This window comes from Blautia sp. NSJ-140 (genome assembly GCF_022868965.1).
GTDB lineage: Bacteria > Bacillota > Clostridia > Lachnospirales > Lachnospiraceae > Blautia_A.
The window spans coordinates 1-56680 of sequence record NZ_JALIFS010000002.1 but is presented as its reverse complement, the minus strand read 5'-3'; the positions used below and the strand labels follow the sequence as shown (position 1 = coordinate 56680).

Annotated in this window: 60 protein-coding genes, 6 tRNA genes and 1 rRNA gene (1 of these 67 cut by a window edge); 15 read left to right on the top strand and 52 right to left on the bottom strand. The window is 43.1% G+C overall.

What is annotated here, in order from left to right:
• Positions 1 to 501 carry the end of a branched-chain amino acid aminotransferase gene (locus tag MUB50_RS02760; protein WP_244790019.1) on the top strand. 525 nt of this gene lie to the left of the window's left edge, so the window shows 501 of its 1026 coding nt (coding positions 526-1026); the start codon falls outside the window, past its left edge; its stop codon occupies positions 499 to 501.
• 114 nt (positions 502 to 615) lie between these two features.
• Here the strand turns inward: MUB50_RS02760 and MUB50_RS02755 are convergent, their stop codons facing one another.
• Positions 616 to 1110 carry a dihydrofolate reductase gene (locus MUB50_RS02755; RefSeq protein WP_118624360.1) on the bottom strand — a complete coding sequence of 165 codons (495 nt, stop codon included), beginning with the start codon at positions 1108 to 1110 and terminating at the stop codon, positions 616 to 618.
• Between the two features lie 23 nt (positions 1111 to 1133).
• A complete protein-coding gene (gene thyA, locus MUB50_RS02750; protein WP_244790017.1) occupies positions 1134 to 1982 on the bottom strand; it encodes a thymidylate synthase in 849 nt (282 codons plus the stop codon).
• Positions 1983 to 2208: 226 nt separating this feature from the next.
• Here thyA and MUB50_RS02745 point away from each other — a divergent pair, with 226 nt between their 5' ends.
• The gene (locus MUB50_RS02745; protein WP_118514715.1) at positions 2209 to 2739 is read left to right on the top strand and encodes a VanZ family protein; all 531 of its coding nucleotides are present in this window, start codon (positions 2209 to 2211) and stop codon (positions 2737 to 2739) included.
• A 129-nt stretch (positions 2740 to 2868) separates the two neighbouring features.
• On the opposite strand, the gene MUB50_RS02740 is transcribed toward MUB50_RS02745, so the two are convergent.
• From MUB50_RS02740 to MUB50_RS02730, 3 genes are all read right to left on the bottom strand, one after another.
• Entirely contained in the window at positions 2869 to 3297 is a 429-nt protein-coding gene (locus MUB50_RS02740) for a hypothetical protein (protein ID WP_244790015.1), read from the bottom strand.
• Positions 3298 to 3334: 37 nt separating this feature from the next.
• Positions 3335 to 4879, bottom strand: coding sequence for a 4-alpha-glucanotransferase (gene malQ / locus MUB50_RS02735; RefSeq protein WP_244790013.1), 1545 nt, complete (start codon positions 4877 to 4879; stop codon positions 3335 to 3337).
• Between the two features lie 97 nt (positions 4880 to 4976).
• On the bottom strand, positions 4977 to 5915 hold the full coding sequence (locus tag MUB50_RS02730; protein WP_244790011.1) for an alpha/beta fold hydrolase: 939 nt from the start codon (positions 5913 to 5915) through the stop codon (positions 4977 to 4979).
• Between the two features lie 290 nt (positions 5916 to 6205).
• On the opposite strand from MUB50_RS02730, the gene MUB50_RS02725 reads away from it, so the two are divergent.
• Both MUB50_RS02725 and MUB50_RS02720 read left to right on the top strand, forming a co-directional pair.
• Positions 6206 to 7369, top strand: coding sequence for a DUF5067 domain-containing protein (locus MUB50_RS02725; protein WP_244790009.1), 1164 nt, complete (start codon positions 6206 to 6208; stop codon positions 7367 to 7369).
• A gap of 212 nt (positions 7370 to 7581) precedes the next feature.
• Positions 7582 to 7797: a DUF378 domain-containing protein gene (locus tag MUB50_RS02720; RefSeq protein ID WP_015524323.1), complete on the top strand. Its 216-nt coding sequence runs from the start codon at positions 7582 to 7584 to the stop codon at positions 7795 to 7797.
• A gap of 105 nt (positions 7798 to 7902) precedes the next feature.
• On the opposite strand, the gene MUB50_RS02715 is transcribed toward MUB50_RS02720, so the two are convergent.
• From MUB50_RS02715 to epsC, 5 genes are all read right to left on the bottom strand, one after another.
• Positions 7903 to 7975: transfer RNA gene (locus tag MUB50_RS02715), tRNA-Gly, on the bottom strand.
• Between the two features lie 3 nt (positions 7976 to 7978).
• Positions 7979 to 8049, bottom strand: a tRNA-Gly gene (locus MUB50_RS02710).
• A gap of 35 nt (positions 8050 to 8084) precedes the next feature.
• Positions 8085 to 8157, bottom strand: a tRNA-Gly gene (locus tag MUB50_RS02705).
• A gap of 3 nt (positions 8158 to 8160) precedes the next feature.
• A tRNA-Gly gene (locus MUB50_RS02700) sits at positions 8161 to 8231 on the bottom strand.
• A 125-nt stretch (positions 8232 to 8356) separates the two neighbouring features.
• Positions 8357 to 9277 carry a serine O-acetyltransferase EpsC gene (gene epsC, locus MUB50_RS02695; RefSeq protein WP_118624352.1) on the bottom strand — a complete coding sequence of 307 codons (921 nt, stop codon included), beginning with the start codon at positions 9275 to 9277 and terminating at the stop codon, positions 8357 to 8359.
• Positions 9278 to 9461: 184 nt separating this feature from the next.
• Here epsC and MUB50_RS02690 point away from each other — a divergent pair.
• Positions 9462 to 9549 (top strand) — tRNA-Ser (locus MUB50_RS02690).
• 129 nt (positions 9550 to 9678) lie between these two features.
• Positions 9679 to 9749: transfer RNA gene (locus tag MUB50_RS02685), tRNA-Trp, on the top strand.
• 168 nt (positions 9750 to 9917) lie between these two features.
• Here the strand turns inward: MUB50_RS02685 and MUB50_RS02680 are convergent.
• The 10 genes from MUB50_RS02680 to MUB50_RS02635 all read right to left on the bottom strand — a co-directional run bounded on the left by MUB50_RS02680 (position 9918) and on the right by MUB50_RS02635 (position 16748).
• Positions 9918 to 10340 carry a cytidine deaminase gene (locus MUB50_RS02680; protein ID WP_118514723.1) on the bottom strand — a complete coding sequence of 141 codons (423 nt, stop codon included), beginning with the start codon at positions 10338 to 10340 and terminating at the stop codon, positions 9918 to 9920.
• A 42-nt stretch (positions 10341 to 10382) separates the two neighbouring features.
• Positions 10383 to 11171: a uridine phosphorylase gene (udp, locus tag MUB50_RS02675; RefSeq protein WP_118514725.1), complete on the bottom strand. Its 789-nt coding sequence runs from the start codon at positions 11169 to 11171 to the stop codon at positions 10383 to 10385.
• A gap of 105 nt (positions 11172 to 11276) precedes the next feature.
• On the bottom strand, positions 11277 to 11744 hold the full coding sequence (locus MUB50_RS02670) for a YbaK/EbsC family protein (RefSeq protein WP_118514727.1): 468 nt from the start codon (positions 11742 to 11744) through the stop codon (positions 11277 to 11279).
• 25 nt (positions 11745 to 11769) lie between these two features.
• The gene (locus MUB50_RS02665; protein WP_118624350.1) at positions 11770 to 12132 is read right to left on the bottom strand and encodes a hypothetical protein; all 363 of its coding nucleotides are present in this window, start codon (positions 12130 to 12132) and stop codon (positions 11770 to 11772) included.
• Positions 12133 to 12162: 30 nt separating this feature from the next.
• Positions 12163 to 12669: a PF20097 family protein gene (locus MUB50_RS02660; RefSeq protein WP_118624348.1), complete on the bottom strand. Its 507-nt coding sequence runs from the start codon at positions 12667 to 12669 to the stop codon at positions 12163 to 12165.
• 197 nt (positions 12670 to 12866) lie between these two features.
• Positions 12867 to 13130, bottom strand: a complete 264-nt coding sequence (locus MUB50_RS02655; protein WP_243101169.1) for a hypothetical protein — start codon at positions 13128 to 13130, stop codon at positions 12867 to 12869.
• 457 nt (positions 13131 to 13587) lie between these two features.
• On the bottom strand, positions 13588 to 14244 hold the full coding sequence (locus tag MUB50_RS02650) for a hypothetical protein (protein WP_243119095.1): 657 nt from the start codon (positions 14242 to 14244) through the stop codon (positions 13588 to 13590).
• Between the two features lie 290 nt (positions 14245 to 14534).
• On the bottom strand, positions 14535 to 15269 hold the full coding sequence (locus MUB50_RS02645) for a sensor histidine kinase (RefSeq protein WP_182433956.1): 735 nt from the start codon (positions 15267 to 15269) through the stop codon (positions 14535 to 14537).
• A gap of 34 nt (positions 15270 to 15303) precedes the next feature.
• A complete protein-coding gene (locus MUB50_RS02640) occupies positions 15304 to 16125 on the bottom strand; it encodes a hypothetical protein (protein WP_118624573.1) in 822 nt (273 codons plus the stop codon).
• Positions 16126 to 16130: 5 nt separating this feature from the next.
• Positions 16131 to 16748 carry a helix-turn-helix domain-containing protein gene (locus MUB50_RS02635; RefSeq protein ID WP_118624344.1) on the bottom strand — a complete coding sequence of 206 codons (618 nt, stop codon included), beginning with the start codon at positions 16746 to 16748 and terminating at the stop codon, positions 16131 to 16133.
• 192 nt (positions 16749 to 16940) lie between these two features.
• On the opposite strand from MUB50_RS02635, the gene MUB50_RS02630 reads away from it, so the two are divergent.
• Positions 16941 to 17576, top strand: coding sequence for a class I SAM-dependent methyltransferase (locus MUB50_RS02630; protein ID WP_118514739.1), 636 nt, complete (start codon positions 16941 to 16943; stop codon positions 17574 to 17576).
• A 1-nt stretch (position 17577) separates the two neighbouring features.
• On the opposite strand, the gene MUB50_RS02625 is transcribed toward MUB50_RS02630, so the two are convergent.
• The 4 genes from MUB50_RS02625 to MUB50_RS02610 form a co-directional block, all read right to left on the bottom strand.
• A complete protein-coding gene (locus MUB50_RS02625) occupies positions 17578 to 18426 on the bottom strand; it encodes an alpha/beta fold hydrolase (RefSeq protein ID WP_118624342.1) in 849 nt (282 codons plus the stop codon).
• A gap of 142 nt (positions 18427 to 18568) precedes the next feature.
• Positions 18569 to 18757: a hypothetical protein gene (locus tag MUB50_RS02620; protein ID WP_244790007.1), complete on the bottom strand. Its 189-nt coding sequence runs from the start codon at positions 18755 to 18757 to the stop codon at positions 18569 to 18571.
• A 4-nt stretch (positions 18758 to 18761) separates the two neighbouring features.
• Complete coding sequence (locus MUB50_RS02615; RefSeq protein WP_118624340.1) at positions 18762 to 19121, bottom strand: DUF2500 domain-containing protein; 360 nt, start codon at positions 19119 to 19121, stop codon at positions 18762 to 18764.
• A gap of 31 nt (positions 19122 to 19152) precedes the next feature.
• A complete protein-coding gene (locus MUB50_RS02610) occupies positions 19153 to 19641 on the bottom strand; it encodes a hypothetical protein (RefSeq protein ID WP_118514745.1) in 489 nt (162 codons plus the stop codon).
• Positions 19642 to 19735: 94 nt separating this feature from the next.
• On the opposite strand from MUB50_RS02610, the gene MUB50_RS02605 reads away from it, so the two are divergent.
• On the top strand, positions 19736 to 20365 hold the full coding sequence (locus MUB50_RS02605) for an MATE family efflux transporter (RefSeq protein WP_118624338.1): 630 nt from the start codon (positions 19736 to 19738) through the stop codon (positions 20363 to 20365).
• A 49-nt stretch (positions 20366 to 20414) separates the two neighbouring features.
• On the opposite strand, the gene MUB50_RS17135 is transcribed toward MUB50_RS02605, so the two are convergent.
• The 10 genes from MUB50_RS17135 to MUB50_RS02555 all read right to left on the bottom strand — a co-directional run bounded on the left by MUB50_RS17135 (position 20415) and on the right by MUB50_RS02555 (position 26162).
• A complete protein-coding gene (locus MUB50_RS17135; protein ID WP_417029898.1) occupies positions 20415 to 20507 on the bottom strand; it encodes a hypothetical protein in 93 nt (30 codons plus the stop codon).
• A gap of 183 nt (positions 20508 to 20690) precedes the next feature.
• Complete coding sequence (locus MUB50_RS02595; RefSeq protein WP_118514749.1) at positions 20691 to 20939, bottom strand: nitrilase-related carbon-nitrogen hydrolase; 249 nt, start codon at positions 20937 to 20939, stop codon at positions 20691 to 20693.
• The gene (locus MUB50_RS02590; RefSeq protein WP_118514751.1) at positions 20936 to 21520 is read right to left on the bottom strand and encodes an NUDIX hydrolase; all 585 of its coding nucleotides are present in this window, start codon (positions 21518 to 21520) and stop codon (positions 20936 to 20938) included. Before MUB50_RS02590 ends, MUB50_RS02595 begins: the two co-directional genes overlap by 4 nt.
• A gap of 96 nt (positions 21521 to 21616) precedes the next feature.
• On the bottom strand, positions 21617 to 21847 hold the full coding sequence (locus tag MUB50_RS17130) for a GNAT family N-acetyltransferase (RefSeq protein ID WP_118514753.1): 231 nt from the start codon (positions 21845 to 21847) through the stop codon (positions 21617 to 21619).
• Entirely contained in the window at positions 21837 to 23021 is a 1185-nt protein-coding gene (locus MUB50_RS02580) for an MFS transporter (RefSeq protein WP_118624336.1), read from the bottom strand. Before MUB50_RS02580 ends, MUB50_RS17130 begins: the two co-directional genes overlap by 11 nt.
• Before the next feature lie 21 nt (positions 23022 to 23042).
• Complete coding sequence (locus tag MUB50_RS02575; RefSeq protein WP_173754409.1) at positions 23043 to 24026, bottom strand: D-2-hydroxyacid dehydrogenase; 984 nt, start codon at positions 24024 to 24026, stop codon at positions 23043 to 23045.
• 25 nt (positions 24027 to 24051) lie between these two features.
• Entirely contained in the window at positions 24052 to 24528 is a 477-nt protein-coding gene (locus MUB50_RS02570) for a pyridoxamine 5'-phosphate oxidase family protein (RefSeq protein WP_118624334.1), read from the bottom strand.
• A gap of 73 nt (positions 24529 to 24601) precedes the next feature.
• Positions 24602 to 24781, bottom strand: coding sequence for a hypothetical protein (locus tag MUB50_RS02565; RefSeq protein ID WP_118514761.1), 180 nt, complete (start codon positions 24779 to 24781; stop codon positions 24602 to 24604).
• On the bottom strand, positions 24759 to 24992 hold the full coding sequence (locus MUB50_RS02560) for a DUF3791 domain-containing protein (protein ID WP_118624332.1): 234 nt from the start codon (positions 24990 to 24992) through the stop codon (positions 24759 to 24761). The genes MUB50_RS02565 and MUB50_RS02560 overlap by 23 nt, the downstream gene beginning before the upstream one ends.
• 24 nt (positions 24993 to 25016) lie before the next feature.
• Complete coding sequence (locus tag MUB50_RS02555; protein ID WP_118624330.1) at positions 25017 to 26162, bottom strand: aldo/keto reductase; 1146 nt, start codon at positions 26160 to 26162, stop codon at positions 25017 to 25019.
• A gap of 304 nt (positions 26163 to 26466) precedes the next feature.
• On the opposite strand from MUB50_RS02555, the gene MUB50_RS02550 reads away from it, so the two are divergent.
• Positions 26467 to 27132: a Gfo/Idh/MocA family protein gene (locus MUB50_RS02550; protein ID WP_330637411.1), complete on the top strand. Its 666-nt coding sequence runs from the start codon at positions 26467 to 26469 to the stop codon at positions 27130 to 27132.
• A 20-nt stretch (positions 27133 to 27152) separates the two neighbouring features.
• Here MUB50_RS02550 and MUB50_RS02545 read toward each other — a convergent pair whose 3' ends face one another.
• From MUB50_RS02545 to MUB50_RS02535, 3 genes are read right to left on the bottom strand one after another with little or no spacing between them, the layout of a single operon-like run.
• Positions 27153 to 28298, bottom strand: coding sequence for an ABC transporter permease (locus MUB50_RS02545; RefSeq protein WP_244789999.1), 1146 nt, complete (start codon positions 28296 to 28298; stop codon positions 27153 to 27155).
• A complete protein-coding gene (locus MUB50_RS02540; RefSeq protein ID WP_244789998.1) occupies positions 28285 to 29409 on the bottom strand; it encodes an ABC transporter permease in 1125 nt (374 codons plus the stop codon). Before MUB50_RS02540 ends, MUB50_RS02545 begins: the two co-directional genes overlap by 14 nt.
• Positions 29410 to 29421: 12 nt before the next feature.
• Positions 29422 to 30351, bottom strand: coding sequence for an ABC transporter ATP-binding protein (locus MUB50_RS02535; protein WP_138277725.1), 930 nt, complete (start codon positions 30349 to 30351; stop codon positions 29422 to 29424).
• A gap of 516 nt (positions 30352 to 30867) precedes the next feature.
• On the opposite strand from MUB50_RS02535, the gene MUB50_RS02530 reads away from it, so the two are divergent.
• The 3 genes from MUB50_RS02530 (at position 30868) to MUB50_RS02520 (ending at position 33851) form a co-directional block, all read left to right on the top strand.
• A complete protein-coding gene (locus tag MUB50_RS02530) occupies positions 30868 to 31875 on the top strand; it encodes a sensor histidine kinase (RefSeq protein WP_244789995.1) in 1008 nt (335 codons plus the stop codon).
• Between the two features lie 133 nt (positions 31876 to 32008).
• Positions 32009 to 32629, top strand: coding sequence for a response regulator (locus MUB50_RS02525; RefSeq protein WP_244789993.1), 621 nt, complete (start codon positions 32009 to 32011; stop codon positions 32627 to 32629).
• A 103-nt stretch (positions 32630 to 32732) separates the two neighbouring features.
• The gene (locus MUB50_RS02520) at positions 32733 to 33851 is read left to right on the top strand and encodes an RluA family pseudouridine synthase (RefSeq protein ID WP_118514775.1); all 1119 of its coding nucleotides are present in this window, start codon (positions 32733 to 32735) and stop codon (positions 33849 to 33851) included.
• Here the strand turns inward: MUB50_RS02520 and MUB50_RS02515 are convergent.
• The 4 genes from MUB50_RS02515 to MUB50_RS02500 all read right to left on the bottom strand — a co-directional run bounded on the left by MUB50_RS02515 (position 33833) and on the right by MUB50_RS02500 (position 39626).
• Positions 33833 to 35239, bottom strand: a complete 1407-nt coding sequence (locus tag MUB50_RS02515) for an MATE family efflux transporter (RefSeq protein ID WP_118514777.1) — start codon at positions 35237 to 35239, stop codon at positions 33833 to 33835. The genes MUB50_RS02520 and MUB50_RS02515 overlap by 19 nt on opposite strands.
• Before the next feature lie 173 nt (positions 35240 to 35412).
• Positions 35413 to 37059 (bottom strand): glycoside hydrolase family 43 protein, encoded by a 1647-nt coding sequence (locus tag MUB50_RS02510; RefSeq protein WP_244789991.1) that lies wholly within the window; start codon positions 37057 to 37059, stop codon positions 35413 to 35415.
• Position 37060: 1 nt separating this feature from the next.
• Complete coding sequence (locus MUB50_RS02505; RefSeq protein ID WP_244789989.1) at positions 37061 to 38239, bottom strand: glycoside hydrolase family 5 protein; 1179 nt, start codon at positions 38237 to 38239, stop codon at positions 37061 to 37063.
• A gap of 16 nt (positions 38240 to 38255) precedes the next feature.
• Positions 38256 to 39626 carry an MFS transporter gene (locus tag MUB50_RS02500; RefSeq protein WP_138277233.1) on the bottom strand — a complete coding sequence of 457 codons (1371 nt, stop codon included), beginning with the start codon at positions 39624 to 39626 and terminating at the stop codon, positions 38256 to 38258.
• Between the two features lie 150 nt (positions 39627 to 39776).
• On the opposite strand from MUB50_RS02500, the gene MUB50_RS02495 reads away from it, so the two are divergent.
• The gene (locus MUB50_RS02495) at positions 39777 to 40634 is read left to right on the top strand and encodes an AraC family transcriptional regulator (RefSeq protein WP_173754399.1); all 858 of its coding nucleotides are present in this window, start codon (positions 39777 to 39779) and stop codon (positions 40632 to 40634) included.
• Between the two features lie 103 nt (positions 40635 to 40737).
• Here the strand turns inward: MUB50_RS02495 and MUB50_RS02490 are convergent, their stop codons facing one another.
• From MUB50_RS02490 to MUB50_RS02445, 10 genes are all read right to left on the bottom strand, one after another.
• Positions 40738 to 42138: a glycoside hydrolase family 1 protein gene (locus MUB50_RS02490; protein WP_244802490.1), complete on the bottom strand. Its 1401-nt coding sequence runs from the start codon at positions 42136 to 42138 to the stop codon at positions 40738 to 40740.
• A gap of 24 nt (positions 42139 to 42162) precedes the next feature.
• Complete coding sequence (locus MUB50_RS02485; RefSeq protein ID WP_118624308.1) at positions 42163 to 44109, bottom strand: oxidoreductase; 1947 nt, start codon at positions 44107 to 44109, stop codon at positions 42163 to 42165.
• Between the two features lie 12 nt (positions 44110 to 44121).
• Entirely contained in the window at positions 44122 to 45111 is a 990-nt protein-coding gene (locus MUB50_RS02480) for an ROK family protein (protein ID WP_118624306.1), read from the bottom strand.
• Positions 45108 to 45962 (bottom strand): MBL fold metallo-hydrolase, encoded by an 855-nt coding sequence (locus tag MUB50_RS02475; RefSeq protein WP_118624304.1) that lies wholly within the window; start codon positions 45960 to 45962, stop codon positions 45108 to 45110. The genes MUB50_RS02480 and MUB50_RS02475 overlap by 4 nt, the downstream gene beginning before the upstream one ends.
• A gap of 1 nt (position 45963) precedes the next feature.
• On the bottom strand, positions 45964 to 48729 hold the full coding sequence (locus MUB50_RS02470; RefSeq protein WP_118624302.1) for an alpha-L-rhamnosidase: 2766 nt from the start codon (positions 48727 to 48729) through the stop codon (positions 45964 to 45966).
• Between the two features lie 259 nt (positions 48730 to 48988).
• Complete coding sequence (locus MUB50_RS02465; RefSeq protein WP_244789985.1) at positions 48989 to 50410, bottom strand: MFS transporter; 1422 nt, start codon at positions 50408 to 50410, stop codon at positions 48989 to 48991.
• 140 nt (positions 50411 to 50550) lie between these two features.
• Entirely contained in the window at positions 50551 to 51738 is a 1188-nt protein-coding gene (locus MUB50_RS02460; protein ID WP_147419610.1) for a helix-turn-helix transcriptional regulator, read from the bottom strand.
• A 143-nt stretch (positions 51739 to 51881) separates the two neighbouring features.
• Complete coding sequence (locus MUB50_RS02455; RefSeq protein WP_118624296.1) at positions 51882 to 53180, bottom strand: cytidylate kinase family protein; 1299 nt, start codon at positions 53178 to 53180, stop codon at positions 51882 to 51884.
• 28 nt (positions 53181 to 53208) lie between these two features.
• The gene (locus tag MUB50_RS02450; protein WP_118514789.1) at positions 53209 to 53628 is read right to left on the bottom strand and encodes a MarR family winged helix-turn-helix transcriptional regulator; all 420 of its coding nucleotides are present in this window, start codon (positions 53626 to 53628) and stop codon (positions 53209 to 53211) included.
• Positions 53629 to 54007: 379 nt separating this feature from the next.
• Positions 54008 to 54619 (bottom strand): ECF transporter S component, encoded by a 612-nt coding sequence (locus tag MUB50_RS02445; protein WP_118514791.1) that lies wholly within the window; start codon positions 54617 to 54619, stop codon positions 54008 to 54010.
• Between the two features lie 336 nt (positions 54620 to 54955).
• Between MUB50_RS02445 and MUB50_RS02440 the strand changes: the two genes are divergently transcribed.
• Entirely contained in the window at positions 54956 to 55756 is an 801-nt protein-coding gene (locus tag MUB50_RS02440; RefSeq protein ID WP_244789970.1) for a DUF5060 domain-containing protein, read from the top strand.
• Entirely contained in the window at positions 55725 to 56237 is a 513-nt protein-coding gene (locus tag MUB50_RS02435; protein ID WP_118624290.1) for a DUF5605 domain-containing protein, read from the top strand. Before MUB50_RS02440 ends, MUB50_RS02435 begins: the two co-directional genes overlap by 32 nt.
• Before the next feature lie 223 nt (positions 56238 to 56460).
• Here MUB50_RS02435 and MUB50_RS02430 read toward each other — a convergent pair.
• A 23S ribosomal RNA gene (locus MUB50_RS02430) occupies positions 56461 to 56680 on the bottom strand; the annotation flags it as partial.

Here is a 56680-nt window from a genome sequence, read left to right as displayed (position 1 = left end):
GCACCTTGCGGAACCGGTAACATCAAGGCTGGCCTGAACTACGCGATGAGCCTTCATGCTATCGTAGATGCTCACAAACAGGGATTTGATGAGAACATGTACCTCGACCCCAAGACTCGTACAAAAGTTGAGGAGACAGGCGGAGCAAACTTCATCTTCGTTACTAAAGACGGCAAGGTTGTAACACCGAAGTCTGACAGCATCCTTCCTTCCATCACACGTCGTTCTCTGATCTACGTTGCAAAGGAGTATCTTGGACTGGAAGCTGAAGAGCGTGAGGTCTACTTCGATGAGGTTAAAGATTTTGCAGAGTGTGGTCTTTGCGGTACTGCTGCAGTTATCTCTCCTGTCGGAAAGATCAATGATCACGGCAAAGAAATCTGCTTCCCAAGCGGAATGGAAAAAATGGGTCCGGTCATCCAGAAGCTGTATGACACACTGACAGGTATCCAGATGGGACGCATCGAAGCACCGAAAGGATGGATCCACGTAATCGAGTAATTGCCGGATTTTCTTCATTATACATAACATTAAATACAAAAAACAGACCGCCGTATTTTTATCAGTGGTCTGTTTTTTATTATTTTTCATTCTGCTTTATGATCTGCGCTCACATTATCTATCTTTTCTCTCGTATTTCACAAACGCATATTCCAGATCAAAGTATGTCTGTTCTTCACTCTCTGCCGTAATCTCCCAATCCGGGTCCTCATCCAGGTTCGGGAAATACGCATCCGCCTCATATGCAAAATCGATTTTTGTCACATGAGCTACATCACAATACGGAAGCATCTGTTTGTAAATACTGTCTCCGCCGATACAGTACACATCCTCTGCCGGATATTTCTCCACTTCCCTCAGCGCCTCCTCGATACTGTGAACGACCACAGCACCTTTTACCTGATAATCCCTGTTGCCGGAGATCACAATGTTGGTTCTGTTTTTCAGAGGAAGTCCGTTTGGAAAAGACTCCAGTGTTTTTCTTCCCATAACAACCACTTTTCCTGTAGTTTCCTCACGGAACATCTTCATATCTGCCGGAATACTTACCAGAAGTTCATTATTTCTTCCGATTCCCCAGTTTTTATCTGCTGCAACAATAATATTCATTCTTTCTTCCTTTCTTTATGCAATTATACTGCAATGGGAATATTTTTGATCTGTGGCCATGTCTCATAATTCTCCACGATCAGATCATCGGTGGTGAATTTATAAAAATCCTTTATCTCCGGATTCAGTTTTACTGTCGGTGCAGGATACGGTTTTCTGGAGATCAGTTCTTTAATTACCGGAATATGACGATCATAAATATGGCAGTCTGCGATCACATGAACAAGCTCTCCGGCTTCCATATCGCAGGCCTGTGCGATCATCATGAGAAGAAGAGAATACTGACACACATTCCAGTTGTTTGCAGCCAGGATATCCTGAGATCTCTGGTTCAGCACCGCATTGAGGACCAGCTTGTCTTTTCCGGGTTCCTTGGTTACATTGAAAGTCATGGAATAGGCACATGGGTAAAGATTCATCTCATAGAGATCCTGATGTACATAAATATTGGTCATGATTCTTCTGCTGTACGGATTGTTCTTAAGATCAAAAAGAACTCTGTCTACCTGATCCATCATTCCCTCTTTATACTGATGCTTCACACCTAACTGATAGCCGTAGGCTTTTCCGATGGAGCCGTTCTCATCTGCCCAGCTGTCCCAGATGTGGCTGTGAAGATCATGGATATTATTGGATTTTTTCTGCCAGATCCATAAAATCTCATCCATGGCACTCTTTAACGCTGTTTTTCTTAAAGTCAGTGCCGGAAATTCCTTCCGGAGATCATAACGGTTCACAACACCAAATCTCTTGATGGTATAAGCCGGAGTTCCATCCTCCCACACAGGACGTACCTTCTCACCCTCTGTGCTGGTTCCGTTTTCTATGACATCTTTGCACATGTCAATGAATATATTATCTGCAAGACTCATTTGTTGATTTCCTCCTGTAATTTTCTTCTGTTCGATCCCGGGCCGCTTTTTTCTTAAAAATGCCCCTGAAATTTATTTCATATTCTAACACATTTCAACCCTTACTGTCCACTTCCCCTTTAACCTCCTGTCCCATTGTTACTGTTTTGTTACTGTTTTTCCTTTTCCCTGTCCTTTTTCTGTATTTTTCTGGACTTTTCCATGCGGGAGTGCTATATTAAGAGCCATGAAAATACTGATTACATTATTAAAACCTTTTTCTTTTGCACCTGCGATCCTGATGATGTACGTGATCTACTCTTTTTCCGCACAGACCGGAGATGTTTCCGGTGCCCTGAGCTACAAGGTCAGCTATCAGATCGTAGAAACCAAAAACGAAATATTAGCTTCCGGCAAAGTCCCGGAACAGCTTTCCCAGGAAGCTGCCGGTATCGAATTTTATGTCCGTAAGGCTGCTCACATGACAGAATATTGCCTGCTGGCCATATCTATTTCATTCCCTCTCTATGTATACGGAGTTCGGGGAATCTGGCTGATGCTCCTTGCCGGATTTGTATGTGTGGGATTTGCCGGACTGGATGAATACCACCAGTCTTTTGTAGACGCCCGCGGACCTTCCGTGAGGGATGTAGGAATCGACAGCTGCGGAGCAATGATCGGAATTTTGCTGGTGCAGGCATTCTGTTGGTCTACCTTACATACCCCCAGCAGAAAAAAATCTCGAAAAAAACGCAGAAACACGCAGAGACGCAGATAACTGTTTTGTGATCTGCCTGATCAAAAAAACGGAACATACATAAGGAATTTTTCGCCTTATGATGTTCCGTTTTTGCTATTACTAATTGTCATATCTCAGCAGGCATTTTACTCTCACCTGCATCCGGTTTTATTTTTCGTCTTTTTCATCCGGTGCATCATCCAGATTTTCCGTGAGATGCGCCCGCTCCGCAATTGACATTTTTTTCTTTTCCGATATTTCCAGATTTTGGGCAGCATTCTCCGACGCTTTTTTCGCTGCTGCTTCTTCCAGCTCATGTTTCTGTGCGCCAGCCTTTGCAAGATTACGGATTGCCATGATCAGAAGCACTGCTCCGATCACAACAAAAATACCTCCCGCTGCCAGAAATACCACACCAGAGTCTTCTGCTCCGCTTATGACACTGGCACAGAGACGATATCCTGTATACACAAGATAGCCTCCGGCAAAGATCCACAGAAGACTGCTTCTTGTGGAAGGATTTCCCTGTCCGGAATTCTTTTCCTCAGCAGTTTCCTGCTGCAGTTCTTCCTTATTTTCTCTTTTCTGTTCTTCCATGATGTATTTCTGTCCTTTCTGATATCCTTATATTTCTCTATTTGTCAGATATCTTTTCTATGTCAGCTTCTGTTTTTTCCTTCTCTTCCGTTTCTTCTTTTACAAGTCTTCCATAAAGCTTTGTCATTTTATAAATCTTCTGAATAATTGTTTCATTGAGCTGGCCTTTTTTCATACGCCACTTCCAGTTGTCACCAAGAGTTGACGGTTCATTGATCCTTGCCTCATTTCCAAGGCAGAGATAATCCTGTACCGGGATCACACAGCGATCTGCAACACTGGACATCGCCGCACGTATCATACTCCACACTGCTGCAGTCTCATGCTTGCCCTCACAGCCAATATAGGCCCTGGCAAAATTCCGGTCATGCTGGCTCAGATTGCGGAACCATCCTTTTGTTGTCTCATTGTCATGAGTACCTGTGTAAACAATGCAATTCCTCTCATATCTGTGCGTCAGATACGGACTGTCCTCATTCTCGTCAAAAGCAAACTGCAATACCTTCATTCCCGGGAATCCGGATTCTTCCACCATCTCGATCACACTGTCTGTAAGGAGACCAAGATCCTCTGCGATCACATCCAGCTTTCCAAGATTCTTTTCAAGCGCACGGAACAGCTCCATTCCCGGTCCCTTTTCCCAGTGACCGAACTCCGCAGTTTTATCTCCGTACGGAATGGAATAATACTCATCAAAGCCTCTGAAATGGTCAATCCTTACCACATCATAAAGCTTCATACAATTTGCCATTCGGCGTGTCCACCATGCATAGCCTGTTTTCTTGTGATATTCCCAGTCATAAAGCGGATTTCCCCAGAGCTGCCCCGTTGCGGAAAAAGCATCCGGCGGGCATCCGGCAACGCCGATCGGAATATTTTCCTTATCAAACTGGAACAATTCCGGCTGTGCCCAGGCATCCGCACTGTCAAACGCAACGTAGATCGGGATGTCTCCGATCATCTCCACTCCCTTGTCATTTGCATAGGCTTTCAGTGCTGTCCACTGTTTAAAAAAGCAGAACTGCTGGAAACAGTAAAATCCCACTTCTTTTGCAAGCTTCTCTCTTTCTTCAGCCAATGCAGCTTTTTCTCTGTTTTTGAGTTCCGCAGGCCATTCGATCCAGCTGATCCCATTCAGACTGTCCTTGATTGCCATATACAGGCTGTAATCTTCCAGCCAGGCAGCATTTTCTTTTACAAACTTCCGGTACTCCTGATCTGTCTCACAGTCATAATTTTCAAAGGCTTTTCTCAAAAGCCGAAATCTGGAATTATAAATCTTCTCATAATCCACATAGCTCTCGTTTGTACCCCAGTCACAGTCCTCGCAATCACTTTTATCCAGATATCCCTCTTTTACAAAAGCCTCCAGATCAATAAAATACGGATTTCCCGCAAAGGTAGAAAAAGACTGGTATGGTGAATCCCCATATCCAGTAGGTCCGAGAGGAAGGATCTGCCAGTATTTCTGTCCTGCTTTTGCCAGCTGGTCTACAAACTCATATGCTTCCTCAGAAAAGCATCCGATCCCATATTTCGATGGAAGACTGGATACCGGAAGTAAAATCCCACTTGCTCTCATAATTTACGAATCCTCCTGTTTTCTCAGTAGTTGCGCCCTCTCACAGATGTCTGCAGGAGCACTCAGGTTTATATTATATCACTCTGTCACAGAGCGTTCAAAGTCCTTTTTTGCAGATATATGTAAATAAATCATGATAAACCTTTTCCCTGTCTTTCTCATTCAGGATCTCGTGGCGCATTCCCGGATATAATTTTCCCCGGACATCCCGGTATCCTGCACAACGCATGGCACGGACAGCCTTCGCAAACTGTCTCACATTTCCCATGCAGGGATCCTCCGCCCCACTGACAAACAGCACCGGCATTTCCGGCTTTGTACACTTCCAGTGCTTCACATCATAGGCTCTTTTCATCAGGTCAAAAAGTGCCAGATATGCATCATCCGTGAAGGTAAATCCACAGTATTCTGAATCCGAATAATCCTGCACAACCTGCGGATCAGAGCAGATCCAGGAAAAACGGTTTTTTTCTTTTTTGAAGCGCATTGCATAGCTTCCAAAAGACATCATCTCGATCAGACCCGCACTGTGTTTAGGCCCGAAAACAGTTTTTCCCGCCTTTGCCAGAGCTACTCCAACCGGACGAAATGCATTATAGCTGGGTGAACCGCAGACAATCAGCATATCCATACAGCTGTCATGATGAGCTGCATAGGCACGGACTGCCAGGGATCCCATGCTGTGTCCGAAAAGAATCAGCGGAATACCCGGGAAATGATCCTTGATCAAGCAGTTCACCGTATGGATATCCTGCAGCATGGCATCCGCCCCGCCACCGTACATATACCCAAGATCCTCTTTACTGCGTACGCTTTTCCCATGGCCACGGTGATCATGTATCACACTTATATATTTTCGCTCTGCCATATATTCCATAAAAGGAATGTAGCGTTCCTTGTACTCGCTCATTCCGTGAACGATCTGTATGATCCCACGGTATTTCTCATTACGTTCCAGCTCCGGCACTACTGCCAAGCAGGAAATTTCCAATCCGTCTGCTTTTGAAGGAAATGAATACTGAATTGTCCGTAACATATATTTCACCTCACCTATTCTGCTGCATAAAGTGAGCATTCGCATTCCGCTTTGTCACCTGTACTCAACCACTTTTCTATATCTTTCAGGTTACTATTCACCGGTAATATTCCTCACGGAGTGAACATTAACACTTTTAGTATATCATAACACAGGGGGTTTCTCAAACAGTAAACCTATGATATAATCGTTACGGTAACACAGGGTGATGCTGTTTGCCCGCAAATGCAAACAGATAGTCTCTGACTTACCCACCCGAAAACCAGAATGACTTATCGTAAGGAGGAATAATGAATACAGAAGACAATAATGATTTTTATGACGACGAGCTCTCCAGATCATTGATCTCCAATGATTTTGAAGACGACACTCCCCACAGAAAGAAAAAAAGCAAAAAGCCTCTCGTGATCTGTCTGATCATCCTTCTGATCGCTGCCGCAGCCGGCGGAACCGCCTGGTATATGATGCAGCGCCATAAACCGGTAGAAGCCACAGAAGAATTTCTCACAGGCATGCAGAACATGGATTTTACCACAATGGAGAACCTTCTCCAGAGTCATGATCTCAGTGCTCTGGATGATGCAGATATCCGGGATTCTGCTTACACAGATTTCTTCACTACCGTCAACAAAAAAATGACCTACAAGATCACCAAAAACAAATTTGACATCCAGAACGGAACTGCCAGGATAACGGTTCACATGAAATATATTGACGGAACCAATATCTATGCAGCAACCATTCAGGAATACACCCGTAAGATTGCTGTCGCAGCCTATGCCGGAAAAGAAATGACACAGGATGATATCCAGGAAATGCTCGCTGCACTTCTTGCCGAAAATGCTTCCACAGCTGATGAGAAATACAGTGAGATCGATATCACCTATCCTCTGATCAAAATCGGCAGTGACTGGAAGATCGTTTCTCTGGATGACACCACAGTCAAAGTTATGTGCGCAAACTTCAAAAGCGTAAAAGACGAGATATCATCCCAGCTTACGGATGACAGCACAGATAGCAGTTCTGCCGCTGCTGAGGATTCTTCCACCCCAGGCAACACGGCCTCTGCTGAAGGCACAAGTGCATCCATTGATATTACAACTGACAAATTCTCCGTCCGTTTCAAACAGTTTGCGATTTCCAAGGACTACGGCGGAAATCCCTGTCTGATGATCTACTACGACTATACAAACTCCGGTGATTCCCAGTCCAGTGCATTTGTAGACTTCACCCTGCAGGCTTCTCAGAACGGGGAAGCTCTGGAAGGAACTTATCCGGAAGCCAGCGATGATGCTGTAGATAACTACATGAGCACCATTGATCCCGGAAAGACCGTCACTGTATGCCAGGTATTTCTTCTGAAGGATACTACCAGTGATGTAACGCTTCAGGGCAAAGAAACTCTGAATGTAAGCGGTGGACAGACAACCTCTCAGGTTCTGAAGCTGAAGTAAGATATCTGAATTGCCGAGCGGATATTTACGATCCAAATTCGATAAACCGGAAATTTACATTTTATCTTGCATATGAAAGAAAAACGGAAATTTCTCCTCCATGATTTTTTCATGGCTGGCAGAAATTTCCGTTTTTCTTTTTCTCATTCCTGTGTATATTTTTTTTGATTCTATGAAAAACTATTTCCTGTATAACGAAAGGATGGTGACTTATGTCAAATAAATGTCTGCAGTACTTCACCCTGACCATTGCTGTGGTCGGTGCCATAAACTGGGGTCTGATCGGCTTCTTTAATTTTAATCTGGTAGCATTTCTGTTCGGAAGCATGAGCTGGCTCTCCCGGATCATCTACGGACTTGTAGGCTTATGCGGGCTTTATCTTCTGACCTTCTATACTCTGATCGACCAGGGTGAAACAACTGAATAAGCTACGCAGTAACACATAACACGAAAAATCCTCTGCTGCATAAAAATAAAGCAGAGGATTTTTTCGCAACAAAAAAGAACTCTGATCAACCTCAGAGTTCCGAAGAGCGATAGACGGGGCTCGAACCCGCGGTCTCGACCTTGGCAAGGTCGCGCGTTACCAACTACGCCACTATCGCACAAGCGGGTGATGGGAATCGAACCCACGTATCCAGCTTGGAAGGCTGGTGTTCTACCATTGAACTACACCCGCAGTTATGAAATTATAAATCTTCATCTTTCGATGAGAGCGATAGACGGGGCTCGAACCCGCGGTCTCGACCTTGGCAAGGTCGCGCGTTACCAACTACGCCACTATCGCATAAGCGGGTGATGGGAATCGAACCCACGTATCCAGCTTGGAAGGCTGGTGTTCTACCATTGAACTACACCCGCGCACCGTCGCTTCGGTGATTACCGACTGCTTGACCGCTGCAACGATGATTAGTATATAGCAAGCTGTTTTATTTGTCAACAGTTTTTTGCAATTTTTTTAAACTTTTTTATTTATTGGATTTTTATCAATACTCCCATACATTTGTGGCAGAAACCTGGGCCTTCGGTTTCTTGATCACAAGCTCCGGACTTTTTGCACTGACCTTGGTATTTGCAGGAATGGATTCTGTGATAAAGGTATTACCACCTATAATCGTATTCTCTCCTACAACCGTCTCACCACCGAGCACTGTGGAATTAGAATAGATCGTTACATTATCACGGATCGTCGGATGACGTTTTACATTGGCAAGCTGCTGTCCCTTTCTTGTGGAAAGCGCTCCCAGTGTCACTCCCTGATACAGCTTTACATTATTTCCGATCTCTGTAGTCTCACCTACAACCACACCGGTACCATGATCGATAAAGAAATACTCTCCGATGGTCGCTCCCGGGTTGATATCAATTCCTGTACGGCCGTGTGCATATTCTGACATCACACGTGGGATAAACGGAATTTCTTCTTTATAAAGAATATGAGCCAGACGATATACATAGATTGCAAACAGTCCCGGATAGGAAAAAATAATTTCTTCCTTACTCTTGGCTGCAGGGTCTCCGTCAAAACCAGCCTGCACATCTGTCAGAAGCAGTCTCTGGATCTCAGGAAGCTGCTCAAAAAATCCACATGTGGTTCTGTCTGCACGAGCTGCTGCCTCTTCCGGTTCCTCTCCGTGATAAAGAAGCGCAATCTCGATCTGATTCTTCAATCTGTCATAAATGTCATTCAGTCTGTGTCCCACATAATATTCCGGAAATACGGTAGCACTGGTATCCGTACTGAAATATCCCGGAAATACAATTGATTTCAGATCTCTTACTATATCAATGATCACCGAACGATTCGGCAGCCGTCTGCCGCTCTTCGGCATAAAAAGTTCTTCTGAAGCATAATTCTCAGTAAGCCCCTTCGCTGCTCTGAGAATCGCTGATTTCTTATCGCTCATAATTCCCTCCATTTCTGCACATCCACTTCTGTCTGTACACTTTATCTCATTATCATATTATAGTCCGGAAGATTCGTCAATAATACAAAAAAGAAAAATTTTAAAAAAGATTGACCTTTCTCCGGATACCTTATATAATAATAAAGGTTTTCACGAAAGCTGCTGAAAAGCTCTGAAAACATCCGGAGATGTACCCAAGTGGCTGAAGGGTCCGCACTCGAAATGCGGTAGGTCGGGCAACCGGCGCGAGGGTTCAAATCCCTCCATCTCCGTTTTTCTGCCGATTTATGACAGGAAGAATTTTTATTTATATTTTATTATACAAAAAAGCACTCTCATCTCTTGACAATTGTATATTTTATATGTATAATTGCAACAGTGATGAAAACACAATTTAATATAGGGGATTGGTCAAATGGTATGATAGGGGTCTCCAAAACCTTTGGTGGGAGTTCGATTCTCTCATCCCCTGCTCTTAGGAACGCTGAAAAGCCTTAATTAAGGTTTTCAGCGTTTTTTGTTGTATGACAGAAAAAGTGACCGCCCGGCCTGTGATATTCAACATCTGGGTGATCACTTTTCAATATTTTACTTCTCACTACTTCATATCGTGAAAATCTCTGCACGTATCTACCTGCGCTTATTTCTCCAGATTATCCGGTCCAAATCCAAATGGCAATAGTTCCTTTAATGTGAAGATATCATATTTATCTCTGCTGACTGCCAGTATGATCTGAAAGGTTTCCGGATCACAGAACTCCATCATAACCTGTCTGCATACTCCGCAGGGTGCTGCATACTCTGTAGGAACACCATCCTTGCCGCCAACGATACAGATTGCCTGAAAGTCTCTCACGCCTTCACTGACCGCTTTGAAAAAAGCAGTTCTTTCTGCACAGTTTGTTGGCGTATAGGCAGCATTTTCTATGTTGCACCCGGTATAATAGATGCCATTTTTGGCAAGAAGCACAGCCCCTACATGAAAATGTGAGTATGGCGCATATGAATAGTCCATCTGTCTGATCGCCAGATCGATCATTTCTTCAATCTGTTTCTTTTCCATGATTTTCCCACCTTTCCTGAATCAGGTGCATAACCGTTATTCTTACTTTTTCTGTGTCTGGTAGTCTGCACGGATCAGTTGCCGGATTGCCTGCAATGCAACATGGATTGCCTTATCGGTATCATGTACTACCGGATTTTCCAGCCCAAGTTTTTCTCTTTCCTGATTCGCCATTACCAAAAAGCAGGAACCCACTCGCACTTTTAAATAACTCGCCACTACAAAGAGAGCAGCCGATTCCATTTCTGAAGCAAGGCATCCAAGGCGCTTCCATGCTTCCCATTTATTCACCAGTTCATAGCTGACAGGTTTCGTTTCCGGCTCATGCTGACCGTAGAATGCATCTTTACACTGTACCACACCTGTGTGGAATTCACAGCCTTCTTTTTTGGCTCCTTCCACAAGTGCATTGATCACTTCCAGATTTGCCACAGCAGGAAACTCGATAGGTGCATACTCTTTGCTGGTACCTTCCATACGGATCGCACCGGTTGCAACAACAATGTCTCCGCTCTTTACTTCCGGCTGCATTCCACCGCAGGTTCCGATCCTGACAAATGTATCCGTTCCGCATCGATAAAGTTCTTCCATTGCGATCGAAGCGGACGGTCCGCCGATTCCGGTGGATGTCACACTTACCTTCACTCCATCCAGTGTTCCGGTATATGTTACATATTCCCGGTTATCTGCTACAAGAACCGGATCGTCAAAATACTGTGCGATCTTTTTACAGCGTTTCGGATCTCCCGGCAGGATAACGTAACGTCCTACTTCTCCTTTTGCCACCTGAATGTGATACTGTCTGCTTGCATCTTCTGAATAATTTTTCATATCCGTTTCCTCCTTTTCCAGCTAATGATTTTCCCCGTTTTTCTGTCTCTTCCGGACAAAAAAAGGACTGCACTTTCATACAATCCAGTCCCTTATTCTTTTATTTCAGCTTTCCTTACACACATCAACCCAGCCTTCAGCTCCGGATATCTGTTCCAGTTCTTCGATGGAAAGCTTCACTGCGCTGTGGTCATCTCCTGCTGCCGGATAAACGATGTCAAACTGCCGCAGGCTCTCATCCAGATATACATTCACGCCTTCGTTGATTCCGAACGGGCAGACGCCTCCAGGTGCATGTCCGATACAGGTTTCTACCTGCTCAAACGGAATCATCTTTGCTTTTACGTGAAAGGCATCCTTATATTTCCGGTTGTCGATCTTTGCGGTTCCCTCCGTCAGTATCAGTACCGGCTGGTCATCCCGAAGAAACGACATGGTCTTTGCGATCATCTCCGGTTCCACACCCAGGGCCTGAGCTGCCTCCACGACGGTCGCCGTAGAATCTTCCAGCCGGATCACATGATCCAGCATTCCTTTGTTTTTCAGATATTCTTCTGCTTTTTCCAGTGACATTTCCTGTACCTCCAAAATATCTATTTTATGTCAAAAATCCCTTGCAAGACCCGTTCATACATTTTGTATTCCGTCCAGCCAGTGTCCTCATAAAACATGTCTTTTGCCTGGACAAAATCTCATCCACATCACATTCAATATTCCACGGTACACCTGCATATCCTTCATTACAGACACTGTTCAGGATCACGCTTGCACAAAGCTGCCCTTCCTCTTCCAGCACAAAAAGTTCTCCTCTGTCAAGACTTTCCTGTAAAAAAGAATCTGTAGGATAAATCCCTTTCTTCCATCCAATCTTATCATTCTGATCACTCATCTCATCAATAAGATCCCAGTAAAACTGTCTGATCCTGTAGAAATCTTCCAGGTTTACCTTCTTAAATAACATCGTTCATTCTTCCTTACATTATAGTCCAGTTTATTCATAAAATATAATGATCTTCTTACAATGCTCACAACGATAAGCATCGATCCGGTCACCATAGATCATTTTCGACAGGCCTTTTTCTGTGTTTAACCGTATGGACTCACCCCTGGTTCTCCATTCCATTCCCGAGTTAAATGAATGGATCTGTCCCTCACTCATCTCTCTTCCGCAATAGGGGCATTTCACCTTCATTTCTTCTGCGTCTACGTTCTCCATCTCCGCGATGATCTTAAGCGCCTGTTCTGCCTCATCACTTCTCACCAGCACATCCACACCGTATATTCCAAATCCCGGAGAACCGTACATCGTAGGATTGCCGCCTGCTTCCTGGGAAAAAGCAGGAATATGATTTTCTTTCAGCAGTTCTACGATCTGCTCTGCTTCAATGATATTCTGTGCATTGTAAACTTTTGTACATTCACTCTTTGATTCCCCGGTGTCTTTCGGTACCGCTTCATGATTCCGCTTGAAAAAACTGCTGATATTCTTCGTACTCATATAATCCTGCCACCTTTCTGTATGCGATCAGCAACTGCCAATCTTCTTTTATTGCATCCATTATAACATAGATTCATTTTCTCCACGACAACAATCTTTCATAACTCCTCTATAAAATTTCAGGGGCCGTCCATGACGAACAGCCCCTGAAATCTTTTTTATTATAAATCAAATATTCACATACCGGAATTTACTTCTTACTGCTCAGAAAGATTCTCCTTGCAGAAAAGTTTAATACAGTTCTCAACCATCTCCTGGTCATACTCTGTAGAAATTCCGGAGCCAAGCCAGTAAGCATAGTCCCCTTTATCATACTGTCCCAGAGCATCAAGATCGCTGTCATAACGTAACTCAATGTGATAGGTGGTATCATTTGTATCCGGTGCAATGTAGAAATAAGTAAACTCACCGGAATCTTTATCATCGCTCTCATACTCATACAGGCCACGTGTCTCTTCCATTCCTGCATAGTAGTATGTATGGGAAAACAGCTCTTTTTTATCTTCATCATATCCTTGCAGTTTTCAAGCCACAGCTGTTTATACTGGTCATCAAGGATTACCGGACACAGTTCCTGATAAGAACCTGTAAGGTCTTTCATAAGCTGTTCGGCATCTGCCTGATTCTCTTCCTCTGTCTTCTGGGTTTCTTCTGTGGAAGTTTCTGTTTTTTCATCTGTGGAATCACTTGCTGCAATATGCCAGATGCATGTCGTTGTAAACCAATTCAATTCCGGGAAATACCTGATACAGGGTAATATTCCCTACCCCACTTTCATTTTCAAGATAAAAACTATTACAGTCCTCATCATCTTCATCTTTATTCTCCAGTTGTCGCAAATCTATCCAAACAGAATTACAATATTCCAGTATCTTCCACGGTTCATTTGTATGGAAATGGATTTTTACCAGATATTGATTAATTTTCATCCCACTGCTTATACTCATCCAACCGCTGGATAAATCCGGAAAATTCCGGAACCGTGAAATCCAGTTCTTTATATCTTACCGGATAAATAATCCCCTTACTGATCAGCTGTGCTCTGGTCGTAGATATGGAACTGACACTTTTGTGAAGATTTTTTGCTACATTTGATATCGTACAGGGCAGCTCTCCACATTTTACCATTGCGAATATAAATTTTTTGTCACTTTCCGCACATCTTTCATACCTGGATCTGAAAAATCCGTCATCCAGCATTTTCAGAAATTCATCAATTCCCTGATCTACGTCAGAATACTCTATGACACTTGAATCCGTTCTTTTATAAACGATCTGACAGAGCTGCTGAATAAAAAATGGATACCCCTTTGTTATCTCCACGATCTTTTTTATCGCATTTTCTGTATAAGATACATGGAATTTCCTGACAGGTTCCTCAATTGCTTTTTTTGACTGCTCATATGTCAGAGAATCAACCTGTTTATACACAAACAGTCTCTCTGAATAAGATTTCTCATCAGAAAGCATTTTATAAATTTTAGGCAGTCCAGCTCCCACGATCATTACCGGATACCCCAGCTGATTGGTCCTGTGTAATGCTGCGATCAACGATCCCAGCTGATTCTGTTTCATATACTGAATTTCATCAATAAAAAAACATATCGGCGTTTCTGTTTTCTGAGCAGTCTCTCCAATTGTTGTAAAAACATCCGTCAGACTCTGCGTTAAGTTATTTGAAAGATATAAATCTCTGTCCTGCAATATAAACAGGCATTAACCCGGCACCAGGTCTGTATGGATTTATCTTAAACATATAAACACCTCCACGTTTAACTGATCATACCAGAAATTATCTTATTCCTATTTTACTGCATCCAGAGGTTTTATTCAACATTCCACCGCATCATATCGCAGAAAAATCCCTATAAGTACCTATATCTTATCCCATATTTCTTCCCATACACTCCCGGAATGCAGCCAGAAGTTTTTTCTCTTCCAGCGGCTTGGTAAGATGCCGATCCATACCGGAAATACGGCTGTTGATGATGTCTTCCGCAAATGCATTGGCACTCATGGCAATGATTGGAATTGTACCGGTATCCCTTCTTCTCATGGAACGGATCTTGCGTGCCGCATCCCAGCCTGTCTGCCATCTTTCTGGCGATGGCAGGGCCAAGGCCTGTTTCTTCATATCTGGATCTGCAGGTTTCATTTTCCTGGGAAAACATCTCAAATACATGAGGAATAAAAGCTTCACTCATGCCAATCCCATTATCAGAACAGGTAAATTCATATACCACATGGTCATGATCTGCTTCTTTTTCCACACACCACACCTGCACACAGCCACCTGGTTCCGTAAATTTCACTGCATTGTCCGCAACTGCTGTCAGAATTCTTTCCAGATAAACCGGATTTCCTTTCAGACCAGTATGCCTCATATCAGATTTTTCCCAGTCTACTACAAACTCAACATTCTTTTCCTCTGCAAGGATCTGTTTACCGGTGTTGGCTCTGCTCAGAAGATCCGCCAGATCAAATGAAAGTTCCTGATCGGAAAATTCCTCAAACTCCAGCTCGATCATACCCATGATCCCATTTACCGGCGTACGGATATCGTGGCTCATATTAGACAGAAATCTGGATTTCAGGGCCACATCTTTCTTTGCCTCCGCTACCTGATGATGTTGATTATTTTTTTATCAGATAAGAATATTTTCGAATCTGATAACGCAACAATTCCCTGATTCGATTACAGATTTCTTCAGAATACATCCCATCAACGGAATCCAGAATGGCATTTACATCCTCAATGTTAAAATTAAAATCTATCTGGGTTCCATATAATTCTTCTGCTGCCTCAAGCTGAATGTCAAAATCCATGCTAAAAGGTTTTGATTCTATTTTTTCCAGGCAAGCCTCGTAGGATAATTCTAGTGGATAGTCCACACTGGTATCTGCAAATATGCAAAGTCCCTGGTCAAATAAAGGGCTGAGCGAATATCTCTGTGTTTTTTCATTATAGATCACAGCAATATTATTGGTATGTCTGTCCTCATTTACAAAAAAAGCATCAATCTCCAACATTGCCGTAATATACTTGCCAAAACCTTCAATCTCAGTTATACGTTCAACCTGTTCTACCATATACTGAATTCTTTCCGTAACTTCTTCAAAATCAGTCAGCCTTATAGCCAGGCTTTCCCCCATATATTGGCGATACAATTTCTCAACTGGAATCAGAATTTCATTCTTTTTTAAAAAATCCTCACTAACACAACCAGATATAACCTGCTCTTTATATTCGATCTGAACCGGTTCATATCTTACAAACGGATAGCTCAATTCACTTCTGTCCAGAAGCTTCGAAACAAGTACCTCTGCCAGGCTCTCATATCCCATATAATCCGCCTTGTACCACAGGTTCTCAATCTTCCATTTACGTTGATCACCTTTTGATGTATGCCCTGTCTTATGCAAAGGAGAATATTTATCAAGTTCAACTTTATCCATAAAAATCATCTCTCCTTTTTTACCATCATGATCCATTGGTGATCCCCTTCCATATATCCATCTGTTTTTTCAATAATCAGAAGTGGATCATAAAAAGGAATTCCTATATCTCTCAGGATTTCTTTTGCATGATCACGTGTCCTGGGAAAACATCTGTCCTCCAGAAAATACTCAAAATCATTCCAGCTTGGATTATCCACAACTCCAAATGCCCTTAATGGTATCTGATCCGTATAATTTTTAATATAAATTTTTTCGTGTAAAAAATCTATATCTATCATCGTGCACAGATAATCCCTGTTCATAAAATACATCCTCATTTTTACATCTGGATCTTCACTGAAATTATGCACACGTTTTATCTGACTGTAGATCGTCTGTCTGGATACATGGTATTTTTTTGCAATTTCTGTAATCTTCACACCCTGTTTCTGCAACGCAAGGATATTCGCAAGCTGTGGATCTGTAAAAGAATTTTTTCTGCCGGCCGGATTCCTGTTTACAGAATTTCCTTTTTTTCTGTAGCATGCTGCATCTTCTGCGATCTGCCTTAACTCTTTAACATCTGTTGTACCAAAAATCGCTCTGATTTGTTCCGTTAAGTCTGGTTCTTTTTCTTTCATATAACCACCTCAGTCTGACTATAACATGTAAAAGAAAGAAGTGTCAAGTTTTTATTTCTTGACACTTCTTTCTTACGCAAATATTAGCTCTGTCAGGTTTTATCAACCATATTCCTTTTGACTTTTCCTGAAATTTATGATACCGTTAGTTAGTGGAATCTAACAGTAAATCAATATCAAGGAGACGTTGCTATGACCCCTGAAGAATATAAAAAACTTTCTGTCAAAGAATTTACACAGGCAGCCAAGATCTATGACAGTGGACACGCCGGCATTTATGAAATGTGCAAGGACGATTATCCGCCGATCCTGGCTGAACTGGAAAAAGAGCCTTTCTGCGATGTTCTGGACTGTGGATGTGGAACTGGCCCGATGATCGAACTTCTTCATGAAAAATATCCGGAGAAACACTACACCGGTCTGGATCTTACTCCTGAGATGATCCATGTGGCCCAGGCCAAGAATCTCTCCAACACGGAATTTCTTGTAGGTGACAGTGAAAATCTGCCCTTTGAGGATGATTCTTTTGATGCCGTTATCTGTGCAAACAGTTTTCATCATTATCCAAATCCCCAGGACTTTTTTAACAGTACCTACCGTGTCCTGCGTAAAGGCGGTCGCCTGATCCTGCGCGACTATACTTCCTCCAACTTCGTTGTCTGGCTTATGAATCATCTGGAGATGCCCTTGGCTAATCTGTTCGGACACGGCGACGTAAAGATACACAAACCTGCAGAATTCATCACCATGGCAGAAAAAGCCGGATTCACAGTACTGACTATGGAAAAGCAGAAAGGCTTCCGCGCACATCTTGTTGCGCGGAAATGATTTATATGTTTCCCAGAAAATCCCGGATCACTTTTACATAATCATCCGCTTTCAAAATCGTAGAAAGATGTCCACCCGAAACATACTGGATTGCAGGATCATGCATCAGCTGTATCAGGTCTTTCTGCATCTTTTCGGAAAAGAAATCCTGCTTCGGAAGTATCAGAAGTATTTTTCCCTTAAGCATTCTAAAATCAGCTTCCGTAACCGGCGTCTGCTTCATCAGATCAGCCAGCAGGCCGGAAATATGCACATCTTTTTCCTGGGTATAATCTTTGAAAATAGTTTCAAACATATCTTTGGCATATGCAAGTTCTTCTTTACTCTCGTTCCGGCTGTGTCCCATTCCGACTTTGATCAGTTTCGGTTTCAGTTTCTCATAATTACAATGTTTCATATAAAATAGCATCAGCGGTGCCAAAAAATATTTCTTCCTGAGACTTTTTATCGTCTCCGCATCCATACCGCCTGTTGAGATCAGAATAAGCCCCCCAGCTTTCCCCGGATACGCCTGCGTATAGATCTGGGCAACCATGCCGCCATCACTTGCACCTATAAAGACCGGCTCTTTAATCCCCAGCCTTTCGAAAAAAACATGCATCCCTTTTACCAGTTCCTGGTTGGTCCGAATCTCCTGGGGATAATTAAAAAGCAGTACCTGATACGTATCAGACAGCGCATCTACATATCGCATCCACATTTCCAGTGTATTCATTCCTCCATTTAACAGTATCAGCGTCTTTCCATCTTTTTTCCCACTCAATACATAATGAAAAGTACTTCCGTCGACTTTTATATCCTTATATGTATGGGTTGCTGCAAATGCTCTCAGTTCTTCTGAATATGACATCTTTTTCCCTCCGTAAGTTTAATTTTCATTATAAATTAGTTTCTTCTAACATATTTTTTTCAAAAAACCGTGCAAACTTCTTTCAGTTCACACGGTTATTCCATTGGCCATAAGCCTTTTGTTCCTTTCTCTGTATTCTGATCTATTTTTTTACATCTCTTATCACTTTTGCCGGCACTCCTGCCACAACTTTATTGGCAGGTACATCTTTGGTGACAACCGCTCCTGCTGCAAGCCCAAATATCAGATACAGCATTTTCTCCGGTATCCAGTTTCCATAATTTGTTTTTCTTTCATGTTTTTTACCTCCAATTCCCACATGTTCCGCCATTTTTTCAGTTTCTCTCAAATCCAAGAAATCTCGTTCCCTGAAAACTTAATTCACCAACATCTCCCTCTGCCATCTGACCATATTCCTTTCCTGTGACAGCAAGTTCCATTCGATCGCCGCTCTTCACTTCAAAAGTCACATAGTAACTGGTAGATGTAGTGGTGCTAAAACCGTCAGACTGCTGATTATGGAAAACCTTCGTTCGCTTTGCAACAATCTCTGCTGTGACCGTTAACCTGGGAGAATTGTTATTTTTATTCCATGTACTGATATTTTTGGCAAAAATATAAACCATCGTTCCCAAAACGCAGAAAAATATAATTGCAAATAAAATATTAAATACCTGGTCAAATCCATAAAACATAATTTCTTTCCCCTTTATCTGCCTATTTTTACTACATTACTAACACACCAATCACTGCCAGCACCGCTGAGATCACTGCCATTCCAACAGTTCCTGCAATCCATTTTTTGCGTTTATCTTCGCTGGTGATGTACGGCCTTAAGTCTTCTGTTCCCGGAATGATCCATGCTTTTGTATGACCTACCCACCAGTCATCCACAAGAAAACGGTCTATCACATTCATCACTGATAAAATGACAAACATCTGCCAGAAACCGGACAGGAAATCCTCTGCGCCATTTATAGCATATACACATACGAGAATATACAGTATGTATCCCGGAATACAAATGATCTTAAACATCTTACTGTTTTTGCTGATTTTCTCATGGGTTGTCAATCCCAGTTCCACACAGCGATCTTTTACATCCTGATGATAGAGATGCAACATTCCCACTGCGCCCTTTCGAATCCCGACGGCGCAGATCCCCATCAGCAAAATCCCAAGTATCAAACCCTCCAGCAGCACCTGTGCTATCATATTCTTTTTCCTCCTTCGTTCCGTGTTAGTCTTGATTTACTTTTATTTTATCAAATTCCTGTTCTAACTTCAAATCAGATTTTACGGATCTGTGATGGCGGTTCTTAAAGTCGGAATCCCCTCTGCCATTCAGGGTGCTGTTTTCTGCTTTGCCAATATTTTTGTACAGGCCTCTGTGAATGGCTTCGGCTCTTCTGCAATTGCAGGCAGTACCATTGCCATGAACTTTGAATATTTTACCTATTATGTGATCACTGCCTTCGGCCAGACAGCGACCACCTTTACCAGCCAGAACCATTCTGCCGGTCAGGATCACCGATGCAGAAAAATCCTGCGGATATGTATGATTTTCTCTGTCTTAAGCAGTCTGGTCCTTATTGAACCCTTTGTCATATTCCGGAATTTTTTTGCAGGAATTTTTTCTGCAGATCAAATCGTTATACAGAATACCTGTCTTCGTATCCTGTGCATTCTTTTTTTCGAACCGCTGTGCAACCTGTACGAAATTCCGGCAGGCGTATTAAGAGGCACCGAACATTCCCTGTACCCGGCTGTTGCCACCATTAGCGGGACCTGTTGTTTTCGCATTGCATGGATATGCACGGTTTTCAGACATTACCATCCGTTAAACATTCCGTATTATGCATTTCCGATCTCATGGGTGTTGACGATACTCCTTATTGCGATCGGATTTATTGCAAAAAAGCCAGATAAGTTGTTTTGACTTATCTGGCTTTGGAGCATCATATTCTTCCCTGCTTCCGGATGTTATCTCACTTCCACAATTTCCCTTCTTTATAGTGTTTTCTGCAAAGTGCCACATAACTTTCATTGGAACCCAGCATGATCTGTGCGCCTTCCCGCACGATTTTTCCGTTGGAATATCGTGTATTGCACTGTGCACGTTTCCCGCACCATCAGAATATTGGCAGACTTCAAGCTTCCCATCGCCCCGTATCTGAAATATAGTTTTGCCATTTTTTTGTTTCTCCTTTATCGATCATACTGCTCTCTGTCATCTGCTTTTGTATTTGCAGTCGGGACTATGATCAGGTCTGCACCTTTTCTTGCACAGGTACGGATGCTTTCCGGCACAATCTTACCAGTGCATCATTATCCATATCTATACAGTAATGGTCCACACATACCTTGTGATACTGCGGAAAAAACGGTGTCAGCTGTATTTCCGGAAAAAAGACCAGATCACAGTTTTCTGCCATATCACAGTATTTCAGGCTTTTATCAAGGTTCTCAGATATTTCTTTTCCCATACTCATCTGTACAAGTGCAATTTTCATTTACCGTTCCCCTTCACATCATTCATTTTTTCCAGAAGTTTGCTGTAAACATGCTCCACAAACCACGGTTCTGTAGATTTCTCCAATGCTTCTTCTGGTGAAAACCAGGCTACGCCGCTGTTTTCATCTGCTTTTATGGAAACCGCTTCTTCCGGGTCTGCCTCAAGGAGATATGTGATATTAAAATGCAGATGGCTGGATACATATTTTCCTTTTTTCACATGACCATCTACAGTCAGAGATTCCATGGAAAAAATCTCCTCGGACACCGGATGAACATTGGAAATTCCGGCTTCTTCCTTTACCTCCCGGACTGCAACAGACAGAAGATCCGTCTCCCCATCCGCATGTCCTCCAAGCCAAGACCAGGAGTTGTAAATATTGTGATATACCATAAGAACTCTGTTTCGTTCCTTGTTCACAACCCAGGCGGAAGCTGTCATATGGGCTACTGTATTCTCTCTCAAAAAAGCATTCTTATTGTTTCTGATCCAGTCCAAAATTAAGATCTTATCTTTTTCTTCCTGTTCATTGTAGGGCTTGTATTTTTCTATCTGATCGATCAGTTTCTGACAGTTCATTGTTATCCTTTCCTTTCGACTTTATCAACACAGTGTCAATATAGCACTGGTAAACCACGCATCCTGTACCTGTTCACAGACAAATAACCCTTTTGCTTATTTGGATAGCCTCATATACAGAAGCGGATACGGATTCCCTTTCTCATCATGATCCGTTCTTTTATATGTCTGAAATCCCATGTGCTCATAAAAGTCGGCTGCCCGGGGATTCTGTTCGTTTACGGTGAGTTCTTGAATGTTATAAATTTCGATACCGTACTGAAGCAGCTGCTTTCCAAGCCCGTTCCCTCTGGCCTCCGGAGAAAGGCAGAGCAGCTCAGTCTGCACTCTGTCTGTTTTTCAGAAGCAGAATTCCCACCAGCAAAAATACAGGGAAAATAACCCCTGCCAGAATTCCCCTTTTCAGGTTATCCGATAATATCCCGGACACAAAGCCAACTAACGTCGGGCCTCCGGAACATCCTACATCTCCAGCCAGTGCCAGAAGTGCAAACAGGGATGTTCCGCCTCTTCGCAGTGCCATGGACGACTTGCTGAAACTTCCCGGCCACATGATTCCTACAGAAAATCCGCAGATGGAACAGCCGATCAGTGACACAAATGCAGATGGTGCAAGGGAAATACACAGATAGGAAATAATACAGAGAATGCTGCTGCCGATCATAAATTTGTCCAGATCAATCCGGTCTCCGAATTTTCCATAAAAGGCTCTGGAACTTCCCATCAGGATTGCAAATGCCATAGGGCCTGCAAGATCACCGATGGTCTTACTTACACCAAGTCCCATCTCCGCAAATGTGGACGCCCACTGGCTGACGCCCTGCTCGCTGGCGCCTGCACACAGCATCATTAACATCAGGATCCAGAATGTTTTATTTCTGCATAATTCTTTTATGGTCATTCCTGTCTCACCCTCTTCGATAAGCGTTGCGATAGGAACTTTTGTAAATGCAATACCATTTACAACCGGAATGATCGCCCAGATCAGTGCCATGATCTTCCAGTTTTCAATTCCAAATATCCGGAAGAAAATCGTGGAAAGCAGAACCACTGCCACATGACCCCAGCAGTAAAAAGAGTGGAGAAGGCTCATTGCCTTTTCTTTGTTGTCGCTTGGGCAGCTTTCTACAATGGGGCTGATCAGCACTTCAATCAGTCCTCCGCCTACGGCATAGATCACTACGGAAATAAATAATCCCGCAAATGCGTTGGGCAAAAGATCCGGCAGGATCACCAGACAGATCAGTCCTGCTGCCGAAAATACATGTGCCAGAACAATGGAAATCCGGTAACCGATCCGGTCTACAAATTTTGCTGACAGAAGATCGATCAGCAGCTGAATCCCGAAATTGAATGTGATCAGCATTGTGATCTGGCTCAGTGGAATGTGGTAACTTTTTTCGAATGTCAGAAAAAGCAGCGGCACAAAGTTATTTACGATCGCCTGTACGATGTAACCCGCAAAACAGGCGTATACCGTTTTCCGGTATTTGTCTTTCATTTAAACATCCTCCAATGTTATTTAATACCCGTCCTTTAACCGGACAATATTCTTTAATTCTTTTCCATTCACATATCGTTCCAGATTTTCCATACAGATGTTCCAGATCATGTCCTGGACTTCTGCGTTTCCTCCGAAACTTGGACCTGCGATGTGTGGGGTGATGAGGATGTTTTCCATATTCCAGAGAGGTGATGTCTCCGGCAGGGGTTCTGTCTCAAATACATCCAGGACTACGCCTTTTAAATGCCCCTCCTGTAATGCTCGGATCAGATCTTCTGTTGGAATGAGACTTCCCCGTCCTATGTTGACCAGAATTGCTTCTTTTTTCATGGAATGCAGCCGGTCGTAATTCAGAAGTCCTTTTGTTTCCGGCGTTCCAGGGAGACAGCCGATTACGATATCTGCTTTTTGAAGCTGCTGATCCAATGCTGTCAGATCGTATATCTGGTCAAAATCTTTCAGCTGGTCTGAATGTTCTGAGACTGCAGTTCTTTTTATTCCAGTCACACGGGTTTCAAATGCTTTCATTCTGTGAGCGATATTTTTTCCAATGTCGCCGGTTCCCAGGATAAGAACATTTTTTCCGTATATAGTGTCTGATAATTTATTCTGTACCCAGAGATGTTCCTTCTCGTTTTTCCAGTAAACAGGAAATCCTCGGTACAGGGCAATGATGTTCCCGATCACATATTCCGATATGATTTTTCCGAATGCTCCGGAAGCATTAGTCAATGTAACTCCTGTCGGAAATGTTTTCATTTTTGTATACTTATCCGCACCGGCCCATGTCAGTTGAACCCAGCGGAAGTTTCCGGCTTTCTGAAGTTCCGATTCTTCCGGTTCTCCGATCACCACTTCCGCTGTTGTGATAGAATCCCTGGTTTCATTTTCCTCAAAAACAAACTCACATTTCTCTCCAAATTTTGTTATAAACCTGTCCCGGATTTCCGCGTCACACTGTGGCTTTACCAGGACTTTTATTTTCTTCTCTGTATTTCCCATGATATTCTTCTCCACAGGCAATTTTTCAGGACTCATTTACCAGTTTCCCGGTTATATGTTCCGGTTCCAGCTCCAGACAGAGAACCTGGGAGCCGAAATGTTCCAGTTCGTATTCCACATATGTCTCATCATCCGTGAACTTTTTGCATAAATTTGTGCATATTTCTGTTACTTTTTCCGGTTCTTCCACTGTGTGAAGGCGTCCAAATACAATGACGCTTCGGATATTTAATGCCCATTCGCCCTCATTCCGGTATCCCTTGTCCATAACACAGAATGAAACTTTATCACAGTTTCTGATGGCATCGATCTTATGACCGGATTTCGCTCCGTGGAAATAGATTTTTCCATCTTTCTCATTATACCAGTGGGTCATCGGCATTCCATAAGGATAGCCTTCCTCTCCCTGCACAGAAAGTACGCCTCGCGGTTCTTTTTTCAGGATTTCGATACATTCTTCTTTGGTTAATTCCTGTTTGAATCTTCTCATTTTTCGAAACATAAACTGGTCCTCCCCTTGCTCTGTATCTAATCTGTTTTCTTGCTTCTATGACTGTTTTTCTGTTATCTTTACTTTATCTTTCAAAAATAACTTTATATGTTCCCAGCCCCTGTCTGCATGGGATTTTTGCTGCATTTTCTGCTGTAAAGGCTTCTCTGGAATATATTGTTTTTTGTTCTTCCGAGTAGGCTGGAAGGGTTTTACCGATGCTGACACCATGGGCATCATTTTCAGTAAAATTCCAGATAGCCATTTTTATTATCCTGAATCTCTGCATTGATCCTAAGCACCGGACACAGAGAAACAAATCCCTCCGGAATGATGTAATCATTCAAAATATCACTTTTTTCTGCCAGAGCATTATATACCTTTTCTGCACTTACACCCAGTTTTGCTGCTACATTTTCAATACAAAATATCGCAAATTCCAGTTCTCTTGACTTTTCTATATTTTGTTTCATCATTCCCAAGGCCTCCTGTATCAGATATCAGCACCCAAACAACTTCGCAGTTTTCTCCATCCTTTCTGCGATCGGCACGCCGAACGGGCAACGGGTTTCGCATTCCTGGCAGCCGATGCATTCGGAAGCTTTGTGCTCCAGAAGTTCGTAGTGGGATTTTATAGTTGCCGGGACTTCCGGCTGCATGGTGGCAAGATCGTAGAACTTATTGATCATGGCAATATCCAGCTCTGCCGCACATGGCTTGCAGTGTCCGCAGTAAGTGCACTCTCCTTTATAGGAATGGAACGGGGCATTGGCGATCACTGATGCGTAATCTTTTTCTTCCTCCGTTGCTGTTTCATATGCTACGGCATCATTGACCTGCTCTTTTGTGTCATAGCCGCACATGATGGAACAGACTGCAGGTCTTGTAAGTGCGTAATGGATGCACTGTACCGGTGTCAGGCTTGCACCGAAAGGAGAACGTTTTTCATCAAAAAGTCTTCCCCCTGCAAAACCTTTCATAACTGTGATACCCACATCATTTTCTTCGCAGGCTTTGTACAGGCGGGCACGGTCTGCATCGATTCCTTTTAAGCTGCTGTCAAATTCTTCCGCAAACATGGTATCAATATTTTCACTTGCAGGAAGCATATCAAAAGCCGGATTGATACTGAAAAGGATCATTTCCACATATCCGGATTCCGCTGCTTTTTTCGCTACTTTCGGGTTGTGGGAACTCATGCCGATGTGACGGATCACGCCGGTTCTCTTCAGTTCCATCACGTAATCCATATATTCCGAATGCTGGAGATTTTCCCATTCCTCCTCAGAGTCCACATAATGGATCATGCCAAAATCAATATAATCCGTCTGGAGCCTTTTTAAAAGATCCTCAAATGCAGGACGCACATATTCCATCTCTCTGGTACGGTAATACTGCTCGTCCTTCCATGTTGATCCGATATGTCCCTGAATAAACCATTTGTCACGGTTCTCCCTGATTCCCTCACCAATGATATTTCTGGATTTCGGGTCCGGCATCCAGCAGTCCAGGATATTGATCCCCTGTGCAGATGCATAATGGATCAACTCAATACTTTCTTCCTCCGGATGGCGTTCCAGCCACTCTCCTCCAAAACCGATCTCGCTGACCTGAAGCTCTGTTTTTCCTAATCTTCTTGTTTTCATAGCTGTTCTCCCTTCTGATAACCTTCTCCTCTTCGACATCCTCATCATGCCTGTTAGCTATATACTATCATAGTTAACAGGTATTTGCCATTCCTTCTGTTTGGATGTATAAATACACCAGTTTACAACTTTATAAATGGTAGACTTGCTGATGAATCAGCTATTTTAAAGCCTTTGTCATATCATTTGATTTTATATGTACTTCAACATTTTTCACGAAAGTGGCAAAAAATATCTGACTGCGAATGCCTTGACTTAATTCAAAACGAAATTCCTGTACGCTTTTTGTGCGGTGCTTAGAAAAATGTTTGTTCTGGCTGAGGAAAAAAATCTCATCCTTGCTGAGGCCATGACCATCTGGCATATGCCGATCTACAAAAAGCTCTGGGAAACTGTCCGCAGCGGTTCTCTTGGAAAAGTCCAGATGATCACCATGAATTTCGGAAGTTTCAAAGAATACAATATGAACAACCGTTTCTTCAATATGAACCTGGCAGGCGGTGCCATGCTGGATATCGGTGTTTACGCGCTCTCCATTGTCCGGAGCTTTATGGATGAAAAGCCGGATGAGATCTTAAGCCAGTGGAAACCTTCTCCTACCGGTTCTGATGAACAGGCTACCATCCTTCTTAAAAATCATTCCGGCCAGATGGCAACCGTCGCACTTTCCCTGCATTCCAAACAGCCGAAACGTGCCATGATCAGCTGTGAAAAAGGTTATATCGAGATCATGGAATATCCACGTGCAGATAAAGCAGTGATCGTAGATGCAGAGACAGGAGAAAAAACTGAGATTTCCTGCGGTGACACTTCCGATGCACTGCTTTATGAGATGGAGGATATGGAACATGCAGTTCTTACACATGATAACTCCGGTTTATATCTGAATTATACAAAAGATGTTATGGATATCATGACTTATCTCCGTAAAGAGTGGAACATGAAATATCCGGATGAAAACTGGGACTGATCTTCTTCGGTTACTTCTGTTTATTTCTGCCTCTGATACCTGGTCACTGCCAGGATCATGCAGACAAAAACAATGGCAAACATGGCTTCCAGGCCGATGCCTTTCCAGACCGATACAGCTGCCTCCCTCGTGAGGTGGCTGTAACTTCCAAGCGTCTCATTTACGGTTTCATACCAGTACACAGGAAGAAACTGAGACACCTTCAGGACGTTTCTGTCCATAATATTCATGGGAACAAACACGCCACACAGAAAGCACATTCCAAGAGACAGAATATTTGCAATCCCGCTTAACATGTTGCTGTTTTTTACAAAAAGACCGATCAGATAGGACAGTGAAAGTGCCACTGCCATCATTATCAGAGTGTTCAGTACATAGTATCCGAAATTTTCTGAACTGAGAAATGTTTTTCCATACATAAGGATGGCTCCGGCCATACCGATTCCCCATAAGCCCCCGCCCATGATAAACATGGCCAGAAGCCCTTCCAGACTCTGCCGTCTTGCAGAAACCGCAGATGCCTGCATTCTTTTTGGTATATCGTCTTTTTTGAAAGCCATCAACACGTAGCCCATCACATAGCAGAGTAATGCAAGAAACAGATATGGAATATATCGGAAATAATAGAGCCATCCGGACGTACCACTGTTTTCATCTGTATCCAGCATGGTAACTTCTCCTCTTTTTTCATCCAGGATTGCTGTTGCCGCTTCCTTCTGGGAAAAACCGGCTTTCAGATATGTCCGCATTGTATTCAGGCAGCTCTCCAGTTGCTGATCCACATAATATGCCGAGTAAGATCCGGGCACCTTTGTCACAGAAATGCTCTCTCCGTTTACCATACAGTTCTCATAAAAATCCTCAGGGATCACCACGATGTACTCTACATTTCTGTAAAAAAGCTCTTCCTGAAGCTTCTCCCTGTTATCCTCCAGCATGGTCACGTGATGCGTACCTTCAAGCCATTTTACCAGTCCTTCTGCAAGTGGTCCGTTGTCTTTATCCACCACTCCGATCTTTATTTTTTCGCTTTCATAGCTGGTATAAGTTTCCTTACCGGCCGCTGCCTGAAGTGCCATTGTCACTCCGAAAAAAATGCCCAGATACAGGAGGATCAGACCTGTATTTTTTTTCATGATCCTCATATAGCCTTTAAATACTGTCATAACGTTCCCTCCTGACCATGAAAAAGGATGCCAGCGCCAGCACCACACACATTACCGCCAGTGTGATCAGATTTCTATAATATCTGATCATATCATCATACACATTAATACAGTAAAACGCATCTGAGATCAGTGATGCAGGATTGATCCGGTTCACAATCGGAACACTTTTTTCCACGATATCCTTCATATTTCCGTTCATCAATCCTGCAAGGAAACTGCTTACCATGAAAATTCCCAGTATGATCCCGATTTTGGCACCTTCCTGCATTTTTCCGAAGCTGCCTATAAACATTCCCATAGATACACCGATGAGACTTCCGAAAAAAGATATCACCAGCATTTTTCCCATCTGTCCCTGAAAATCCAGATTAAGAATATACCGGAGATACAGGATCAAAATGATCACGTCCATATAGCCCAGAGCAAAAGATGTCAGCTGGTCTGTAAGGATCAGCTTCAGCTTGTGGGTCGGCGTTACACACCGTCTGGCTGCCAGAGGTGTGATATTGGCCTGGATCCCGATCGCAGAGCCAAAGCCAATGAAACCTCCGTACAAGCAGGCCATAGCGATCAGTGCGTAAAAGAACTGCATATTTCCGTCAATGGTCCGACCACCAAGAGAGACCTCCTTTACCAGACTGTCAGTGCTTAACAGGTTTGTTATGGTTTCTATGTCCATCTCCGGATTTTTTTTCATGATGTTGGTGATGGTCGTTCTGGTGTTTTCACAGCTGTCGAGAACAGTCTGGAGGATGCTTTCTTCCATTCCGGTTCCTGCTACTGTAAGGGAAGGCTCTTTTCCCACGTAATAAATTCCTTTTATTTTTTTATCCTGTAATGCTTCCAAAGCTTCTTTTTCCGGCATTTCTTCTGCCTTTAAAAGATCCGGACTGCTTTTTTCCACTTCATCCAGATAGGTCATAAAAAACGTATCTGCCGAAGCTTTCTTCACCACTGCCACAGGAACCGTCTGAAAATCTGCTTCATTGATATTTCCGAATGCAAAGTAGAAAAAGGTTCCAAGCACAAGCGGAAAGATCAGCGGCCAGAATACAATGTTAAAATTCCGGATTTTGGAAAGAAAACTGTATTTCAGTAAATGCAACATCTCCCATCCCTCCTAATCTCTCAGCTGTTTTCCGGTGATCTCCAGAAAAACATCATTTAATGTGGGCAGCTCGGAAAAGACTCTTCCAAAAGAAATATCCTGACTTTGCAGATAATTAAGAAGACGGATCAGGTTATGCTTCGCATCGGTACAGCGCACGACCAGCACCTCTTTTTCATACTGCACATCAAACACATGCTCCAGTGTGCGGATATCCCGGAGATTTTTTTCTTCCAGAGCAATGGCTTCTACGGTGATGGTCTCTCCTGTTTTGATCATCTGCTTCAATTCTTCTTTTGTTCCCTGAGCGATGACTCTTCCGTGATCCATGATGGCGATCCTAGTACAGATCTGCTCCACTTCTTCCATGTAATGAGATGTGTAGATAATGGTGGAGCCTTGGTGGTTCAGCGTCTGGATTCCTTCCAGGATCTTGTTTCTGCTCTGTGGGTCTACAGCTACCGTCGGCTCATCCATGATGATCAGTCTTGGCTTGTGGGCAATCCCGCAGGCAATGTTCAATCTGCGCAAAAGGCCTCCGGAAAGCTTCTTCGGGTACATTTTGCAGAAATCTTCAAGACCTGTAAATTCAATGGCATCCTCCACCAGCTCTTTTCTCCGTTTCCTGTCTCGTATGTAAAGGCCGCAGAAGTAATCTATATTTTCCTGCACTGTCAGCTCATCAAAAACGGCTACATTCTGAAGAACGATCCCGATCTGTTCCTTGAGCTTATAGCTGTCCGGCTTCATCTCTTCTCCGAATATTTTTATTTGACCTCTGTCATATTTCAGAAGTGACAAAATGCAGTTGATGGCCGTTGTCTTTCCCGAGCCGTTAGGACCAAGTAATCCGAATATCTCACCCTCCCGGATATCCAGTTCCAGATGATTCAGTGCGGTAAGATCACCGTATCGTTTTACAAGATTTTCTATGTGGACCATACTCTGTGGCATATGTTTTCCTCCCCTTTTCCTGTCCGTTAAACAGGTCTTTCCTTTTTTACTGCAGAAATTCATATTTCTTCTATGATCTATTATATCTTTTTCTTCTGTCTGCTCCAAGTGTTGGATGTCATTATCTGCGAATGACAAATGTCATGTCTTTCGCAAGAGCTCAGATTTTTCTTTGCAGGGAATGAACCGGTATATTATAATATAGACACATTGATTTCAGAAATTTGTGCGGCGAAAGGGGTTCTCCCGGAACAAGATGCGATAATTTTAGCCGGTTATCTGCATGACTTTCGGAAAATGCTGTAATTCTGTAGTAGAAAGGGTATATTTTTTATGCGTTATTTTACAGATTCCATCCTATTGTTTTTATACAGTACTTTGACGTTTTTTTATGTGCCTGCAGATCAGTCTCTTGTGTTTGCCCTCCTTTTTGCGGTGATCCTTTGCTGCATTACTTATCTGTGTAGGACATGTAAAACATCCTGTTCACGCAATTCTTTGCCAGTGTTAAAGCGCTCCGGAAATATCATTCCGGTTCTTGCCGGAAGTTTTGTGATCTTTGGATTATGTTCCCTGTGGTTTTCGGATCTTCTTCTGTTTTTCCCGCTGCTTCTGTATCAGACTTTATCTGCCGAACTTTTTCCTCTAGCAGTGGCTGAGCTTCCACTTTGGGGATTTCTGGTTTTTCAGATCAACAGATTTCCGGCAGTTCTTTGTCTGCTTGGGATTTTTGGATTCATTCTCTCATTTTTTCTCTGGCTCTATGCAGAAAAATATCAGACTCTTTACCAGGATTTCCATCAGATCCGGGATGACAGTGAGGAACATGCGCTTCTTCTTTCTGAAAAAAACAAGGCACTTCTGGAAAAACAGGATTACGAGATCTATGCAGCTACATTGCGTGAGCGTAACAGAATTGCCAGAGAGATCCATGATAATGTGGGACATGTACTATCCCGCTCTATCCTTATGACTGCTGCCTGCAAAACCATCAACAAAAATGATGCTCTTGATCCTCTGCTCGGAAATCTGGAAGAATCTCTGAATGGTGCCATGAACAGCATCCGTTCCAGTGTCCATGATCTTCATGACGATGCGGTAGATCTGGAAGATGCCATAAAAGGACTTGTAAAGGATTTCACCTTCTGCCCGGTGAAGCTTACTTATGATATGTCCAGGCAGATTCCAAGAGAGGTGAAATACAGTCTGATCAGTATTACAAAGGAAGGGCTTTCCAATGTGATGCGGCATAGTAATGCAGATTCCGTAAATATTCTTCTGCGGGAGCATCCTGCACTTTATCAGTTGTGCATTGAGGATAATGGGACACCGGGAAATGGAATTCCGGATATTCAAACTGAAGCAGACATCAATAAGGAAAAAAATACTTCCGGTGGTATGGGGCTATCCAATATCCGGGGCCGTGCAAAAGCGCTGGGCGGTACAGTCCAGATTACTCAGGAGAATGGTTTTCGGATCTTTGTGACGATCCCGAAATCTGTTTCTAATTGAAGCAGACAGATATTTCTCACTCTGCCGGAAATCTTCCCTGTTTGATCAAAGTACTTTCCCGGCATATTGGATTCGTCTGTTTTTTCTGATCTGTAATTTAATTTTTTATAACTCATAAACAGGAGATTTTGACATGAAAATTATAATCGTAGACGATGATTGCCTGGTTGCAGGTGCATTAAAAACCATTCTTGAGTCAAACCCGGATATCGAAGTGACTGCCACCGGTTCTGATGGTGAAGAAGCCTGTACTCTGTACAGAGAATATCTTCCGGATATTCTTCTGATAGATATCCGTATGAAAGGAATGGACGGACTGGAAGCTTCCAGAAAGATACTGGATGAATTTCTGGAGGCTAAAATTCTTCTTCTGACTACTTTTTCCGATGATGAATATATTGTAAAAGCCCTCCGCCTTGGCACAAAGGGTTATCTTCTGAAGCAGGATTATGCCAGCATTTTTCCAGCTTTGCAGGCAGTCTATTCCGGACAGACTGTATTCGGCACGGAGATCATGTCCAAGATCCCGGAGCTTCTGCAGTCTTCCGGTGGATTTGATTATACTTCCCGGGAGATCAATGAACGGGAACTGGATATTATCCGGCTGATTGCCAACGGATACAGCAATAAGGAGATTGCCGCAGAACTGTTTCTCAGTGAGGGAACTGTACGAAATTATCTCAGTTCCATTCTGGATAAACTGCAGCTGAGGGATCGGACACAGGTTGCTGTGTTTTATTATCAGCATAAATAAAATCCGATTACATCCACCGCCGCACCTGCAACTGTCCTATATTACAGAATATAGATGTCTTTTCAATGTTTTACTATAATTTATAATCGGAGGATTTCTCACAATGAACCGCTATCTTACTATCCATATCCCGGAAGCAGCTGTTCCAATGCCTATCTCCCGCTTTCTTCGCACTCAGGCTGGTCTTACAAAAAAGCAGATCAGCCAGGCAAAGTTCCGTCCCGGTGGTATCCGGAAAAACGGGCAGCAGTGCCGGGTAACGGAAACAGCTTATCCCGGGGATCAGATCACAGTATGCCTGGAAACGGACGATGTGGATTCTGCCCAGCTGGAATCTGCGACTTTCACTGTCAATTCAGACCGTCACAAATCCTGTTTCCATCATTCTACAAGCTTAACCCTTTGTTCATATTCTAATTCTGATTCCTGCTGTTTATCAGCTTCAACTTCTCATTTTTTTCCTGAACTGGAAATCCTCTACGAAGACCAGGATATTCTTGCCATAAACAAACCGGCTGGAATAGTCACTCACCCTTCCGGTTCTCACTACAGTGACAGTCTCTCCAACCAGGTGGCTTCCTATTTCCGGTCTAAGGAAGAGCCTACCAAAGTCCGGTCTATCGGACGATTGGATAAAGAAACTTCCGGTATCCTGCTTTTTGCCAAGAACCAGACTGCTGCCGCCAGATTACAAAATCAGCGTGCGGAGGGGCTTTCAGAGAAAACCTATCTGGCTGCAGTTTCCGGTTTCATGCCTGTGGATGAATATGGATCTTTTCACAGGATCTCAATTCCCCTTGCACCTGACCCGGATAACCGTCTGAAAATGGTCGTATCCACAGATGGCACGCTTCCCGGAAGCAAACATGCAGAAACCCTTTATTCTGTCCTGAAATCTACCGGCCCTGACGCAGCAGCTCCGGCTTCCCTTGTAATGCTCCGTCTGAAAACCGGCCGTACCCATCAGATCCGTGTGCACATGGCATCTCTCGGGCATCCTCTTCTGGGTGATTCTCTGTACTGTTTATCGGACATGTCGAACCATTTTTCCCGAGCTGCACTCCACGCGTGGAAGCTTAAATTTCAACTTCCATTTCCAATTGATGAAATTGCTTCCGACACCCCGTCTTCCATGTATCATGACAAAAATGCAAAAAAAGAAATCTCCCTGGAAGCACCCCTCCCGGAAGATTTCAAAAAATTCTATGAAACGATATTCTGAAGCCATACGCCTTTTTTTACAAGGATAAATCCAATGACACATTTCATCATATCCGCAGCCTGGACCATTGCATAGATCACAAGTACAGGCAAACCTGTAAAACGGCTTAAGGTAAATGCGATCGTCACACTTACCACCCAGATAAACACACTGTCAAACAGAAATGTAACAATGGTCTTTCCGCCGGAACGCAAGGTAAAATACGTTGCATGCAGGAATGCATTCTGCGGCATGAAAAATGCTGTGATCATAATAAAATATTTCGCCAGAGTACGTGCCTCAGCATTGGTATTGTAAAGCCTTGGAAACAGTGGTGCCATCACAAACATCACGGCTGCCACGCAGGTACAGCAGAACACAGAGAATGCGATCATCTTGTTGTCCGTATCTCTGGCTTCCTTCATCTTACCTGCCCCCAGAAGCTGTCCTACAACAATGGCTACCGAATCTCCAAGTGCGATAAATACGATATTAAATACATTGTTGATGGTATTGGAAATATTTAATCCCGCAACCACGTTCAGTCCACGGACTGAATAGCACTGTGTCAGCATGGCCACTCCGGCTGCCCATAAGGTCTCATTCAGAAGCAGCGGGGTTCCCTTAATAAGTATCTTCTTTGTCAGGTTCGCCGGAACCTTTAATGTTGAATACAGCCCCTGTGCAAAAATATTCTTTTCTGTATGCTTATGTGTCCAGCTCAGGACAATGCAGGCTTCCACATATCTGGAGAGCACTGTGGCAACAGCCGCACCTCTTACTCCCATTTCCGGGAAGCCGAATTTTCCATAGATCAGAAGATAATTAAATATCAGATTGATCAGCACTGCCACGATCCCGGCCTTCATTGGAAGTACAGTCTCACCGCATTCACGTAAGGTACTTGCATAGACTTGCACCATCATAAATGGCGGAAGTCCCAGAAGCATGATCCATAAATACTGTTTCCCATAAATAAGAGTATCCCTGATTTCCTGTGCGGTTCCGTCACCTTTTAAATACATGCTGATCAGTGACCCCCCTGCTGTCAGAAACAGTATAATGGTGATCGCTGTCAGAATCACTGCCATCCACAGTTTATAACGAAGTGTCTGGCGGACACCCTCATGATCCTTCTGTCCGAAATACTGTGCTGTAAAAATTCCCGCTCCGGACACCCCGCCGAAAATGCATAGATTATATACAAAGATCAGCTGATTGACGATCGCCGCTCCGGACATCTGTTCTGTGCCGATACGACCGATCATAATATTGTCCAGAAGACTGACAAAATTTGTGATTCCGTTCTGTACCATGATCGGTACCGCAATAGACAGGACCATCAGATAAAATCTCTTATCTCCTACGAACTTTCGGAAAAAAGAAGATTTCTCTTTTACCTTCTCCATAAATTCTTCCTCCTTGTTTTTCGTTTTCCTTCATCCAAAATTCTCCACAAAAAGAAGACTGCCCACCCGAAACAGTCTTCCCTTTCGTAAGCGTTGTAGCTACTACCTTACTACAAACTTCTTTTATTTTCAATAGTCTTTATAACGATAAATCCCCGTTTTTTTGTATCTTTTTACTCCACCATATGACTCTCATCTGCAATATATTCGAAGAAGTCAAAGTCCGCACATTTTTTGTGGAGAATGCGGTCTGCACAGGTGATTCCAACCATGGTTCCTGTAAATTCTCCGTACTTACAGTACTCATCAGAAAATCTTGTGGTGTCAAAGATACGTCCGATCTTTTCATAAGTTTCTCCGTCATAGCTCCACTCAAACCAGGATTTTCTTCCCTCTATATAAAGTCTCAGATAAACTGGTTTATCTTCTACCGGAATTCTGGTGTTCAGAAACTCTGTTTTTTCTCCGTTTTCCAGATGGATGATGGACAACGCACTCTGTCCCAGGGTTTCACTGTAATATTTACGAAGATTAATGTAATTCATGTTGTCGTAATACAGGATCAGACCTGCGCTGTGCTGATGTACTTCCGGTGTGAATTCCATCTTTGTGGTGATCCGCGCATATACACTTGTAAGCTTTCTGGCCAGGATACTTACTTTGTTGAGAGATGTTCTGGATTCCTGTCCACGAAGACGCACATAGCCTTTTCTTGCTTTCATATCTGCAAAACGCTGAGGCATAATCCTTGGAGAATAATAAAAGTTTCCAAGTTCATCCCCATCAAAATCATCAAAATCCGGAGTTTTTTCCACCAGATATTCCGGAAGAGATGTTTCCGGCACCTCAATCTTCGCCAGATTGCTTCCATCTGCCATGCGAAGCCAGTTATCCTCAGTCCACATCATTTTCTGAATTGCAGTTTCTCTTCCAAGTGTACAGCGGAGCTCCGGTACAAACGGTCTTGCACAGAGATGTACCAGATACACTTCTCCGGTAGGAAGCTCCACATAGCTTCCGTGTCCGGATTTCTGAAGAACAGAGTCCGGGTTATAGTACTTTGGTTTCAGATGATCCGGATCCTGGCGCTCATAGGATTCTCCCGGAACGCTGGTAACAATCGGGTTCTTTGGATCTTTTTCATATGGTCCCCATACATTTTTGGACCGTCCCATTGTCACGCAGTGATTATAACCTGTACCGCCTTCTGCACACATAATGTAATAATATTCCCCACGTTTTGTAAGATGCGGTGCCTCAATGCATCCCCGGTCTGTACCACCTCGCCAGATTCTCTTCGGATAACCGATGATCTCTTTTTTCTCAGGAGAATATTCTACCATACAGATAGCGCCTGGCTTCTCATAGCCTTCTCTTGTCTCCCACTCCAGAGATACCACATATTTTTTTCCGTTGGTATCGTGGAAAAGGGACGCATCAAAGCCGGAGGAATGAAGGTAAACAGGCTCACTCCACGGTCCGCGGATATCTTTTGCGCAGATCAGGAAATTGTCCACGTCAAAATATCTGGCGTTCATGGAATTCATTACTCCGTAAACAACATAGAACATATCCTCTTCCTCACAGTAGGTCAGGCACGGAGCCCAGATTCCCTTTGCGCTTGGAAGTTTCCTGAGATCTACTTTTTCGTCATCTGTAATAACATGTGTATACAGTTCCCAGTTTTTCAGATCTTTTGAATGATAAACCGGAATTCCCGGAAACCATTCAAAAGTAGAAACTGCCATATAGTAATCATCACCTTTCCGGCAGATGCACGGATCCGGATTGAAACCCGGAAGTATTGGATTTATAATCATATTATTTTTCTCCTTTTCCGGCCGGAAACCAGCCAAAATCAACGCACCGTCCCAGATCCCAGCTGTCCCAGCCGATCCAGCCCGGAGTATTCACGGTATCTGTAAGCAGTTTATAGCTCCAGTAAAAATATCCGCTGCATTTATCCCAAAGCTCCAGCTGTGCCTTCGCCAAAGTCGCATAGATTTCTTTTTTCTCTTCTGTGGAAAGACTTTCCCGTTCGCTTCCTTCCACTCCGTTGAGCACACTCTGTCCGCCTTTTGTATCACAGCCGCATGCAAGGGAATTGAAGAGACACCATTCACCGCAGATCACCGGGAAATATTTTTCCATCTCCGTAATCTGTGGTTCCAGCTCCTCACGCACATATTTCAGATATCCCTCGATCGTCTGACTGCAGCCTCTTGCCTCTGCCACCATCAGATACTGATGAGTATCCAGAATCACATTGGAATATTTTTCTTCCTGCATAAAGTCCTTCCACGCCATCAGCTCAAAGCCGTCGTGGAGCACAACGTATTTTTCCTTTGGCATGTAAGTACTGATCCGATCGTATGCTTCCAGATAAAATTTTCTTAAGAATTCCATGGTGATCGGGGCTGAGCCTTTTGCCAGCTCCGGATCTGCCGGTGCATAACGGTTCTGCACATCCATAGTCTCCCACATATTCTCAGTTACAGGTTCATTCAACGGCTGTATGCCAAACAGACCTTTTCTATGACCGTATCGTTTTGCCAGACGTTCCAGAACTCCAAGAACAAATTCTACCTCATCCGGATTCTGTGCCCATTTACACACGCCGCTGATTCCACCGTTATCAAAACCATTCTGGCTTAACGGTACAGTGTGAAGATCGATCAGAATGGTAAGTCCGTACTTTTCCGCCCAGTTAAATGCTTTATCCAGTTCTTCAATGCAGCCGATAAATGGCTTTCTGTCCCCAAATATAAAATATGGTACCGGAATACGGACAGAATCCATTCCCATTCTTTTTATGGTTACAAAATCTCTTTCTGTGATGTACTCCGAACGATGGATTTTTATCCTTGCTTCATATACCTCCGGTGAAAGCTGCGTTGGAAGATAATACTCATCTTCCGCTGTTGTTCCCTCAAACAGGGCCGGGTTCATCCATTTCTCCAGAACCAGCCAATTTCCAAGATTTACGCCTTTTATATTCATATCCGGTACTCTCCTTTTACTTCTGTGTACGCTTTTTCAGATCTTCGATGATTCCGGCAAATTCCTTGTCCAGATGATAAAATTTCATGATCACAAGTCCGCATACATAAACTGCGATCGGAATCCATACAAAGCAGATCTTAATAGAAGTCAGTGCAGATTCTGTCTGTACAGCTGCAGTTCCCACATAGCCGCCGATTTCCAGAATCAGTCCGAGAAGTGCAGATCCTATTCCATTTCCGATCTTATATCCAAAGCTGCAGGCACTGTTTACAAGGCCCTCTGTACGGCAGCCTGTTTTCCACTCACCATAATCGATCGTGTCGGAAACCATTGCCCACATAGTTGCACCGCCACAGGCATTACCAACACCACGGATCACACTGGAAATCACAATGATTGCCATGGAACCACCGGAAAAATTCAGTACCAGCATTCCAATGATATCCAGGATAAGACCAATAGAAAATACATTTCTCTTTCCAAGTTTCTTAACCATCATGGCAATAAAGAACATTCCGCAGATCTGTACAATATTAAAAATACCGTTGATCGTACCTACCAGATTTTTGTCGCCGAGAATATCTTTTGCATAATATACAGTCGCACCACCGTTAACAGAATACATAAGGAAGAAAAGGGCAAGCATACCTGTCATCATGATCCAGTATTTGTTTTTGAAAAGTGCTTTGATACCTGTTACAAAAGGCACATCCTCTGCCTTTGTCTCTCCGCTGTTCTCAGATGCACGTACACGTTCCTTTGTTCCAAAGAAAGTAAATAAAAATGCTACGATTGCCACAAAGCCAAATACTATAAATGTTTTAGTCCATGCTGCTGCATTGTTTCCGAAGTGCTCCACCAGCGGAAGTGTAAATGTATTGATCGTAAGTGTTCCGGCTGTTGCCAGAAGATTTCGGAAAATACTTAAAACAGAACGCTCATACGGATCCTGTGTCATCAGTGCGTTCAGTGCAGAATACGGTACATTGATCGCTGTATAAATCACTGTAGATACCAGATTATATGTGATAAATACATACACCAGCTTCGGTGTTGATGCCCAGGAAGCCGGAACGGAAAACAGAAGGATTCCGGATATTGCAAACGGAATACACATACGAAGAATCCATGGCCTTGCTTTTCCATACTTGGATTTTGTACGGTCAACGATCACACCCATGATAATATCACTGATTCCATCAAAAATACGCGAAACCATCATAATGGTTCCCACTGCTATCGCACTGACATTGGCATAGTCCGTATAATAGAACAGCAGAAACGCTGACATTGCTGTATAAATAATGTTACATCCGAAATCACCACAACCATAAGAAAAACGTTCCACAATTTTTCCAAAGGTCAATTTACTCTTTTGATTCATATTTTTTTACTTCTCCCTTTGTTTTATTTCGCATTTCCATGACCATGAAGCTTTGTTTTATGGTATTATACTATCATAACGATTCTGTATCTATTAGGTCAAAAAAGCTCCAATATATAGGTCAATATTCTCTTTTTGCAGGAGGGTTTTATGGATAAAAAAGAAATTTCCTATGAGATCATAGATTATTCGGGTGTCACCAACGTTAAATTTTACACTTCTACAGACAACGGAAGCTACATTCCGTCGCACTGGCACAGGGCTGTTGAGATCCTTTATATGCAGGAAGGCGCTCTTGATGTCACCATAGAAAATACCAGCTTTACCATCCACCCGGGAGACTGCATCCTGATCAATGCCAATGTAATTCATTCCACCAAATGCACAGTTCCAAATAAAGCGATCGTTCTCCAGGTTCCTGTGGATTTCATGGAAAAATATATTCCGAATGTTCAGCAGTTTATGTTTATCTGGGATCATCATACAAAAGATCCCGTAAAAAGAACAAAACTGGAAATGCTGAAAACGACTCTGGAGCAGCTTCAGATCATTGACGATATCCGGCCAGATGGTTTTATCCTGCGTTTTAACAGTCTGATCTTTGAGCTTCTTTTTCAGCTGTATCACAATTTCCGCGTCCGGATCTTTCACAGTGATCTAAGCCAGCAGAAAAAAGATCTTGACCGGCTGAACTTTGTTCTGAATTACATTGCCGAAAATTATCAGCGTCCCATATCTCTGGACGAGATTGCCGGTGTCGCTTACCTGCAGACCGGCTATTTCTGCAGATTTTTCAAGAAAAAAATGGGAGTTACTTTTCTGGAATATCAGAACGAATACCGGCTTTCTTTTATTTACAAGGATCTTATAAACACCAAAGACCCTGTTCACATAATACTGGAACGGCATGGTTTCACCAACTACAAGCTGTTTCGACGAATGTTTCAGGAACATTTCGGATGTACGCCTACCAAGGTACGGAAAAACACTCAGAACGCCAAGGACTGACAAACCAGCGTTCTTATTTTCGTTTAACAAAAAATTTTCCGGAAGCGTATCTCACAGACTCCCTGAAGATTTTTTGTCTTAATATTCTAAATTTCTCAGTATCTTATAATTCCCGTCCATTGGTCTCAATAACTTTTTTATACCAATGGAAGCTCTTTTTCTTATAACGCTTCAATGTTCCGCTGCCGTCATCATTGCGGTCTACATAGATGAATCCGTAACGCTTGCGAAGCTCTGCTGTTGATGCACTGACAAGATCGATACATCCCCATGTGGTATATCCCATCAGATCTACACCATCCATAACAGCTTCTTCCATCTGGCGGATATGATCACGGAGATATTCAATACGATAATCGTCCTCTACAGTCATCTCACCATCTTCACCCTGCATCAGCTTGTCCATGGCACCAAGGCCGTTTTCCACGATGAAAAGCGGCTTCTGATAACGATCCCACAGAGTGTTCAGTACATAGCGCAATCCCTTCGGATCGATCTGCCATCCCCAGTCACTGGCTTTCAGATACGGGTTCGGCACACCACCAAGAAGATTGCCCTCACCGCGGACATTTTTCTTTGGATCTGCTGTGGCACATACACTCACATAATAGCTGAAAGAAACGAAATCTACCGTGTTTTTCAGGATTTCCATATCCTCATCTGTAACAGAAATGCTGATACCATTCTCCCGCATATAACGTTTTGCATATCCCGGATAATAGCCACGAACATGAATGTCTGCGAACATCATATTTTTATGATCCTGCTCCATTGCTGCAAGCACATCGGACGGCTCTGCAGTCAGAGGATATACCGGCATGCTTAAGATCATACATCCGATCTTGAAATCCTGATTGATCTCATGGCCGATCTTTGTTGCCCAGGCACTGGCCACCAGCTCATGATGCACAGCCTGATACAGATCACTCTGGGAAAGTTCTTCCTTCGGAGTATTGATTCCGCCGCTCATGAACGGAGATTCCAGAATGGAATTGATCTCATTAAATGTCAGCCAGTATTTTACTTTATCCTTATAGTGGTTAAACACTGTCGTAACGTAGCGTTTGTAAAAGCCGATCAGATCACGGTTTACCCAGCCATCGTAATGCTCTGCCAGATACAGCGGAGTCTCATAATGGGACAGGGTTACCAGTGGCTCAATGCCATATTTTCTGCACTCATCAAACAGATCATCGTAGAATTTAAGTCCTGCCTCGTTAGGTGTCTCCTCATCTCCCTTCGGGAAAATCCTGCTCCATGCGATGGAAATACGGAAAACCTTAAAGCCCATCTCAGCAAACAGCTTGATATCTTCTTTATAATGATGGTAAAAATCAATTCCTACCAGCTTCATATTATCTTCTGTCGGCTTTTCTGTTCTCGGACCTTTGACTCCATGAGGAAGAACATCCTGGATGGAAAGACCTTTCCCATCCTCGTTATATGCACCTTCGCACTGATTGGCAGCTACCGCGCCACCCCATAAAAAATTCTCAGGAAACATTTTTTCACCCTTTCTTATTGATGCTTAGATGTCAAGTGCTGCGTGGTATCCCCAGTATACCGCATTGGTAATCGTGGAAACCTTGCTTGCATCACCGATCACAGCCACATAAGGAGCGCAGTCACGAAGCTCATCCACAATGTCTGTTCTGGAACGCTGACCCAGTGCACAGATCACAGTGCTTCCCGGAACAAGAACTTTTTCGCCCTCTTTGTTTTCGCACCATACACCTTCTGCAGTTACCTCAAGGCCTTTATAGCCTGTATATACTTCTGCGTATTTGTCGATCTCTTTCAGAAGAAGTGGTCTGTGTCTTACGTTTGCATCCGGAGCAAGAACGTCTCTCATCTCAACAAGACGGACTTTCTTTCCCTCCATCCCAAGATGGATCGCACACTCACAGCCTGCAAGACCGCCACCAAAGACAACAACCTCATCTCCGACTTTTTCTTTTTCTTTATAATAATTATTTACGATCACAACATTTTCCCCGTTCAGTCCCGGGATCGGCGGAACAAGCGGTCGGGAGCCTGCTGCAATAATCAGCGCATCTGCGTTTTCTTTTTCTGCATACTCTTTTGTTACTGCTGTGGAAGTACGGATCTCCACACCAGCCTGCCTTGCCAGAAACTCATAGGTTCCTGCAAGCTCATACATCTCATGCTTAAACGGCAGAGCCTGCTCACTTTTCAGAATTCCTCCCAACTCCTCTTCTTTTTCACAGAGGATAACCTGATGTCCTCTCCTTGCAGCTGTATAGGCAGCATACAGTCCGCCAGGGCCGCCACCTGCTACAAGAACTTTTTTCTTAACCGGTGCCAGCTGGATCTCGTCGCCTTCGATCTCACGTCCGATCAGAGGATTTACCGTACATCTTCTTGTTGAAGTTGCTGCTCTCTCTGCCATACAGGTAAAGCATCTTAAGCATTTCACGATCTCCTGATCTCTGTTCTCCATAACTTTTCTCGGAAGGAACGGATCTGCAAGAAGTGCTCTTGCCATGTAAACGATATCTGCTTTTCCCTCTGCAATGATCTGCTCCATCTGTGCCGGATCGTTCAGACCTCCGATGGTTGCAACCGGAATGGACACGTGCTTCTTGATCTCAGCAGCAAGATAAACATTGCATCCATGCTCCTTAAACATAGACGGATGGGTATCTCCAAAGCCTCTCTGATATGTTCCTGCGGAAACATGAAGCAGGTCAATATACGGCTCCAGGAATTTTGCGATCTCCACGCCATCTTCCAGTGTATAGCCACCTTCAAAGAGCTCGGATCCGCTCATACGGAATTCGATTGGGAATCCAGGTCCTACACCCTCACGTACAGCCTTCAGAACTTCCATTGCAAAACGGCAGCGGTTTTCAAGACTTCCGCCATACTCATCTGTACGCTTGTTAAAGTACGGGGAAAGGAACTGATTGATCAGCCATCCATGCCCGCCATGAACCATGATCATCTCAAAACCAGCTCTTTTTGCCAGAGATGCTGTCTCTTTATAGGAGGCAACGATCTCATCAATGAGCTCTTTTGTGAGAGCTTTTACCTCAACACCATCCGGACGGACTGTATCAGACGGTCCCCACTGATGCATGGATTTCTGTCTGGATTTATCCGTCATATAAGTTCCTGCATACATACCGGAATGAGAAAGCTCAACGCTTGCGATTGCTCCGTGACGGCGGATCGCATCGGCTGTATAGGTTGCGGATGCAAGGGAATTCAGGATGGAAGTGTCCAGATGATATGCATGAGAACCATCTGTTTTCGGATGTACCATACACTCGCTGACTGTTACCGCACCTGCACCGCCTTTTCCTCTCAGCTCATAAAAAGCGGTAGATTTCGGGCCGATACATCCGTCATTTGTAATGTCTGTTCCACCCATAGGAGCAGAAAACATACGGTTTCTGAATGTTACACGTCCAATCTGTATCGGTTTGCATAAATTAGGATATTTTCTCTTCATATTTACCTCCTGTTACTCTGTGAGAAGAGCTCTTAAGTACTCTCCTTCTCTTCTGTTTTCCAGTAATTCCATCAGCTCGTTGACTTTATCCAGGCTGATCTTTTTCTCTCTTGCTTTCATATGTACATAGACTGCCCCGATCAGGTTCGCATCATTATAAAAACGGCAGCTTGTTACCTCCGGAACCGGAAGTGTCCACGGGAACATATCATTGATCTTCGCAATTTCCTCACGGATCAGCTGAAGAAGCAGCGGCTGTTCACTGATCCCGCCGCCCACTGCGATCCTTTCCGGGTCAAACATATACTGACAGTTGTGAATGTGAATGGCCAGCTTCTTCGCATGCTCACGGATTCCGGCAATTGCCTTTTCATTCCCCTGATTGGCAAGTGAAAACGCTTTTTCTCCGTTTAATTCCTCTACCGGAATGCCTGTTTTATCTGACACACTCTGAATAAGTGCTTTTGCACCGGCTGTTTCTGCAAGGCAGTTTGCCATTTTGTACTCGTCCTTGCTGTCCGTGATCACATAACTGAATTCCCCGGCCATGAAATTTTTTCCGCTGACGATCTCACGGTTACAGATCACAGCTCCGCCTACTGCTGTACCGCAGACTACCACGACTGCATTCTGGCATTCCTTCAGAGAACCCTGCCAGATTTCTGCCAGGGCCGCACATTTGGCGTCATTTTCCACAGTGACCGGGATTCCCACTCTCTGCTCCAGAATCTCTACGATATTTACGTTACTGATGCAGAAAAGACTTCCTCCAGTATACATAAAGCCCTTTTTGGAATCAATGATTCCCGGCATACTGAGCGCGATTCCTTCGATCGTATAGTGCTCTCTGATCTTCCGGCAGATTTCTTCCAGAGACTGGATAAATACTTCCAAAGATTCCTGCCTTGTAGGAGTCTTGTCTTTTTCAAGGATGGAACAGTTCTCTGTGATCACTGCATATTTGATAAAAGTTCCTCCTACATCGATTGCCAGATAATTCATCGTGTCACCTCTTTTTTGTGGATTTTTTCTTTATTGTAGATGATGTTTCCCTCTCCACCGTCCAGACGCACAAAGCATTCACTTGCCTTCTTCGCCACAAAAGCCTGCTGGCCCATGAAATCAAACGTTACATCATCGGTGTTTCCCTTCATGATGTCATCGCAGACATTTATCGCGCTGTTGATCATGTCTTTTGATGCCTTTATCACATGATGGCAGAGACAGGTGCTGTCAAAACGTCCTTCCAGCCTGTTCTGTACCTCGATAAGATTCTCTCTGTATTCCTCAACAGTAAGGGAATCTCCGTCAAAGAGAAAGGTTGCATTATTGCAGGCATCTCCAAGGATCAGGATTCTTTCTTCCGGTACCAGCATGACCATGCTTCCTGGTGTATGTCCGGGAAGTGCATACACTTCCACAGTTGTTCCACCCAGGTCAAAGCTGTCTCCATCTTTCAGATCTTTAAAGTCTACCTCTGTCGGAGGAAGAAATGTATCCTCAAGTCCTTCCGGCATTTTTCCTCCAAGGCCTGCCATAACATAACCCTTACGGCCTTCTACGTCATTCATTCTCAGATACAGTTCTGCATCTGCATGATTCATATAAATCTCACAGCCATCTGCAAATTCCGGTGCACCCATGGCATGATCGATATGACCATGTGTAAGCAGTACGGTAAGTGGCTTATCGGTAAGCGTTTCCACGAACGCACGAAGATTTCCGGCACCTACGCACGTATCAATGAGAACGGATTTTTTTTCTCCGCTTATAAGATACATGATCTCACCGGTAAGACTGATGACTGCTGTCATTCTGTCATTCAATTTTTCTGCTCTGTAAAAATCTGCCATCTTATTTCTCCTCCATATCCATCAGCTTGGATAATTCCGCACTTAAGTTATCTACGATCTCTCTGGTGAAGCCCATATAGGACAGCTTTTCCAGACTCTGAAGGCTTTCATAAAAATAATCCTGATTTCCGGTGGAAAGGAAGTACATCAGCATCGGGGATACTCTCTCGATCACCTTCATTGCTTCCGGATCGTGCATCATATCCTTGAACATGGTTTTGTGATTATAACGCTGGCGCAGGTCTTCTATAGGACGATACTCATAATGATAGCTTCCTGCTGCCACTTCTGTAACCTCTCCCTCATAGAACGGAAGGCCGATCACTGCGCTGCATCCAAACGGTACCTGAATGTCTACACTTACATTTCCATCTTTGAGAACCTTCCAGGATACCTTGTATTCTCCGTATGCAGAATCGTAGGTCATGTTCATATATTTCAGTTTTCCGTTCATTAACGGTGTGATCAGTGCTTTCTTAAATCCAGGCTCCAGTGCCTTCAGTCCTGCCACGTCTCTGTAAAGATATTCTACGATCGCACCGTAGGAGTAATGATTCAGGGAATTCATCATGGTACCGCTTAAGTGTCCGTCATCCAGAACAGAGTTCCATCTTTCCCAGATGGTTGTTGCACCAAGATTAATACAGTGCATCCATCCCGGATACTCCTCCTGCATCAGGAAGTAGAACGCATCCTCCTCGAATCCGTTTTCTGCCAGAACTCTGCAAAGGATCGGTGCACCGGTAAATCCGCCTTTTAATTTATAGCAGTCTTTATAAAATCTTGCTTTCAGGCCGGCCACAACAGCCTCTTTATCTCTGTAGATTCCGGAATACAGAGCTACAATATATCCGGTCTGTGAATCAATAGCCAAACGTCCTGTTTCTGTAAAATACTCACGGATGATCGCAGCTTTGATCTTCTCATAGAGATCTTTATAGTAAGCTTCATCCTCTTTATATCCCAGAATCTCTGCTGCCGTTGCAGTTTTCTGTACAGACATTGCATAATAGTTAGAGCCGATATAGTAGGCATCTGTTCCACCTTCCATACTCTGCTCTGTTCTTCCGTCAAGAGCCAGCCAGTCACCAAGCTGGTTTCCGAAATCATAAAGATATTTCTGTCCTCTTGCCTTGTCTTCTTTCGTGATCTTGTCTACCCAGTCTTTCATCATCGGGTAATTTTCTCTCAGAGTTTCCACATTTCCGGAATGCTCATAAACCACCATCGGCAGGATTGTCGCAATGTCTCCCCACACGCTGGAAAAGATCGGTCCGTTTGGATCCAGCACCGGAATTACGCCAGGAAGAATTCCATCATATTTTACCTGCTCGTTTCTTAAATCATGCAGGAATTTATGATAAAAAGCAGTGGTATCCATATTGAAGCTGGCAGTTCCTGAGAACACCTGTGCATCTCCGGTCCATCCCAGTCTTTCATCTCTCTGCGGGCAGTCTGTCGGAAAATCTATAAAGTTTGATTTCTGACCCCACAGTGCATTCAGGAACAGTCTGTTCACGCCCTGATGTCCGGTCTCAATGTATCCGGTTCTGTCCATCTTTGAGTAAAGGGCTTTTCCTGTAAAATCTTCTTCCTTTGCCTCTCCCGGCCATCCTGTTACACGTACATAACGGAATCCGAAGTATGTGAAAGAAGGACGAACCAGCTCGTCTCTGCCATCGGATACATATACAAACTGTGATTTTGCAGAACGGTAATTTTCATTATAAAAATTGCCATCCTGAAGAATCTCGCCATGATCAAATACAATTCTTGTTCCTTCCGGCAGATGGTTTCGAAATGTTACATATCCTGCAAAATTCTGTCCGAAATCCAGTACTGTTTCGCCAAGCGGTGTATAGATCACTTCTTTTACCTGCATATCCTCCATCTCCATTACAGGAAGGCTGTATCTTGCAACCAACTTTCCTTCTGCCTCTGTGAGAACTGCCTTTTTCGGTAAGTTTTCTTTCTCCTTCCATAAAAGATGGTTGATGATCTCTCCATCGTAGATTCCGTCATCTTCCACATCAGAGCCAATGTACTCCCATGTCTCATCCGTTCCGATCACCTGAACCTCTCCATCCTCATATACAAGACGAAGTTCTGCGATCAGTTTAAATTCATCTCCGAAATTGTTGCTCTGGTTATTCAGTCCGAATTTTCCTTTGAACCAGCCGTTTCCAAGAGATACTGTGAGTCTGTTCTGTTCTTTCACATTTTCTGTAATATCAAAAGTAATGTACTGCTCTTCATCATGATAATTGCTGTAATATGGTGTAAGAACTTCATCTCCGACTTTTTTTCCGTTTAATTCTGCTGTAAAAAGTCCAAGTCCACAGATATAAAGTCTTGCAGAAGCCAGACCCTTCTTCGCTTCAAAGCTCTTCACAAACAGTGGATGGAAAGTATCTTCTTTCTCTGTTGTGATCCATTTTCCAACCCACGGCTCTTCCATTTTTCCGGTCTCAAAATATGCCGGTTCTGAAACAGCAGTTTCGCCCTTATCATCTGTAACGGTAACTCTCACATAATATCTTGTGTGTGCGTTCTGCTGAAACTCCAGTTTTTCTGCTGCACTGTTCAGTTCTTTTCCTTCTTTTACACAAAGAACTTCTTCGAAGCTTTCTGTCAATGACACTTCGATTTTTACATTCTGCTGCTCTTTTCCGGAAGCTTCACGAACCTTCCATGATACACATACAGTTCCAAAATCAAAGCCTGTTGGATTTTCCATGCCGTTTATTCTTACATTTTTAATTCTCATGTATCCCTCTCCTTGCCTTTTTATATGATTACGCTCTGTTTTTTCTGGTATCTTTCTTTTTTACTCTGACGTTATCATAGCATGAGGTTTCTGTATTTTATATTTTTATTTTGATGTATTTATAAATATTTTTACCTTTTTTTATATTTTCCTGTTCTCCACGACATAAAAAGCGCCCACACAGATCAGCTGTCATAGCTTCACAGCTGATCTACATGGGCGGAAAACTTTATTTATCTGTTTTTATTTCGAAAGTTTCTTATTCGGCAGCTTCCATTTTCTTTAAATCTCTTTCACAGTGATACATGATAAACATGATAACAAACATAGCAATTACCATGATAAATGGCAGCCAGTTGTACATGAAATTGATTGCTGTGGAAACGCTCTCCGGCTGTGCAATACCTTTGGCATCCAGGGATCCGTCATATCCGGCTCCGTTCAGAACCCATCCGAATACTGCTGTACCAAGACCAAGACCGATCTTCTGCGCTGCAGAAACGCCGGCATTTCCAAGACCTACGGTATCAATACCTGTTTTCTTTGTTCCGTATGTAATGGTATCAGCAACCATACCAAGTGCCATACCACCGGCCATACCAACACCACAGCCTTTCAGTACGTTACATACGATCATTACGATCGTGCTGGAACCGCCAAGTACTGCAAATCCAAGGAAACCAAGTCCCATAACTACCATACCAGCTTCATAAACTGCTGTTTTTCCAAACTTCTTCATAAAGGCCGGTGTTACAAACATGATCGCGAACTGTGCGATGGAAATAGAGTTGGATACCCATCCGTACTGTCCCATATCATAAAGAACATACTGACAGTAATAAACATTTCCCATTGCATACATGATAACTACGAAGAATACTACAAAGCTTGCAATTGTTACGATCACCCAGTATTTGTTCTGAAGAAGCGCCTTTACAGTTTCCCATGTACCGGCTTCTCTTCCTGCATTCTCTGCTTTCTGATCATTTGCATTCTCATCATCTGTTGAATGTACTCTCTCTTTTGTTGAGAAAACACAGAAAAATGTGATAACAACCATTGCGATACAGTAGATCAGCATTGTGATCGTGAATGCTCTCTGTGTGTAGATCGTCTCAGTGCTGTCTGTAAAGATTCCAAGTAAGGTAACGAATGTTGAATTGATAACTACATTTCCCAGTGTCTGGAAGATCTGCTGAAGATTTCCAATGAATCCTCTCTCATACGGATTTGCTGTCAACAGTGAGATCATGGAATAATACGGCACCAGCATACCGGTAAGACATATTGCATTTACAATGTTATACATCAGGAAAATATACACATACTGTGCCATTTCCGGGAAGTTCTGCGGAACAAAGAACAACAGCATTGTTGTAACTGCAAATGGGATACACATTCTCAGCAGCCAGGAACGTCCTTTTCCGAGCTTTGATTTTGTACGGTCAACCATACGTCCTACAATTACATCTGAAATTCCGTCAAATACCTTTGATACTGCAAAGATCGTTGCGATGATACCAGCATTAAGTCCTATTGTACTGGTAAAATAGATGGTCAGGAATGATCCGATGATACCATTAATCATGTTAAAGGCAAATCCTCCTGTACCATAGCCGATACGTTCGCTCCATGCCAGCTTGGCGTTGGGGTCATCATGTTTACTTGCTAAACTGAACATATCTCCTCCTCCTTTTTTCCCTTTCCTTTTCGGTTTTTTCTTTCGATGAACTTACTATAACCCCCGCCGCGCTTTTTATATATCTTTATTTTGTTGTTTTTGTCGTTATCTTATCTATATTTTATCAATATCAGTATAATTTAGAATTCTTTTGGCTTATGTACCTCTCTGTACTTTCTCGGAGACAGCTGCTTCTGCTCGCGGAATACCTTTCCAAAATAGCTCTGTGACGGAAAATTCACATATTCTGCGATCTTGGACAAAGATTCATTGGAATACGTCAGAAGATTGGCTGCACGTTCTATCCGCACACGGGTAATGTAATCCTGCAGCCGCTCACCGGTCTCTTTACTGAACAGCCGTGACAGATAGCTGGCACTTACTCCAAGAGTATCTGCGATATCATCGAGATAAATTTTTTCCCTGTAATGCTTCTGTACATAATCCCTGCACTGCTCCACATAGCTTGAGGTGTGCTTCTGCTCCAGCTTCCGTTTTACCTCGGATGCCAGTTTCTCAACTGCAGAATTCCGGTATCGGATCATCTGTGCAATGTCCTGACAGCTGTCACACTTACTGATGTAAAAATCACTCAGCTGATACGCTGCGGCCGGCGAGATTCCGCCCTCGATCGCGGCCCGGGTACAAAGAGTGATTCCTACAATCGCCGTGTTTCTCCACTGGTTCAGTACTTTTCCGGATAATTTTCCGATATCTCCATCCATTGTCCGGGTAAAATGAAGTGCGTCCTCCACGCGTCCTTCCCGCACACAGTCCAGAAGCTGACGTTCCTCCTGATACGTATGGTGATAGGCATTTTCTTCGTCTTTTTTTATTTCGTAAATGATCTTTTCCTGCGCTTCTAGCTCTTCTGCGCCTGCAGCCAGATGATTTACCTTGGCAAGCTCCATATCCTCTGTTGTATTTTCATTTAAAACTGCATCCATGATCTGTGCAATGTCCATCACTTCCGAAAACTGAAATCTTTTCAAGATTTTCTCTTTATCTGTGTGAATCCCATAACGCTTATAGTATTTATGCAGCTCCACCTTATTCAGCGCGCCCAGACTGAGCGGACCTGCAAAATAGTACTGTCCCTCTGATCTTACACAGATAAAATAAATACTGTCTTCCTCTTTATGAAGAAGAGGCAGCTTCTGAGCGGCCGCCTCTTTCATTAATCGTTCTCTCAGCTGGCTGTTCCTGAAAATCGGATTCAGTTCTGAATTTCTCTGATAGCTTGACAACGTTTCGTCTGCCTGACAAAAAATATCAACGCCTGTCAGTTCAGCCAATCTGTTTAATATGTATTTTTTATGATCCCCCATAAGCAATTTCCCCAACTCTCCTATAGCAATTCACAAAATCAGTGATGCTGTAAAATCCATGTATCGTGTCTATCTGCTATTCATCATAACACAGACTCTTTGCAAATTGTATAGGATTTTGCCGGGTACGGAATACTCCGTAATTACAGTTTCATCGCTCCGCGGATACAGATTTCGATATAATCTTCGCCAAGATCAGTGTTCAAGCTGAGATCAAAATTGTCTGCTGCTCCCCACATTCTTCTTGTGTAATAACGGTAGTTGTCTGCACGGAGCTTTTCATTTTTCTGTACGACTGTCTTTGCCTCTTTTTCAGAGATATTCTGTCTTTTGGAAACTCTTTTGATTCTGCTCTCAAGAGGTGCTGAGAAGAATACCTTCAGACAGTTTTCTGAATTTCGGAGAACATAATCTGCACACCGGCCCACGATCACGCAGTTTCCTTTTTCTGCAAGCTCACGTACTACCTTTGACTCCGCCGCAAAAATCTTATCCTTCGGTGCCTCATCCTGAGAATTACTGTTTAAATACATTTGATTGACAAGATCATAGAGGAGGCTGTTTGTCATGATCTCCTCATTCTTTTTAATAAATTCCGGTGTATAGCCTGTTGTTCCTGCTGCCATCTGAATGATCTCTGCATCATAGAAATCATAGCCAAGCTTCTCTGCAAGTACCTTGCCGATATCGTGGCCGCCACTTCCAAACTGTCTTCCTATAGCGATGACATTTTTTCCCTGAATGCCATGCTGTGTCTGAGCCGCCTGTTCTCTCTGCTGTTCTCTCTGCTGTTCTTCCTGAACAGCCTCCGGAAACAGCATTGTTTTTACAAAAGCAAGCTTCTTTCCGAAAAGTCTCGCGATAAATCCAACCAGCAGTGCGGCAATTACAGTGCCTTCACGCACACCGTCCAGTCTGCCTGCAAAAACAAATGACAGTACTGCGGCGATCACAGCCATGGAAACATCAAAGCAGATCTTGGTAGTTCCGAAATTTGTTTTCCAGGTAAGGACGATCGCGCGGACAAAAGATTCTCCCGGAAGCATAACTACATCGGCCAGAACCTCCATGTACACACCAAAACCGAGGATCAGGCATCCGATGAGAAGATAAACGATCTTCATCACATACATCTCCGGGTTTACCCAGTAAAAAAGAAGCATGGTAAGATCGATAAAATATCCGAATACAATGGATACCGGAATCTGTAAAATATGCTCCAGTTTAAAATTCTTTCTCAGGATTATCAGCTGCAGTACGATCAGAAAAATGCTGAAAAAGATGGTAAAGTTTCCGAGCGTAAACGGGAAGTTAAGGCTTAATACATACGGGATCGATGAGATTGGCGACGTTCCCAGGTTCGCCTTGGTGATAAGACTGACTCCCAGCGAGTTCACAAACAGTCCTACCAGAAAAATCAGATATCGTTTCAGTTTGTCCATTATTTATTCCCCTCTCTTTTTGTTTCATTTATTTAGCATTAAGATTTTTATAAATCTTTTCAAATGTCTGCATAAATCTTTTCTGTTCTTCTTCTGAAATACCGGAAAATGCTGTTTCTTCTATTTTTTCAAAAGCAGCTTCCACAAGCTTCTGATTTTTCTTACCGGATTCTGTCATAAAAATATGAAAAGTCCGACGGTTTCCGTTGAGCATTTTTCTCTCGATCAGGCCTTTCTCCTCCATGCGGTTCAGTATGGAGGTCAGTGATCCTGCTTCGATCAGGCATCCTGCCGCAATTTCCTTCTGGCTGGCACCATCATGATCCTTCAGATAATCCAGAACTTTCGGCTGTCCCAGCGTAAGACCTGTGGTTTTCAGCTGCTCCATGAGCTTTTTCTGGATCATCATCTGATTTACCATGGCCAGATAGTGAAATGAATCCTGCATTTGTATGTTCACTTCCTCTCCTTTATCTAATCAAACGGATAAAAGCATTCGATTTAATCATGTTAATAGTTATAATTCAAACGTTTAGAATTATAACTATTTTATTTTGCTGTGTCAATATGTTTTTTATATTTTGTCTGGAATATTGCACAATTTATCTTTCTTATTTTTATGAAAAGCACACAATATATGTATGTTACAGCGTATTAGTGTAAAAAAATAACAGCTATTCTTACTTTCACATCTGTAAAATGTTCGTAAGAATAACTGTTGAAAACTGTTATTTATATACTTCTTTATGAATTTGGATTTGGACAAAGCACTCTGCTTATTGCTCTCCACAACCACGCTGAAAACTTACTTATAGCAATTCAATAAATTATGCTGTCTGTTCTTTTTTCTTAGTAACTGTGAGCAGATGACTCTTGATCAATACCGGACGAACCGCATTATAGATGATTGCTACCAGGATCACTGATACAACCGCATTGACAAAGGTTGCCGCCGCGCTCATTTTTGCCAGTGCCTCTGCAAGCTTCTGTGGCTGCCCTAAAATATACTGCTTGTAAAAATATCCCACGATCGGATCAGCGATTACATTAAATGCAAGTCCTGCGATGGATGCGATCACACTCCATTTAAAAACATATTTCTTATCTGTGCTCTCATTGATCTTCGCGATCTTATGTGCCACAAGACCTACGATCAGACCGATACAGAATTTCAGGATAAAAGTTTTCGGCGCACCTGTAATATAAACCGGATCCATCACATCCGCGATTCCCATTCCGATCGCACCTGCAAGTCCTCCATATACGCCGCCAAGAAGTAATGCCGCCAGCACGCAGAAAGCATTTCCGATATGGATCGATGTTGCATCTCCACCCGGCACTGGGATCTTGATCTGCAAAAATGTAAAGGATACGTAGCATAACGCTGCAAGTAATGCAGTTTCTGCAAGCTTGACTACTGTGTTGTTCTGTGTGTTCATAATAATGTCCCCTCTCGTTCTGTTATTACTTTTGTGTATGATTGTTTTAGCGTGTCAGTGTAATAACACAGATGTTATGATACTTTATGAGTGGATATATGACAAGTGACAATTTTTATTCTTTTTTAGGGTACAGTTTTGTAAGTTAGTAAAATAACACTCAAATCGCAAACAGTGCAAAATAAAGATACAAACATCAAAATAAAGATATAAACATCAAAATTAAGATATATGTAACACTGATTTGTTGTTAAAATATAGTTGTCATAATTCGTTTAACATGATTTGAAATTTTTTATAAAAAATGTGCTAAAAACAATCAAAGGAGATAAAAATATGATTCAGAACAAAATGTTTGAACTGGTTTTCCAGGGAGAAAAACCAGACAGCTCAGAAGCACTTGCCGATATCAAAGCTGTATTCACAAACGGCAATTCCTCTCAGTCGGTTAAAGGATTTTATGATGGAAACGGAACCTATAAAGTACGTTTTCTTCCGCGCGAAGCCGGAGTCTACTCCTGGAAAGTCACAGGTGCCGTAGAAGCAGAAGGACAGGAAGAATGTACTGCATCCACGCAGCACGGAATGGTGCACACACAGGGCTGCCATTTTGTCTACGAAAACGGAGACTCCTACATTCCTTTTGGAACTACCGTATATGCGCTGATCCATCAGGATGACGCCCTGGAAAAAGAAACTCTGCAGACACTGCAGACGTCTCCTTTTAATAAGATTCGTTTCTGCGTTTTCCCAAAATCCTATGAATTTAACGAAAATGAACCTCGGGAATTCGCATTTTGCAAAGATGCAGAAGGAAACTGGGATGTAGATCATCCAAACTACAAATTCTGGAATCATCTGGAAGAAGTGATCTCCCAGCTTCAGGAAATGGATATTGAATCAGATCTTATCTTATTCCATCCTTACGACAGATGGGGCTTCTCAAAATTAGCACCAGAACAGAATGAAACTTATCTTCGCTACCTTGTCCGCCGTTTATCTGCATTCCCAGGTATCTGGTGGAGCATGGCAAACGAATATGACTTATGTTTTGCCAAATCAAAAGAGGAATGGTACAAAATCGAAGAAATCATAAAAGAGGAAGATGTTTACGACCATCTTCTCAGCAATCGGTGAAACCTATCTTTCCGATGACGATGTACTCTGGTGGGCAAAAGGCGGAAAACTGAAAGGCAAAAGCCCGGAAAGAATCGCTTTTCTCCGCGAACTCATGGAAAGCCTTCCTTCTGCCATTGAACCTTGGTACGAGCCGGAATCTGTAACATTCGGAGATGAATTTCTCGGATATAAAGCCGGCCCGGATCATCCGATCATCTCTCTCGTTACCAGCCTTACTGAACCAGAAGATGATGCAGGTGCGCTGAAAGATAAAATCTTTTCCGGAAGATGCGGTGATCAGGTTTACATCAAATACCTTGGAAAACACTGCCCAAGAAACCCTTTCTTCATCCTTCCAGAAGACCATAAATACAAAATTGATGTCATTGACACCTGGAACATGACAAGAAAAACCATCATGACTGGCGCCAGCGGAATCACATGGCTTGATCTTGGCGAAGCAAAAGAAGGTATTGCACTTCTTGCTGTGGAAGAATAATATCGTGATAAAATAAAAGACGGAAAGTTCTTCTCTGTTTATTTTGAGAAATGAACTTTCCGTTTTTATTTTTTAATTGCCATGCATAATATTTGTTTTTAATTACATCAAAAAAAGCAATATCTAAACCAAACAGTTTAAATATTGCTTAATTTTTATACTCTCAAAACTACATACATGCTTTGTTGATGGTTAATCACTTGAATCAATTACGACCTGCTTTTTGGTCAAGCCCTCACCCGATTAGTAACAGTCAGCTCCATGTGTTGCCACACTTCCACCTCTGCCCTATCTACCTCGTCGTCTTCAAGGGGGTTTACTTCATAAGAATGGGATATCTCATCTTGAGGGGGGCTTCACGCTTAGATGCCTTCAGCGTTTATCCCTTCCGGACTTGGCTACCCGGCCATGGCTTTGGCAAGCCAACCGGTCCACCAGCGGTC

What these genes read in the sequence shown, in the direction of transcription:
- MUB50_RS02535 (WP_138277725.1), bottom strand. Translation starts at nt 30,351, where the DNA reads ATGGTCCACATAGAAAATCTTGTAAAACGATACGGTGATCTTACCGCA.
- MUB50_RS02445 (WP_118514791.1), bottom strand. Translation starts at nt 54,619, where the DNA reads ATGAACACACAGAACAACACAGTAGTCAAGCTTGCAGAAACTGCATTA.
- MUB50_RS02725 (WP_244790009.1), top strand. Translation starts at nt 6,206, where the DNA reads ATGAATACAGAAGACAATAATGATTTTTATGACGACGAGCTCTCCAGA.
- MUB50_RS02440 (WP_244789970.1), top strand. Translation starts at nt 54,956, where the DNA reads ATGATTCAGAACAAAATGTTTGAACTGGTTTTCCAGGGAGAAAAACCA.
- MUB50_RS02475 (WP_118624304.1), bottom strand. Translation starts at nt 45,962, where the DNA reads ATGGCAGATTTTTACAGAGCAGAAAAATTGAATGACAGAATGACAGCA.
- MUB50_RS02740 (WP_244790015.1), bottom strand. Translation starts at nt 3,297, where the DNA reads ATGGAAGAACAGAAAAGAGAAAATAAGGAAGAACTGCAGCAGGAAACT.
- MUB50_RS02540 (WP_244789998.1), bottom strand. Translation starts at nt 29,409, where the DNA reads ATGTTGCATTTACTGAAATACAGTTTTCTTTCCAAAATCCGGAATTTT.
- MUB50_RS02510 (WP_244789991.1), bottom strand. Translation starts at nt 37,059, where the DNA reads ATGATTATAAATCCAATACTTCCGGGTTTCAATCCGGATCCGTGCATC.
- epsC (WP_118624352.1), bottom strand. Translation starts at nt 9,277, where the DNA reads ATGAGCGATAAGAAATCAGCGATTCTCAGAGCAGCGAAGGGGCTTACT.
- MUB50_RS02465 (WP_244789985.1), bottom strand. Translation starts at nt 50,410, where the DNA reads ATGTTCAGTTTAGCAAGTAAACATGATGACCCCAACGCCAAGCTGGCA.
- MUB50_RS02515 (WP_118514777.1), bottom strand. Translation starts at nt 35,239, where the DNA reads ATGGAGAAGGTAAAAGAGAAATCTTCTTTTTTCCGAAAGTTCGTAGGA.
- MUB50_RS02485 (WP_118624308.1), bottom strand. Translation starts at nt 44,109, where the DNA reads ATGAAGAGAAAATATCCTAATTTATGCAAACCGATACAGATTGGACGT.
- MUB50_RS02615 (WP_118624340.1), bottom strand. Translation starts at nt 19,121, where the DNA reads ATGTTTTATGGATTTGACCAGGTATTTAATATTTTATTTGCAATTATA.
- MUB50_RS02620 (WP_244790007.1), bottom strand. Translation starts at nt 18,757, where the DNA reads ATGGCGGAACATGTGGGAATTGGAGGTAAAAAACATGAAAGAAAAACA.
- MUB50_RS02595 (WP_118514749.1), bottom strand. Translation starts at nt 20,939, where the DNA reads ATGAAAATTGCACTTGTACAGATGAGTATGGGAAAAGAAATATCTGAG.
- MUB50_RS02630 (WP_118514739.1), top strand. Translation starts at nt 16,941, where the DNA reads ATGACCCCTGAAGAATATAAAAAACTTTCTGTCAAAGAATTTACACAG.
- MUB50_RS02450 (WP_118514789.1), bottom strand. Translation starts at nt 53,628, where the DNA reads ATGCAGGATTCATTTCACTATCTGGCCATGGTAAATCAGATGATGATC.
- MUB50_RS02635 (WP_118624344.1), bottom strand. Translation starts at nt 16,748, where the DNA reads ATGAAAGAAAAAGAACCAGACTTAACGGAACAAATCAGAGCGATTTTT.
- MUB50_RS02570 (WP_118624334.1), bottom strand. Translation starts at nt 24,528, where the DNA reads ATGTTTCGAAAAATGAGAAGATTCAAACAGGAATTAACCAAAGAAGAA.
- MUB50_RS02525 (WP_244789993.1), top strand. Translation starts at nt 32,009, where the DNA reads ATGAAAATTATAATCGTAGACGATGATTGCCTGGTTGCAGGTGCATTA.
- MUB50_RS02560 (WP_118624332.1), bottom strand. Translation starts at nt 24,992, where the DNA reads ATGATGAAACAAAATATAGAAAAGTCAAGAGAACTGGAATTTGCGATA.
- MUB50_RS02480 (WP_118624306.1), bottom strand. Translation starts at nt 45,111, where the DNA reads ATGAATTATCTGGCAATCGATGTAGGAGGAACTTTTATCAAATATGCA.
- MUB50_RS02505 (WP_244789989.1), bottom strand. Translation starts at nt 38,239, where the DNA reads ATGAATATAAAAGGCGTAAATCTTGGAAATTGGCTGGTTCTGGAGAAA.
- MUB50_RS02495 (WP_173754399.1), top strand. Translation starts at nt 39,777, where the DNA reads ATGGATAAAAAAGAAATTTCCTATGAGATCATAGATTATTCGGGTGTC.
- MUB50_RS02575 (WP_173754409.1), bottom strand. Translation starts at nt 24,026, where the DNA reads ATGGGAAATACAGAGAAGAAAATAAAAGTCCTGGTAAAGCCACAGTGT.
- MUB50_RS02625 (WP_118624342.1), bottom strand. Translation starts at nt 18,426, where the DNA reads ATGTCATATTCAGAAGAACTGAGAGCATTTGCAGCAACCCATACATAT.
- MUB50_RS02500 (WP_138277233.1), bottom strand. Translation starts at nt 39,626, where the DNA reads ATGAATCAAAAGAGTAAATTGACCTTTGGAAAAATTGTGGAACGTTTT.
- MUB50_RS02610 (WP_118514745.1), bottom strand. Translation starts at nt 19,641, where the DNA reads ATGATAGCACAGGTGCTGCTGGAGGGTTTGATACTTGGGATTTTGCTG.
- MUB50_RS02650 (WP_243119095.1), bottom strand. Translation starts at nt 14,244, where the DNA reads ATGAAACAGAATCAGCTGGGATCGTTGATCGCAGCATTACACAGGACC.
- MUB50_RS02435 (WP_118624290.1), top strand. Translation starts at nt 55,725, where the DNA reads ATGTTTACGACCATCTTCTCAGCAATCGGTGAAACCTATCTTTCCGAT.
- MUB50_RS02545 (WP_244789999.1), bottom strand. Translation starts at nt 28,298, where the DNA reads ATGACAGTATTTAAAGGCTATATGAGGATCATGAAAAAAAATACAGGT.
- MUB50_RS02605 (WP_118624338.1), top strand. Translation starts at nt 19,736, where the DNA reads ATGGCGGTTCTTAAAGTCGGAATCCCCTCTGCCATTCAGGGTGCTGTT.
- MUB50_RS02460 (WP_147419610.1), bottom strand. Translation starts at nt 51,738, where the DNA reads ATGGGGGATCATAAAAAATACATATTAAACAGATTGGCTGAACTGACA.
- MUB50_RS02590 (WP_118514751.1), bottom strand. Translation starts at nt 21,520, where the DNA reads ATGAACTGTCAGAAACTGATCGATCAGATAGAAAAATACAAGCCCTAC.
- malQ (WP_244790013.1), bottom strand. Translation starts at nt 4,879, where the DNA reads ATGAGAGCAAGTGGGATTTTACTTCCGGTATCCAGTCTTCCATCGAAA.
- MUB50_RS02680 (WP_118514723.1), bottom strand. Translation starts at nt 10,340, where the DNA reads ATGGAAAAGAAACAGATTGAAGAAATGATCGATCTGGCGATCAGACAG.
- MUB50_RS02555 (WP_118624330.1), bottom strand. Translation starts at nt 26,162, where the DNA reads ATGAAAACAAGAAGATTAGGAAAAACAGAGCTTCAGGTCAGCGAGATC.
- MUB50_RS02455 (WP_118624296.1), bottom strand. Translation starts at nt 53,180, where the DNA reads ATGGACAAACTGAAACGATATCTGATTTTTCTGGTAGGACTGTTTGTG.
- MUB50_RS02565 (WP_118514761.1), bottom strand. Translation starts at nt 24,781, where the DNA reads ATGGCTATCTGGAATTTTACTGAAAATGATGCCCATGGTGTCAGCATC.
- MUB50_RS02550 (WP_330637411.1), top strand. Translation starts at nt 26,467, where the DNA reads ATGTTTGTTCTGGCTGAGGAAAAAAATCTCATCCTTGCTGAGGCCATG.
- MUB50_RS02520 (WP_118514775.1), top strand. Translation starts at nt 32,733, where the DNA reads ATGAACCGCTATCTTACTATCCATATCCCGGAAGCAGCTGTTCCAATG.
- MUB50_RS02490 (WP_244802490.1), bottom strand. Translation starts at nt 42,138, where the DNA reads ATGTTTCCTGAGAATTTTTTATGGGGTGGCGCGGTAGCTGCCAATCAG.
- MUB50_RS02470 (WP_118624302.1), bottom strand. Translation starts at nt 48,729, where the DNA reads ATGAGAATTAAAAATGTAAGAATAAACGGCATGGAAAATCCAACAGGC.
- udp (WP_118514725.1), bottom strand. Translation starts at nt 11,171, where the DNA reads ATGAAAAATTATTCAGAAGATGCAAGCAGACAGTATCACATTCAGGTG.
- MUB50_RS02755 (WP_118624360.1), bottom strand. Translation starts at nt 1,110, where the DNA reads ATGAATATTATTGTTGCAGCAGATAAAAACTGGGGAATCGGAAGAAAT.
- MUB50_RS02720 (WP_015524323.1), top strand. Translation starts at nt 7,582, where the DNA reads ATGTCAAATAAATGTCTGCAGTACTTCACCCTGACCATTGCTGTGGTC.
- MUB50_RS02640 (WP_118624573.1), bottom strand. Translation starts at nt 16,125, where the DNA reads ATGGATAAAGTTGAACTTGATAAATATTCTCCTTTGCATAAGACAGGG.
- MUB50_RS02730 (WP_244790011.1), bottom strand. Translation starts at nt 5,915, where the DNA reads ATGTTACGGACAATTCAGTATTCATTTCCTTCAAAAGCAGACGGATTG.
- MUB50_RS02670 (WP_118514727.1), bottom strand. Translation starts at nt 11,744, where the DNA reads ATGTCACTGGAAAAAGCAGAAGAATATCTGAAAAACAAAGGAATGCTG.
- MUB50_RS02745 (WP_118514715.1), top strand. Translation starts at nt 2,209, where the DNA reads ATGAAAATACTGATTACATTATTAAAACCTTTTTCTTTTGCACCTGCG.
- MUB50_RS02655 (WP_243101169.1), bottom strand. Translation starts at nt 13,130, where the DNA reads ATGGAAGAGACACGTGGCCTGTATGAGTATGAGAGCGATGATAAAGAT.
- thyA (WP_244790017.1), bottom strand. Translation starts at nt 1,982, where the DNA reads ATGAGTCTTGCAGATAATATATTCATTGACATGTGCAAAGATGTCATA.
- MUB50_RS02665 (WP_118624350.1), bottom strand. Translation starts at nt 12,132, where the DNA reads ATGTTATTTAAGAAGGTAAACCTGGAAGATTTCTACAGGATCAGACAG.
- MUB50_RS02580 (WP_118624336.1), bottom strand. Translation starts at nt 23,021, where the DNA reads ATGAAAGACAAATACCGGAAAACGGTATACGCCTGTTTTGCGGGTTAC.
- MUB50_RS02660 (WP_118624348.1), bottom strand. Translation starts at nt 12,669, where the DNA reads ATGAGTACGAAGAATATCAGCAGTTTTTTCAAGCGGAATCATGAAGCG.